Below are 57671 nucleotides of genomic sequence, written 5' to 3'. Positions count from 1 at the left end.
TGCCTGCCGGTTTATTTTCGACAATCGTGTTCATGCAGCCCGTTCTTCTCGGAATCGGAGCTTGGTTGTGGTTAAGTGAATCCATGAACGGTTTCAAAATAGTCGGCTTGATTCTAGGCTTTATAGGAGTCGCTGTTATCAGCATGAACGATGGCTCTGGAAATATCTCGACCGTTGGTGTTTTGCTTGGCTTAGCCAGCACGATCACTTGGACATTCGGCACAATTTATATGAAGAAAACATCTAATAAAGTCGATGCGATCTGGTTGACTACCCTTCAGATGATTTTTGGTGGAATTGTATTGTTGATAGCGGGTACTACCCTTGAAAACTGGACGGATATCGCTTGGAATCAGACGTTTATCTCGACGTTATCGGTTATTGCAATCTTCTGTACGGCCTTGACCTGGCTCGTCTTCTTTCTGCTTGTCAGATCGGGCGAAGCCGGCAAAATCGGGTCGTTTAATTTTCTGGTCCCGCTCATTGCGATCGTGATCAGCGTTCTCTTTTTGGGAGAAACGATTACTACCAAGATGGTAGTGGGACTTATTCTAATTATCATTGGTATTGCGCTTGTAAACCTCAAAATGAAATCACTGCAAAAGCGGGGCAATATGTTAAAGGGGGATATGTAGGCAAGGCAGGGGTAAAGCACCATCATTATTACTCATGATATGGATCAATTGGCTTAACCTAATGAAATAAAGTTTATTTGAATTATCAGGAAATGATACCCCATAATGAATTAACGGCAGTCGACCAAGAGATCGGCTGCCGTTGCTTCTTTAACTAGGGATAGAATAGAGTGGATCATAGGAAGCAGCTCGTGACAATAACATGGTAACTTATTGTAACTCAATATTAGTCCAACATAGCTGACACTATCCTTAGACACACAATATGGTCGAATTCGTTCGAAAACGGCCCCAGTTTCACGGATTGTCTTTGCTGCCATTACTTGCGATCAGATGTTCTGACCACCCGAGACCTCGATTCTCTGCCCGTTAACCCAGCGATTGTCGGAACCAAGTAAGCTGGCGACTGCGGGACCAATGTCCTCGGGTACCCCGACTCGACCAAGGGTAGTCATCGCGGCAAACGTTTCATTGTAAGCAGGTATGTCGCGTACAGAACCTCCTAGAAAATCGGTTTCGATTGCTCCAGGTGCAATGGTATTAGCGGTGATACCTCGGTGACCAAGTTCTTTGGCCAAATAGATGGTTAGAATCTCGACCGCCCCCTTTGCGGCAGAGTAGGCAGAGAATCCAGGAAAAGAAACGCGAGTAAGACCCGTTGAGAAGTTCACAATACGACCACCATCTGCAAGAAGCGGCAGAAGGGCCTGAGTCAAGAAAAACACACCCTTAACATGCACATTAAACAGGCCGTCGAACTGAGCTTCTGTAGTTTCGGTAAAGCCGGTCATTTCTCCGTAGCCGGCATTGTTCACCAGATGATCGAAAGTGGTGCTATTCCAGGTTGACTGCAGGGTCGAACGAACTGTCTCAACAAAGGCAGTAAAACTGGAAATGTTCCCCATATCAAGTTGTAGAGCGACTGCTTTACGCCCTAGGGCTTCAATTTCAGCAACGACAGACTTTGCTTCTTCTGCTTGGCTACGATAGGTCAGGATGACATCACCGCCATGACGTGCAATACTGATGGCAGTATTGCGACCAAGTCCGCGGCTGCCGCCAGTAACGATTGAGATATTTTTCATTGTAACTTCATCCTTTCAGAGCTCATTTCTAATAACATTGTTATCATAGATTATAAAGTTCACTTTAAGTCAAGACTTTTTCACTGAAAAAAAAGTGTATAATTGAACCGTGAAATCTTTGGTTTAATTATACCTTCCTCAAATTATATAACCTAAAATTTGGATGTATTAATTATTATTATCCATAAAATCAATTAAAGTTTACTTTAATAGGAGGCGATGAGTTTTATTTATGTTGACTATAAGGGAAGTTACTGAATTGACAGGAATAGCGGCGTCCACACTTCGATATTACGAAAAGGAGGGACTGCTTCCACATGTGAAGAGAAATGAAAATGGGAAGCGGTTATATGACGAAGATGATTTAAGCTGGATTCACTTCGTTACTGCGCTTAGAGCAACAGGAATGCCGATTGCTCAAATTCAGAAGTATGTAAACTTGTATAAAGAAGGGGATTCGACGATTTCGGAACGAAAAATGATGATGCTCCATCATAAAAAAGAAATTGAGAAAAGCATAAGGGAACTATATTTTAACTTGGATAAAATAAACTATAAGCTTGCTCTATATGATGTATTAGAATCTCAAATTGAACGAACTAACATCAAAATTTGATTATGCCCAAATACAAAGTCGCTAATTTAGCGACTTTGTATTTTTTTATAATTGTGATTTAATGAACTTCTCCATATGTCAATGGAACAATGAAAATGGTTGAAGACAGTCCTGTCGAGGGACAAGAACATGTTCCGATTGTCGATTAGAGATTGCTCTAGGCATATAAAAGAGATAAGACAACTATCATTTCAATAGTTGTCTTATTTCTTTCGTATTAATTTTCACCAAGAATTTTAGTTGGATCAAGCCCTGGAGGGAATATTTCTTCAAAATGGTCCTTTTTCTCATATACATTATACCAAGCATCCGCTATAACATCTGGGTCCCCTGCTGTTCCGGGTTGTATCATGGCTCCGATTGAAAGATGTCCGATAAACACACCTTTTTCTTTCAACTCATTGTGCAGGTTTGCGGCATAATTACGAATACCAGCCCCAACGATTCCGGCATTCCCGGCATAAGGTAAAGGGAACATAGTAGATACGTGTCGTACAGCAACACGACTTTGTACGCCTTTTGGCAGTCGCCCAAGTCCAGCGATTCGACATACTCAGGGTAACTTCCCACCAGTCCACCACTCTCGGGTTTCAAACCAACGTAGCTGAGGTCGCGGAGATTGTCTCCCGCTTCGAGAACAACGATGTAGCCGCTCATTCCTAGTCGAAAAAGCTAGAGTTGTATTCGGTCGGGCTGTGCACATTAGCAATCCATGAGAAACCGGGCATGCTGTTGGATGATAAAATGAAGATCTAGAGGAGGCTGCATATGGAACGTGTAATCCTAATGATGAATGTGCGAGAAAACCAGAGAGGAGAGTCAGTCTCATGGCAAAGATTATTTTTGCGTTGAACCAGTCTCTGGACGGGTTCGTCGACCATATGGCATTTCAGCCCGACCCTGTGCTATTCCGTCATTTCATCGAAGACGTGCGCGGTCTGACGGGTTGCCTGTACGGGCGCCGCATGTACGAGACCATGCGGTATTGGGACGGGGATGGAGACCATTTTGAATGGGATGCGCCGGAACGGGAATACGCAGCTGCGTGGCAAAGCAAACCGAAGTGGGTGGTGTCGAGGACGTTAAAGTCCGTCGGTCCGAACGCTTCTCTGATCGAGGGCGACCTCTCAGCGGCCATACGTGGGCTGAAGGCTCAGCATGAAGGGGAAATTGAAGTTGCCGGGCCAGAGTTGGCGCACAGTCTAACGGAGCTCGGTCTCGTTGATGAGTATCGACTCTATCTCCAACCAGTCGTGCTGGGTCACGGCAAGCCGTTCTTCGCCGGTCCGCGGCCGCCGCTGCGCCTCGTGGCAAGCGATCGAATTGGCGAGCAGGTGATCAGGTTGACCTACGTTCCAGCTTAGTTTTGCGGTTGACCCAGCGACCTAAAGAGGCGATAGTACAATAAAACAGCGGCGGTCTATGACTTAATTTTTCATTCCTGCCGCTGTTTGGGTTACTGTGTGTTAGTCTAGAACTTATTTTTCAAATGCTGACGACTTTCCAACTCTATAACGGCGTCAAATCAACAACCTCAGTCTAACACTTTATTATCTTCGAACAGAAAGATAGATTACATGTCCAACATATACCAATAGAAATCAGGAAACAGGTCATGGATGAATTAAAGACTTATGTTTTAAGAAAACGTATAGAAAATGGCTTGAATCATTATATGATAAAAAGAGAAGTCGCTCTTAAGTCTAAGGAAATCGATCCAGAGGGAAGGGGAATTCAATATATTGTCGGGGGACAAGAACATAGTCCCTTTGAAGGTCGCTATTAGCGGCTTTTTTTGTTTTATCGGTACAAATTCTTGTCCCGAGCCAAGGACAAGAACTTGAGCCGATTACCGATTCGAAGGACGGCAAACTTAAGCTGATCATCAGCGAAGGAATTTCGACCACGGCCCCATTATGCGGATCTGCAATACTCAGACCCCCGATAAATTCAGGCAGAACCGGATGACTATATGGCCAGTTAGTTTGCTGAGGCCCCGACACACCACTGTCGATGTCGTTAGGCCACAATGCTTCTTTATTTCAGAAAGTCGGTGATCTCATGCGTCTGTAACAATTCACGTTGTGAGAAAACGGGTCAAATACCCTTTCATTCTCTTAATGATCTTATCGTAACTCAATATGTGTCCGACGACATGAACATGATACACTTTGAAAGTCGCATAAATGCGTTTTTTTGTTTGAAGTAAATAATTTCTTGCGTAGCTCAATGTGGGCTGCGATATTCGGGTTGCTCTTTTTTCTACATTGCATTTTCATTTTGTCACATTTTCCGCCTCCTTCCTGTCTTGTTTAATGACAGCGCATGAAGGAGGTTTCTTCGAATGGTTGCAAAGTATGATGTGGCGATTGTTGGTGGAGGTATTGCCGGACTGACCGCAGCTCTTTATTTAGCAAAAGGAGGAAAACGCGTCGTCGTTTTGGAAAGTCAGAATCAGATGGGGGGAAGGGCGATCACAAACATGAAGGACGGAATACGCTTCAATTTGGGTTCGCATGCACTCTATGCCGGGGACGCGTTCGACATTTTTCGGGAATTGAACGTAAATCCGGATATTTTTCGGAAAGTCGACGAGTTCACCCCGTACGGCATCTGGAAAGAGCAGGTGCACCCATTTCCGGCTGCGATCCGTTCGCTGCTTAAGACTTCCTTGTTATCGTCGACTGACAAATACAGGTTCGGAGCCATCCTCTTGAAGATCCTCAAGCTTGACACGGCCACGATTCCACACATGAGTCTGCGAGACTGGATGGAGGAGCACGTGAGAAGCCCGATGGTACGTCATCTTCTGTACGTGCTGGCCCGAGGAGGAACATACGTGCAGGCTCCGGATTTACAAGTGGCAGGACCCTTGTTCAGGCAGATGCAGCGTTCCATCACGGGAGTGTATTATTTGAAGAAAGGATGGGGATCCCTGATCGAAGAGATGTGTTCGGAAGCACGTCGGCTCGGCGTGGAAGTCATTACAGGTAGGAAAGTCATTTCCGTTGAGCATGATGACGGACGGGTGCAGCGGGTTCGATGCGAGAATGGCGAAACGATTGAGGCTCCTTATGTGATCCTGACGACAGCGCCGAAGATATCAAGCCGGTTGGTTCCATCAGCCGAACTGACTTCCCTGCGGACGTGGGAGCAGCAGGCCATTCCGATTACGGCCGCTTGTTTGGATATCGGGCTCCGTCGACTTCCCACACCGCAGCATCAATTCGTCTACGGCATCGATCAACCGGTCCTTACGATCAACTCCTCCCGTATCAAAGGGCTAGAACTCTGTGAGAACGATGACGTTCAAGTGTATCAAATGATCAAGTTTCAAGTGCAGGGAAGCCATGCGCAAGAAGACCGCAGCCAACTTGAACAAGCCATGGATCTCGTTCATCCCGGTTGGAGACGGGAAGTGGTGGCGGAGCAGTATTTGCCCAAGATGACGGTCGTTCATGACTTTCCACATATGAAGCGGGTCGAGAATCCAGGTCCTGCCGTCCCTCAGATTAAGGGTTTATACGTGGCTGGAGATTGGGTGTCACACGGTGAATATTTGGCAGGCGGGGCGGCAGCAAGCGCCAAGCGAGCTTCACTTCATATTCTCGCGAACTAAACGGACGATATCGAGAAGGAGGTCTGTATGGACACGGAACAACTATATGAAACTTATCGGACATTATTGTTCTCCTTGGCATATCGAATGCTCGGAAGCGTCATGGATGCGGAAGACATCGTGCAGGATGCTTTCCTGGCGATGAACCAATTGCCTTCCGACGCAAATATCAGGAACCTAAAGGCATACTTGTGCAAAATCGTAACGAACCGTTGCCTGAACCTGTTACAATCGTCCGCGAAACAACGGGAAGTTTACGTGGGGACTTGGTTGCCAGAGCCGCTTGTGCATCTTGAAGACGCCAGCTTGGACCCTTCTGAAATTTATCAACAAAGGGAAACGATCTCAACGGCCTATTTAATGCTTTTGCAACAGCTAAGCGCGGTCGAGCGGGCCGTCTTTCTCCTGCGGGAAATATTTCAATACCCGTACGACGAGATTGCAGGCATGGTGGGGAAAAGCAGCTTCAATTGCAGGCAAATTTTCCATCGGGCCAAGAAAGGTATCCGCCATGAACCGCCGGACATAGCAAAGAGCACCGTTACGGAGACGCAAGTGCGGCAATTCATCCAAAGCGTGATCGCCGGGGATGCGAACCGCCTGTTGCAGTTGTTGTCTCCTGACGCCATCCATTATACAGATGGAGGTGGCAAGGTGCCGGCCGCGCGGCAGCCCGTCGTCAGAGCGGCGCAAGTCATTCCGTTTTATATGCAATGGATGGATTGGTTCAGGCGTCCTGACAGCCACTATTCCTATATCATCACTACGGTGAACGCAAGCCCGGGAATCATCATGATGATCGGCGGACGTATTGCTTACGTTTACTCGTTCGAGGCTTCGGACAGTAGGATTCATTCCATCTATGCAGTTGCAAATCCTGACAAACTTAAGTATCTGGAGGAGGTAGTAAGATGAGAATCATCGAATTGGAACTCAGAACTGCCCGGTTAGCTGAAATGAAAGTGTTCTACTCAGAAAGACTTGGATTTGCTCTAGCAGACATAACGGAACATTCTATCACGATCATTGTCGGGGGAACGCGATTGACTTTCGTTCACGAAGAGGAGGGAAGGATACTGCCGTCCTACCATTTGGCAATGAATATCCCTGAGAACCAAATTCGCGAAGCAAAAAGCTGGCTTCTGGACAAAGGATGTCAGGTGCTTTCCGCTGCGTCCATTCCTTACGCAGGAATCCAGGCAAACGAAGATATCGCTTATTTCGAAGGAACGGATGCGCATGCCTTCTATTTCGAAGATCCTTCGGGGAATCTGGTGGAGTTCATCGCTCGGCATCGAATGGACAATACCTCAACAGAGCCTTTTGATCATGAATCCATTCTGAATGTCAGCGAGATCGGCTTACCGCTTCACGGCAGCGTATCGGAAACAATCCAACGTCTAAACTCTCGGTTTGACGTCATGCGTTATATCGGGGACGGAAAGACGTTTCAGATGCTCGGTGACGAGTACGGAATGTTCATCCTGGGGGATATGGCCATCGGATGGTACCCTTCAATGAAGATTCCAGAAGTTCACCCGATTCGAATGACGATTCTCGATCCTAAAGAAGGGGAGTTTCAATTGGATCCGTACCCCTACACCATTCGTGCGGTTTCCGAAAGGCCAGTCTAAGGGAGGGATTAAACGATGAAAGTACAAAAAATGACCGCAACCCGCTCTTTGCTGTCGGCAGCGCTCAAAACGCGCGGCTAGGTTTAAGCATATTGAATGCGTAAAAGTAAATCTATGGTACTCTGAGATCTGAAGGATTAGTTTGCCACGAACGGGACCATTGTTGAGTAATCATTTGATATCAAAACTTTAGGAGGATGAAAAATGAAGATCAAACGAATTGTTGCAAATATTGAGACACAGGACATTTCCAAAGCTTCGTATTTTTACGGGGAAGTACTTGGACTTGATCAACTAATGGATATGGGATTTATTGCAACATACGGTTCGCATGAGAAAATGGGCACTCAAGTTAGTTTCCTATTAGAGGGTGGCTCTGGGACGCCTGTGCCTGATCTGTCAATTGAGGTTGATGATCTTGATGACGCGTTAACTCGTATAAAAGAAGCAGGAATTCCAATTGAGTATGGACCAACTGAGGAGCCATGGGGGGTTCGGCGTTTTTTTGTTAGGGACCCATTCGGGAAACTTATCAATATTCTTATCCATCTTTAAACATTAAATTTAGTATAATATATAGTTGCATTTGATAATCTTCTATAGATGAGTTCGAGTGGGTGACACATCGAATAAGAAAGCAATATAAATGTGTCGGAGGACAAAAACATTGTTCCATTGAAAGTTGTTATTTTCTTAGCGGTTCGTATTATCAGGTTAGCCAGAATCTTCTGGTTGGCCTTTTTTGTGTTCGTTTTACGATGGAGGAACCGTGAGAATGTGACGGCTTTAGGGGCAATGATCCCGTAAGAAAAACTGTTCTCTCACGATCACCAAAGAACCATATTTGAGCTGCTAGGTGCGGTAGACCCCGTATCACGAACGAAGCTATGGGTATGGAACCATCGTGGAAAAGGCCTAACAACGTCATTAACGGTGCTGAAGGAGCGGAACGATAAACTCGATTACTTTTTCCTCGCCATCCTCGATTAACAGGGTATGGCTCATAGCGTCTCACCGTCTTTCTCCACATTTTCTTTTCGTCCATGATTTCTGCTTCTAAAATATCTTTTTAAAAATTCACAGATACCGCAACTCATTGTCATAAGTTCACAATATTCGTCTAATATGATCTTTACATGAACGAGTCACATGTAGATCTATTGAGAATAAAAGGAGACATAGGGGAGACTTAGGAATGAAGAAGACAGGAATGCTGTTTCTCGCTTTTGTTGTTGGCATATTAGGAGGGTTTACCCTTTTTCAATTCATCGTGCGGATCGTGTTGCGGCAAATGGACGCGTTTCCGGTAACGCTCATCGGAGCTCTTTCTATGATATTGCCTTTAGCCGGGGGTTTAGGAGAAAAGATTATTACCGCAATGCCATTTGGGGATTATGCTCAGGATTGATTGCAATAGCAATTAAAATTGCACAAAATTTAATTTGATTTCAACAACGATGAGGAAAGCGAGTATAGAAAAATGAAAAAATACCTTCAACTGTTCATGCTGCTGCTCATTTTATCAGCATTTTCTTTAGTCGGATGTGAAGGGGATACGACCACTAACGTCGGTAAGCTCGAATTTAAGAATCCATTGCAAATTCCGCCAATACTTGAGCCAATCACAGATTCGGAGGGGAAGAAACACTTTGCCTTAACCATGCAGCCAGGATCAACCGAGTTTTTGGAAGGAAAGCAGACACCGACTTGGGGGATTAACGGATCTTATTTAGGGCCGACCCTCCGAGTTTCGCGCGGCGACCAAGTTTCTTTCGATGTGATCAATCAATTGAATGAAAGCTCAACCTTGCACTGGCATGGCATGCGATTACCCGCAGTAATGGACGGCGGGCCGCATCAGATGATCGAAGCAGGAGCAACCTGGAAACCTTTTTGGACAATTGAGCAGCCGGCCGCGACAACATGGTATCATCCCCACTTGCATGGGAAGACAGCGCAGCACGTTTATCGCGGTCTTGCAGGACTATTTATCGTGGAGGATGAAGAGTCTAAAAAGTTGCCTTCGGAATATGGAGTTAACGACATCCCGATTATTATCCAGGATAAATTATTTAAGGGCGACGGGTCTTTTAACGAGAATATGAGTATGACTCCGTTTGGATTGTTGGGCAATCAAATCTTGGTAAATGGGACACTCGATCCTTACCTGGAGATCACTGCAAGTCAGGTTCGTTTTAGATTACTGAATGGTTCGAATGCGAGAGCTTATAATATCGGCTTTTCAGATAATCGTTCATTTTATCTGGTCGGCAATGATGCGGGACTTTTACCCGAACCAGTTTTATTAGATCGTTTGTTGCTAAGTCCAGGTGAACGTATAGAGATCGTGGTGGAGTTTGAAGCTGGCGAAGAAACGATCTTGCACAGCTTTGCAGGCAAAGACGGAATTGAAAATGGGGAGTTTGATATCGTAAAGATTATCGCTGATACAAGTTTATCGGCTTCGTCGCAACTCCCGGATCAACTTACCGCTGAGCCGCTCATCGATGTGCCCGGAAATGTAAAGGTACGTAAATTCGAACTCACAACGAAATCTGCAATTAATGGCAAGGAAATGGATATGAATCGTATTGATGAGGTTGTTCCGGCTGGGGCACGTGAAATATGGGAGATCACGAATAAGGGTTGGGATCATAACTTCCATATTCATGATGCAGCATTCACCGTAATGGACAAGAATGGAGAAGTGCCGCCATTATATGAGCGTGGTAGAAAAGATACGGTCTTTATTCCGAATGGCACTACAGTCAGACTGGCCGTCGACTTTGGAAGCTATCCTGATCCCGATACGCCGTACATGTATCACTGTCACTTATTGTATCATGAGGATAGCGGTATGATGGGGCAGTTTGTCATTGTCGAACCAGGCACCGAATCCCAAGTATCGAAAGAGTTAAGCAAGAGAGGTCATGACCATTAATATAAGAAACGGTGGCAAGCCATTGTAAAAGGAGTGCTCCATAGGAAGAAACGGAGTTAACCGAAAATTTATATATATGTTCTTGTCGGTTCTTCTTATGTCTAATGACACAAAGGTGTCTACATTTCTTAAAGTTAAAAAAGCCTGACTTATCAGGCTTTTTTGCTGCTATAGATGAGAGAGATAAAAGCCTTACCTGAGCCAAGAAGAGGATTCCGCAATATCAGAGGTTGTGCTGAATCGAGCATGCTTGAATATAAATAGGCGCATTCCCGTTATTTAGGTACTCGTCCATTTTTTGCGATATTGATGCGGCGTGATTCCCATATGCGTTTTAAACCATTTGCAAAAATAAGAGCTATTTGTTAATCCAATCTCCTCCGCAATAAGCGAGATCGGTTTTTTGGTAGTCGCAAGGAGCTGTATGGATTGATGAATCCTTCGGGCTGCTATGTATTCCGTGATGCTGATCCCTGTCGCTTCTTTAAAGAGATGTGACAAATGGTAGGGAGATAGATGCAGCGACTTCGCCATATCGTCCAATCGGAAAGGAATCGTATAATTCGTTTCAATCCAGGTTAAGATGTGCTCCACCCGATGATTTTTACGGGTTTGGTAAGTTGAACTCCGTTCTTTCCGCTTATCCCAGATTGGTTTCAAGGAGCGAAAAAGTGCGACAAGAAACAGCGAAATTTCTTCATATTTTTCCGTGTCGGACAGCGTCGGGAATCGATCGTTCATGCTCTTGTATGCACCGTCTAGGTAAGGGTCGTCGACCTCATATAAACAAGGGAAAGGAAGATTGCCTAGATAAATATAATTGTAAAATTCATGGAGAGCGGGCCACTGTTTAAAATAAGCATCAAACACGGTCGGTTCAAAAATCGCAATCGAACGTTCGAAGCATTGATGATCGTCGTATTCAAGCTTTAGGTGGTGGAGTTGACAGGGCTGAAATATACAAAGCATGCCTGGCTTAATCTCATAGCTATGGTTGTTAACGATCATGGTTCCCCTTCCTTGATGAATGTACAACACTTCAAGGCCAAGATGGGAATGGAAAGTCTCTTTATGCTCGTAATTTTCGCTTTTACGTCTATAGGCAAAGTACAAGGGAGAGATACTGTAGTTGCTTGCAACCAATGACAACTTGTTTGCCTCCTTCTTCCTCGTCTTCGTACATGCTTTGAATATACCATACAATCCGCAATCTAGCGTTATTTTTCCCCCATAGCCAAACACATTTACAAGGCTGCACCGGATATAATTTTTATATAAAAAATAAAGTTGGGAGGCAAAAATAACGTATGTTAAAGGTTGCGATTATAGGTACGGGTGCAATTTCGCCCAGTCATATCGAAGCCTATCTGCAGTTTAAGGACCGCTGTAAAATTGTTGCCTTATGCGATCTTTACCCAGAGAAGGCTGAAGTGAGGCGGGAGCAGTACGGACTGGAAGCTAAAATCGTACATGATTATAAGGAACTTCTTCAAGACGGAATTGATCTCGTGTCCATTTGTATGCCTCCGTACGTTCATGCGCAGGTTGCGGTCGATTTCCTGAACGCAGGAAGCCATGTCATTGTAGAGAAACCTATGGCAGCGTCGCTTAAGGAATGTGATGACATGATCAAAGCGGCACGGAATAACGGCAAGGTGTTGTCCGTGATCGCCCAGAATCGATTCAGAAATCCGATTATGAAGCTTAAACAAGTGCTGGATAGCGGTCTGGCCGGCAAGATTCTACATACCCAAGTGGATTCTTTCTGGTGGCGGGGCCATTGTTATTACGACTTATGGTGGCGCGGCACTTGGGAGAAAGAGGGGGGAGGCCCCACTCTGAATCATGCCGTACATCATATCGACGGATTGCTGTGGATGCTAGGTCGTCCTAGCCACGTACAAGCTTACATGGCTAACGTTGCGCATGACAATGCGGAGGTTGAGGATTTATCCATCGCGATGATGAAATATCCGAACGGAGCTTTGGGACAACTTACCAGCTCGGTCGTCCACCACGGAGAAGAGCAGCAATACGTCTTCCAAGGACAGTTTGCACGGATTTCCGCCCCATGGCGGGTAACGGCTTCCACTTCCTTGCCGAACGGATTCCCTGAACGCGATTTGGAACTGGAAGAAAAAATTCAGAAATACTATGACGAATTGCCGGATTTGCCGTACGAAGGCCATGCCGGTCAGATCGACAATGTGCTGAGCGCGATCGAGAAGGGAACGCCGGTGCTCATCGACTGAGAAAACGGCCGCAGCACATTGGAGTTGATCATGAGCATCTACAAATCCGCAAGCATGGGAGAGAACGTACAACTTCCGCTACGAAAGGATGATCCCTTCTATACACAAGAAGGTGCCCAACAAAATATTCCTTATTTTTATCAAAAGGGCAAGAGCGTTGAGAATTTTGAGGATGGGAAGATCACGACAGGAAGCAATTATGGCGAAAAACAATGATGATGGTGGAGGCTTATCATTGTGCAGAAAAGCGACGGAATGAACTACGCCCCGAAGGGGAAGCCCAGTCCGGTGGTGAAGCCGGGCGAATGTATCATCGCCGCTGTTGCGCTCGACCACGGACATATTTACGGTATGGTGAACGGGCTGATCGAAGCGGGAGCAACGTTAAAGTGGGTATATGACCGCGACCCCGCCAAAGCTGAGGCATTCGCGCGGACCTCTCCTCAAGTTAAAATCGCTTCATCGGAAGACGAGATATTTTCCGATCCGGACGTTCTCCTGGTTGCAGGCGCGGCAGTTACATCGGAACGCTGCGCGCTCGGTCTTAGGGTCATGGACGCAGGTAAGGATTACTTTACGGATAAAGCGCCGTTTACGACGCTTACGCAACTGGAATCGGCCAGAGCAAAAGTTCGTGAAACCGGAAGAAAGTATATGGTGTACTACAGCGAAAGGCTGCATGTGGAATCGGCGGTTTATGCCGGACAGCTTACCCAGCAAGGCGCGATTGGCCGAGTAGTCCAAGTGACAGGGTTCGGTCCGCATCGCCTGAATGCACCTTCCCGGCCGGAATGGTTCTTTCAAAGGGAACGCTACGGAGGGATCCTTTGCGATATCGGCAGTCACCAAGTTGAACAATTTCTCTTTTACGCCGGCTGCGAGAAGGCGGAGGTGCTCCACAGCAAAGTCGGTAATTACCATAGTCCTGAATACCCGGAGCTTGAGGATTTCGGCGACGCTACGCTGTTAGGGGATAACGGAGCCACGCATTATTTCCGAGTTGACTGGCTCACACCGGACGGGTTAGGTACTTGGGGGGACGGTCGTACGCTCATTTTGGGTACGGAAGGATACATCGAGCTAAGAAAGTATATCGATATCGCCCGCGACCGTGCCAGCGATCATGTTTATCTGGTCAACAAAGAAGGAGAGTATCATTTTCAAGTGTCCGGTAAGGTTGGATATCCCTTCTTCGGCGAACTGATTCTCGACTGCTTGAATCGAACCGAGAAAGCCATGACCCAAGCGCATGCTTTTATGGCGGCAGAACTGTGTCTGAAAGCGCAGCAGAAAGCTATGCGGATAACGTAGTGAATTCAAGAATTATAGAATAGATGATTTTCTGTGAGACTTCACGGGGTTCACTAAGATATCATCAAAAGCACGGTCTAGGCAGAGAGAGCCTAGACCTCTTTTTAATGCTTCTCCTGAGTACGCCGCCAACATCGGTTCGACTAGTCAGACAGGACGAACAGCAATCGCGTTTGCAGCTTTAAATGGCCGCTCAACCACAATCCATCCTGCGAACGAAACAGCGACTGCCATGGACGAGAAAAAAATTCCTAGACTGTCGCTGTTTCATTGAACTAATGTTACCGGTTAGTTAAGCGACAGGTTTTCCTGCACGCTGAACTTGATGTTAGCTGCCTGACACTGCGCGAATATTCATAAACTTCCGGTTGTGATTGCGCCTGCACGCTCGTAATTCACGACAATAACGCCATTCGGGGCGACTTTGCTTTCCGTCACCTTAAATGCTGCCGGGGTAGCGCCATCAGCAAACAACCGCTTTCCACTGCCCAACGTTATAGGATATATCATCAGCCAGAACACATCCACCAAATCATGCTTGATAAGCGTCTGGATGAGATCACCGCTTCCCCAAACGTGCAAATCTGGTCCTTGCTGTTGCTTGATTTGAGTGATTTTTCCCGCAATATCTCCACTTAAACACGGACGGCTGCCATACGCCAGATGTCATGGTGTTCGAGACGACGTACTTGGTTGCCTTGTTGGCCATCGGCCATACGTCCGCATGTTGCGGCCAATACGGTGCCCAAATTTCATAGGTTTTGCGCCCTAACAACAGATCGAACGGCATGTTCATCTGCCTTCTCAGTAGCGTTCCAACAATCTCGTTAGAATATGGCGCTGACCACCCGCCATATGCGAAACCGCCGCTGATATCTTCGTCTCGCTCGCCTGGGGCTTGTATGACACCATCAAGGGAGACATGTTCAAGCACAATAATTTTTCTCATAATTGAGTTCCTCCTACATCTGGATTACTGACTATTCTAGCGTTTTTTTTATTTTATCGGTACAAGTTCTTGTCCCGAGTCAAGGCCAAGAACATAGTCCGTTTACCGATTAGATGAATATCTAAGTATTTTTAAAATTGTCTTAAATGGAAACCTTATTTTAGATTGTGTTAATCTGTCTAATAGAGAACACCGTGTAGAGAGAGGGATGTTAATTGAAAAGAAGCGTGTTATATATTGAAGATAATGAAAAAATAGGCAGCTGGGTCAAAGAAGAGCTGGAACAGCGAGGGTTTTCGGTTCAATGGCTGCTTTCTGGGGAAGGTGCCGAACAAGAAGTAAGCCCGCATGAAGTAGTTATTTTGGATATCATGTTACCCGGGTTAGACGGATTTACTGTGGGAAAACGATTAAAGAAGGCAGCCCCTGCTGTTCCTATTTTGCTGTTATCTGCTCGAACATCGATCGATGACAAGGTAGATGGATTGCAATTTGCCGATGACTATTTAACGAAACCATTCCATACGGATGAATTAGTTGCAAGAATAGAAGTATTAATCCGTCGAAGTGGTGGAACGCATTCCGAACGCATTTCATTAGGGGATCATATTGAAGTAGATCCTGAAGTTCAAATGGTATATGACAAACGCACAGGAGAAGAAATTATATTAACAGGGAGGCAGCATCAAATATTAATGTACTTCTTACGCCACCCTAATCAAGTTTTGCCCAAAGAACAAATCTATGAAGCGATTTGGCAGGAAGCTTATATTACTGGTGATAAAACCATAATGGTACATATCCATCGATTGCGTCAAAAGCTGGAACGTGATCCCGATTCCCCGGAGATTATTGAAACGTTGAAGGGAATAGGCTATCGGGTGAAACTATGAAACAGAATAGATCCTTATTTCGTCGTTTTCTAAAAGTACATTTTCTATTTATCTTTTTACCTCCCATTGTGCTTATTTTCTTCAGTGCGTTTTTTGGGGTTTCTGACATTAATCAAAAAGAAATGAATACGTTAGATCAATTCTACATTACCGTGTCACTATTTGGTTTTATTATGGTCGCATTTGTTGTAATATCTTGGCAGTTCTTCTTGAAACTTCGCAATCGTCTCACCCGCTTACAGAAATACATGTCATTTTCAGTTGAAAATAACTCATTTCCCAAACCCGTATCAGTTCAAAGTGATCGTATGGATGAAATAGACCAGCTAGGAGCTTCTTTTAATTGGATGATTCAACAGCTTGAAGACAGTCGCAAGCGAGAATATGAAGAGGAATTGCTACGACATCGGCTCATTGCGAATTTATCACACGACTTACGAACGCCACTTACCATTTTGAGAGGTCATGTCACCAGATTAAATAAAGAATCCATGAGCATAGATGGACAAAACTCGTTAACAGAGATCAACCATACGATTACAAGAGTTGGAGATCTTATGAATGATTTACTTTCCTATACACTGCTTACTTCAGGGAAACATCCTTTTGGGCCTGTTTCAACAGATATTGTGCGTTTAGTAAGAGCATCTGTTGCTGCGTGGTATCCCGTTTTTGAAGAAAAAGAAATCCAGCTGGATGTTAATCTACCGGCAGAGGAGACCTTTTATTGGGAAGCAGATCCTACATGGATGGCACGGGTTCTGGACAATTTATTTCAGAATATTCTTCGCCATGCAGCGGAGGGGAAATATGCCAACATTGTGGTTGATGTAGAACAAGAACAGATCATTGTTGCGGACAGAGGTCCAGGTATGGATAACTCTTCCTATGAGCTTGGGGCGGGGATTGGTTTATCGATATGTAATTTTATGTTGAACAAAATGAAGCTGATGGCTGACATTACATCCAATGAAAATGGCACAAGAGTAACTATTGGTAGAGCTTAACTTAAAGTTAATCCAGAATTAAACAGGCTGATAAACGTGATGTAACTTTGCTTCTTTATAATGGGAACCATAACAGAAAGGGAGTGTTATGGTTGATTGAAATTAATAACTTAGTCAAACATCGCGGAAATCAAGAAATCTTATCAGGTATCAGCTTTAAAGCTAGGCCAGGTAGAGTAACTGGTTTTTTAGGTCCAAATGGGGCAGGTAAAAGTTCTACACTTCGCATATTGCTTGGATTAGATCGTGCCACCTCAGGAAGTGCACTAATTAATGGCAAGCCATTCGCAAAATTATATAATCCTGCAGTAATAATAGGTGCAACATTGGATGGATCTGGAGCTCATCGTAGGCGAACAGGGCGGGCACATTTACGATGGATTGCTCGTGCCGCAGGATTGTCTCACTCACGTGTCGAGGAAGTTCTGAACATGGTAGGTCTTACTAAAGCAGCTGACAAAAGAGTCGGGAATTATTCTCTTGGTATGGGGAGAAGACTCGGAATGGCAGCTGCGCTACTGGGTGATCCCAAAATATTGGTTTTAGATGAACCCGTGAACGGGCTTGACCCGGAAGGAATTCGCTTTATTCGGACATTTTTACGTGAACGTGCTGAGTCCGGAAACACGGTGTTACTATCCAGCCATCTAATAGGAGAGCTTGCAGAGACTGTTGATGATGTGGTGATTATTAAGCATGGGAAAATCGTTGCAGATGGCACATTGGAGGAAGTAATGGGTAACCATTCCTCGCTGGAGGAAGCCTTTTTTGCCCTGACATCTGACAAAGCAGGTGTCGTTGTATGAGAGCATTCAACGCAGAACTATCTAAATTGTTCTCCCTGCCCGGCATATGGCTTGCCTTTCTTATTGGAGCATTTGCCCCAGCGTTCATATCTGCCTTGGACAGTATAGCACAAAAAGAGGAGATTATAGCTGGGGTTAGCGCACGACTATTGGAAGTTGGCTATATTGGACTAGCTCTTGGTGTGCAAGGTGTCATTATTCTAGGTGTGCTTGCTGTCAGCAGTGAGTTTTTGACAGAGAGTAGTGAATCTGGCGGAGGTCAACAGATTACAACAAGTTTAACTGTTGTTTCATCAAGGCTTTATTTTTTGCTGGCAAAAGCAGGCGCTGTGACAGTAATCAGCATACTGTTTTGTGTTGTGGCTATAATGACAACTTTGACAGCTACGCATCTGGTTCTTGGTGAATATACCCCTGCATTTGAATGGTCTAAACTGATCGGTGCAGTTTGTTACTGGACATTCACTGCTCTTTTGGCATTTGGGATTACTGTTCTAACTAAGAATGGCACGATTCCGCTTACTGTGCTCATCATAAATACATCCGTAGTATCATTCAGTTTCCTGCTTTCTAAGGTTACAAAGTTGGCGTTATACTTACCAGATAGGGTTGGCCTTGAAATGTTTATGTTTCTGAGCGACAGATTTCTCTCCCCGTTTACAGGCGGCTTAGTCATGTTTGCCTGGGTAGTCGTTCTTTTCATTGTTGCAGCTATTGTATTCCATAGGAGGGACGTTAACTCATGAGTGTCCTTTCCAGAAGAAACAGAACACAGATCCTTCGTGCTGAACTAGATAAATTAGTTACATTACCATTGACATGGCTCACTCTTATGGGTGCATTCATTCTTAATTTACTTTTAGCCGCAGCTTTTACTTCGGTTGGACTACAAGGTGCAGCAGGGACGCAAAGTATACTGAATATAGGGCTTGCTACTATGGGATATCTTCAAGCAGGGTTCATTATTCTTGGAATCCAAGCTGCTTGTTCGGAGTATACCGATGGACAGATTCGAACTACATTAATTACGATACCTTGGCGTGGGCTTCAACTATCCACGAAGTACTTGGCATTGGCAATCATAACCATTCCTGCGGCTTTTATTATTACTGCATCAGGTGTACTTTATACTTTTATTAGGATGAGAGACACAGCAGTAGGGTTTGAAATAGGCATCATGATCGAAGCACTGGCAGGTGCAACAGGCTATCTAACCTTAACCACACTTCTCAGTGCAGCTATGGGAGCTTTATTAAGACGCACCACACCTGCTTTAGTGGTACTGCTTGGTTATTATTTCGTTATCAGTCCATTGACGAGAGATTTCCTGCCTAGGTTTAAAAATTATTTTCCGGATACGGCAGGGTATTATATGTATATGATGCCTTCTCCTGATGAAATAAACGCCCTTACACCAATGCAAGGGACAGGTATTTCAATATTATGGACAATAATCTTTATTACAATAGCTATTGTATTTTACCGTAGGCGAGATGCTTAAGTTAAAGTTTCATCAATTCAAAAATATAACGGTAGTGATTTTTGATTATCGATTAGATGAATATCTAAGTATCCCAATGCTACTTGGAGGAGGTTTAAGTTCAATCTCGGTGAACCGTATCACAAATTGAGGCAATACTTCTGAAGAAAATTTGCAGGCCTGTATTTACAGAATGCGGACGCTTAAAAATAGGTTAGGTCAGTCTTTATGGAGTATATGGTGTAAACAAGCTTATGCCGCTTTTTTATTGTTATACAACATATGGATTTGGTTTGAATGACAGATTCATTCTTTAAACTTTTGTCTTGTTTTCTCCGTTATATGGGGTTGCTTCTTCATGTTTCCCTCCTGCTAGCGAATAAGAATATCATCCGACAAATCATAAAAAACTGAAGTAGATAAGGATTTAATCAATCTAATTACGCATAACTAACTGGTTGAGGGACAAGAACATGGTCCCATAATAAGTCGCTATATTAGCGGCTTTTTTTTGTATTCAACGAAAACTAAAAAAATTCTGCAAAAACCGTATTGACATTATTGAACTACAGTTGTAGTATTAATTTGCAACTACAACTGTAGTTTGCAAAAATAAAAATTAAATTATAGGAGAGGAGCATTACCAAATGAAAGCAGCAACGAAAGTAGCAATCGCGACACTAAGCAGCATTTTATTAATGGGTTCTTCCGTAAGCCTCGTGGCGAAGGCGCAATCCTACGAGAAATCCCAAGAAGCCGCTGTTAAAAAAACAGCCGAAGCAGCCAAGCCTATATCTGCTGAGGAAAAAAAGTTTATCGAACAAGAGATCCAGAGAGTGAAGAAGTTGACCCAAGAGTCGGGTGATATGTATGTCCTGTATCATAAGTACCCAAAATTAAATAGCGGATTTGATATTAGCTATTGGGGAGGGGTACATGAATTCGCTACATACGAGGACTACTTGAAAAAAGCTTCAACCCTGAAGGGGTCCATTCTGCAGGAGCCTGCCAACCTGCCAAAGGGATATAAGTTTATATCAGCGGTCATTGAAGGTCCGATCGAAGGAAAGTTCGTTGATGAAGTAAGGACCGAAGGTAAGAAGAGCGGAAAGCCCATCTATGTGAAAAAGATCGATTGGAAAGAGGCGGCAACCATCCGTATTAAATATGCGAGCGGAAAAGACACGCTGGGCTTTTCCAAGTATACGGTAGATTCGAAGGGAAGCAAGAAAAAAGGTTTCTTTGACGATAAGCTGCCGAAGCATGTCTTTCCAAAATACGTTTTTTGGAATGATGGCGGCAAATTCGAATACAGCATTTCAACCTCCTCTTTGGATATGTCCAGGAAACAGAAGATCGAAGTGCTAAAAGCAGCCGTGAAAAAATAACATTTTGCGCCAGCTATATTTTTTCTCGGACAGGCGCTCCAAAATACGATGACATGTGTTCTTTTGCAGATCATCATGCCGGACAGGCGGGGCGAATCATTTTTTCGTGTAACAAAAACGAGAAATTACGGTCTGCCAAACAAGTTGACATTACTAAACTACAAATGTAGGATGTGTATTATTACTACATATGTAGTCTGAGTAAATTGACTTTGGAGGTTTCATTCATGAATCAAATACCACCGATTACGGATGCAGAACTGGAAATTATGCGCGTATTGTGGACAAATCCGGACTGCCCTTCCAGCGAGGTCGTAAAACAAATGACGGATCGAATGGGGTGGAGCCCCAATACGACCCGGACGCTCCTAAGTCGTCTGGTGCAGAAGGAAGCAGCGGGTGCGAAATTGGAAAAGGGTTCAAAGCGCACCCAACTATTTTATCCGATCATCAGCGAGCAGGAGTATCTGCAGTTCGAAACCAAATCTTTCATGAAAAAGCTTTATGGGGGAGCTTTAAAGCCGATGCTGGCTAACTTTCTGCAGGATAAAAAACTGAATGCGCAAGAAATCGAGGATCTAAAGGCTTTGTTCGACGATAACCGCAGCGACGGGGAAACAGAAAAGAGAGAGCCCTGATGAGTTTTACATTGTATGAAAATTTATTATCTATTTTCGGCTGGTTAATTCGCGGATCGTTCATGGCCTCCATCCTGATCGTACTTGTCCTGATCCTGCAATTTCTATTAAGAAACAAGATTGAGGCCAGATGGAAATATTGGCTATGGCTTCCTGTGGCCATACGCTTGCTGCTCCCTTGGGCTCCGGAATCCTCGCTTAGCCTATACAATGTTTTGTCTTTGGAGGCCATAGCACCCGGTATTCATCAACAAACTCAAGTTTCATCGGGTGGGAAAGAAGCGGGGAGAATAAGCGAGGCGACGGTTCATGTGGAGCGCTCTACAAACCCGGAAGCAAGCGGGACCTCGGAAGTACCTGCTCCATCCCTTGAATCGGGACTCGTGCAGGAGAGAGGCTTTTGGTGGAAGGGGTTCAACCAAATAGGCTTCAACAATACGCTGATTGCGGTTTGGCTTGCGGGGGTGCTGCTTCTTGCCGCGAAAACGGTATACGACCAGCTTCGATTGAAACAAGCCCTGCGCACGGGCCGAAAGATAGATACGCCTTTTCTATCGGCAGTGTTTCACGAGACGAAACAGCAATTAGGCGTGAAGCAAAAAGTGCAATTTCTGTCCAGCGAGCGAATTCCTGGACCTGCCGTGGTCGGTTTTAGCAAGCCGGCGATCGTCATTTCGCCCAGTCTGCTCATCACGCTGAAAAAAGATCAACTTCAATATATTCTGGCGCATGAGTTCGCACATATTCAGCGACGGGACATCGCCGTGAACTGGTTGATGCATATCATCCTGATCATCCATTGGTTTAATCCGTTATTATGGCTAGCCGTACGTAAAGCAAGACAGGATCAGGAGATGGCCTGCGATGCATGCGCCTTGAATCGGATGAGCCCACAGCAAAACAATGCATACGGACAAACGATCATCCATGTGTTGGAGCATTTTTCAGGAAACCAACGCCAGCCGGGGCTTGCCGGCCTGTCTGCCACACATAAACAAATGAAAAGGAGACTTACGATGATTAAACATTTTCACAAAAAATCATACCGCCTGTCCATTCTGGGGATGGGGATGATTCTAGCGCTTGGCAGCGTGACATTGGTTAATGCCAAGGAAAGCGATGCGGGGAGCGTAACACCAAAGGCTTCCGTACAATCGGAACAGGATCTAAAAGCTGCTGGGAATAATGATCAGGATATTATCTACCCCGAGGGGGATGTAGACCGTGAGTTCAACAAGAAAGAGCTGGAAAAGGCCCGAAAAAAAGCAGAAGCAGCAGCCAAGGCTCTGACTCCAGAGGAAAAGAAGTATATCGAAGATGAGACCAATAGAGTGAAGAAGCTAAGTAAAGAGACCGGTGATATGTACGTTCTGTATCATAAATATAAGGATCTTAACAGCGGTCTCGATCTAAGTTATTGGGGAGCGGTAGAAAAATTCTCTGCTTACGAGGACTATTTGAAAAGAGCTTCCACTCTGGAGGGTTCCATTCTGAAGCAGCCCGCCAACCTGCCGGAAGGATATAAGTTTGCCAAAGCGAGAATTGAAGGTCCAACCGAAGGAAAGTTCCTTGATGAAGTAAGGGCCGAAGGCAAGAAGAGCGGAAAACCCATCTACGCGAAAAAGATAGATTGGAAAGAGGCGGCAACCATCCGACTTGAATATACGAACGGCAAAGATACGCTGGCCATTTCTAAATATATGTTAGACGCAGAAGGAAGCAAGAAAAAAGGTTTCTTTGAGGATGACTTACCGGCACATATCTATCCAAAATACGTTTTTTGGCATGAAGGCGGCTTCGAATACAGCATTTCAACCACATGGGATATGTCGAAGGAACAGAAGGTCGACATTCTGAAAGAAGCGGTGCAGAAATAATATTTTGAGCAAGCTTTGGTCTTGCGCGGGTAAGCCCATGCAGTCCTGGAAATAGGATTGCATGGGTTGTTTTATTGATCATGATTTCTTGTAAATTGACACAAAAGCCCCCTTGTAATTAACGGTAGGGTGTTTCACACTTTTTAGAAGGCTTTTTACATATCGAGCTTCCTGTCGGAGGACAAAAACATAGTCTCATTGCAAGTCGCTATTAAAGCGGCTTTTTTGTTTTATCGGTACAAGTTCTTGTCCCGAGCCAAGGACAAGAACTTGTACCGATTGCCGTAAATGTTTATTAAGCTAACGGGCAGGAATGTTGGGAAATGGAAACGAATACATAATCTAGCTTCCCAAAATAGGTTGATTAACGTGATTTCAACATTCGAGTAATGAAAGCATCATAAAACTAAAAGGGGTAAATTTTAATATGAAGGATTTACATAATTTTGTATCAGATTACACGAAAGATAAGAAACATTTACATCTTGCTATCGGGATTATTAGGGAGGGAGATATTGAATACTTTTCGTTTTGTAATAGTAAAAAGAAAAGTATGGTCCCTCCTGAGAATATGTTGTTTGAAATCGGATCCATAACCAAAGTTTTTACATCAATACTTTTATTAGAAATGGAACAGGAAAAACTGCTTTCCTCGGATGACATGGTTGGTAAGTTTGTGCAGAACGCTGAAAACGATTATTTGAATAAAATTACCTTGAAAAGCCTTGCTACTCATACCTCTGGATTACCTATATTGGCAACCAACCACATTTTGGCTAAAAAAAGATCGAATCCTTATTCAATGTATACCGAGGAAGATTTGACTGCTTTTTTAGCTAATGCTGACTACACGGATAGCATTGGTTCGTTTGGATATTCCAATATCGGTGTGGCCTTACTGGGAAACATTCTATGTAAGGTGTCAGGAAGCAAGTATGATGAACTGTTAAAAAAATATATAACCTGTCCATTAAAGATGAATGAGACAGCCGTTATGCTTGATTCAGAACAGAATGGCAGGTTTTTGAATGGACATGCTTCAACTGGGAAAAGAGTCCCTCACTGGGATCTCGGTATACATGAAGGTGCTGGTGGTATTAAGTCCTCTGTTAGTGATTTGAGTTTATTTGTCCAAGCCAATCTAAATGATGATAATCCGATAGCCTCTACACTACAAAAAAGTCATCTCCCGATATGGACCGGAAATTCAAACCGTTATTTTGGCTGGGGTGAGGATAAACTTCTAGATAAAGATATCCTCTGGCATAACGGGGGTTCAGCTGGTTTTAATAGTTATCTAGCTTTCAACAAGGAACTCCGTGTAGGAATTGTGTTGCTATCAAACTATTCTTTTTTCTCCAATGTTCTTATGGATTATTATTTTGCTCAAATAATAAAATGGATTACTAAAAAAGAGCCTTCTCAAGGAACGATGATAGACTCTACAGGTAAAAAAATATTTGAAGCAATCATACATAGAGAAAAGTCATTAAAGTAACGGGAGACGATAGTTGAATAAAGCCAAGAAGGCAGCCGGTCAGATTGATCAGCTGCCTTCCTTAAATTAATGGGCAGGATAGCGTGGTGCAATGGTTCATTTGTTTAGATAATGTGAAAAGTCAAGAATGGTTTACAAGGTGGAACAGATATGGATGTCGAATCCAGATGCGCAGGCGGTTGAACTGCTGAAGTAGCTAGCGTACAACCACAAAATATACGGACAGGCAGTCTGAAGGCTGAAACGGGCCCAAAGGCTGCCTTTTTGCTCCCTACAGAAAAGCCCGATCGCTGGGATTGAAATGCGCCATTAAAATTTGTATGTTGGATTCATACCATTTTTTAAGCAAAAGGAGCCATGGCCGGTGAGATTGGCAGAGGATTATCTTAGGCTGCGAAGCGCTTATTCCGACGAAAAAGAAGGGGAGCCGTTCCGGGTGACGATCGACGGGCTGGCCGAGGCCCTGTACTGCACGCCCCGTAACGCCAGGCTGATCCTGCGCAAAATGACGGACGCCGGCCTGGTCCGGTATGCGGCCGGGCAGGGCAGGAGCCATCGGTCGGAGCTGACGTTTCTGGCGGACAAGCGGGAGTTCGTGATTCTGGAAGCACAGCATTACGTGAGGCAAGGGGACTTGCAAGGCGCGCTGCTCTGGGTAAAGGAGCAGGCGGGCGAACCCGAAGTGAAGCAGCGGTTCATGGACTGGCTGACCGGGTATTTCGGATACCGCATGGAAACGATTGGGGAGGGCCGTATTGTGGAGACGCTTCGCCTGCCGATATACCGGCCGATCGTGACGCTGGACCCGGCGGACGCGATGTATGCTTTCGACACCCATATGATCCGCCAGATCCATGCGACCCTGGTCGAGCTGGATAGGGCGACCGGCAAGGTTATTCCGGGCGTCGCACTTCATTGGGAGCCCAGTACGGATGCCTGCCGTTGGACATTCCATTTGCGGAAAGGCGTGACGTTTCACGACGGCACGGAGCTTACGGCCGATGACGTCAAATACAGCCTGTTCCGCGTTCAGCAGGAATCCAAAAATCATTCCTGGCTGTGCAGGGACATCGTTGAGATCTACGCTGAATCCCGCTATATAGTCCGCATGGAGCTGCGTCAGCCCAACGTTCTGTTCGCGGTATTTATGTCTCACACGGGGGCAGCGGTCCTTTCCCGCAACACTGGCGAGTCCGGGACCGGAAGTGTTCCCGGCAGCCTGCCCGTCGGGGCCGGGCCTTACCGGATCGCTAAGTTTACGCCGGGGATGTGCGTTCTCGAGGTATTCCCAAATTATTATGCGGCCCGGGGCCAGATCGATCGTATCGAAGTGATGATCATCCCGGACACCGGTGGAGAATGGACGGTAGAGACCAATCCGGGGGTACTGGTCGTCGAGACGGGAGAAGCCCGCCGTCAGGAGCTGAAGACATGGCGGCGCAGCCGTCTCGTCACCGGATGCAGCATGCTGACCATAAACCTCGCAAAGCCGGGAATCCTGCAAACTGGTTCCTTCCGCAGAGTACTTGGACTTGCGGTTGACCGGAGCCGCATGGTTCGGGAGCTGGGGTACCCGTACTCCTTTCCATGCCCCGGTTTTCACCTTGAGCCGAAGCCGGCTTCCGCTGATCCAATGTATGATCTGGAAGAGGCAACCAGGGAATTGAAACGATCCGGATACAGTGGAGAGGGGCTGAAGCTGTACGCTTACCGGCGTCATGAGCAAGCGGCTTACTGGCTTCAGCAGCAATATGGTCAGGCCGGGGTCCGGCTGGACGTGCATATTGTACCCTGGGAGGACATGATGAAGGAAGAGCGGATCCGGGAGGCGGACCTGATCCTGTTTGAGGCGTTGCTGAGCGAGGGGCTGCTTCGGCAGATCGAATATTTGCTGTCCCGGTACAGCTTCATTCGCAGCATGCTGGATCCCGAATTGCAGGCGGAGGTAGATGGGCTTGTGGGGCAGCTGCTTCAGAAGGCGGAACCGGAAGCCCGGGACGAGGCGTTTCAGCGATTGGAGACCTGGCTGATGGAACGCGGCACGGCCGTCTATTTGACCTACAATGAAGCCCGGGTGCTGTTCCATCCGGCGCAGCAGGGTGTAAGGCTGAATGCTGCCGGTTGGGTAGATTTTAAGGACATCTGGTTTAAAGGAGAAGGGTAATGGCGGGAGAGCTATAACGGATACGGTACGGGAAAACATGACATGTGACGAAAGGGGAAATGTTTCCCGGAAAGATTACCTTTTTCTTAAACCTGTGCGGAAGTACAATGATCACAGCAGATGAGATGAAAATTTACCAACGAAGCGAAGGTGAACGGTATGGAAATTATGTTGGATGATTTAAGAGGGCCGGAAATTGCCGCGTTGATCCGCGAGCATCTTCAAGGCATGGCGGAGGAGTCGCCGCCGGAGAGCGTGCACGCCCTTGATCTGGACGGGCTCCGCCGGCCGGACGTGACGTTCTGGAGCGCGTGGGAGCAGGGAGAACTGCTTGGCTGCGGGGCACTCAAGGAGCTCGATCCTGGCCACGGCGAGATCAAATCGATGCGGACCGCATCCGCCCACCTACGTAAAGGCGTGGCCCGATCCATCTTGGCCCATATGATTGAGGAGGCCCGGCAGCGGGGATACCGGCGGCTGAGCCTGGAGACAGGATCGATGGCGTCGTTCGAGCCGGCCAGACGGCTGTACGCGGCCTTCGGGTTTGAGGAGTGTGGGCCATTTGCGGACTATACGCTCGATCCTTACAGTACCTTTATGACCCGAGAGCTGTAACCTAAACTTGCGGAGCTTGATGTAAAAAAAGGACATGCTTCCTGCCACCAACTCACGTCGGAGGACAGAAACATTGTCCCATTGAAAGTCGCTATTTTAGCGTTTTTATTTTATCGGTACAAGTTCTTGTCCCGAGTCAAGGACAAGAACTTGTACCGATTGCCGTAAAGGACAAGAACATGAGCCGATTCCCGATTAGATAAGTATCTAACTATGTTTCCATGCAATTTCATTAAGCTAACGGGCAGGATTGCTCAATACAATCATAGAATACCTAATATCGGATTTGATGTTGAGAGGGCAGCGCTATTATCCAGGCGATGATTTATTATCCATGTACGATTCCCGGTTGATGGCGCTACATGTATATGATAATAACTGAAGTTATGCCCAACACAGGTGACACTTTGGTACGATTATGGGTCTACAACCGTGAAAAAAACTGCGAAAGTTTAGCGGATTTTGTGCAAAGATGAATTAAATCAACTTATACATAGCAACCGCACCTCTAAATCGATAGACTCTAGTTGAGGTTGTAGTGATGAAGGACGGCCGTCTCATACGAAGGGGTGTAACAAATGAACGAAATCATAAAGAAGAAGCTGCTGGACAAAAATGAACTACTGATCAACATGGTGATCGAACGCGCAAGAAGAGATTTTCTAGACGATATCGCAATTATTGGGCTTACTGGTTCGTTTAGCACCGGGGACTTTCACGAGAAGAGCGATCTTGATTTAATTATCATAAATAATACAGAAAGGGGATGGGGAATATCCGATTGCTTCATCTTGGATGACGTTGGCTATGACATCTATTGCACACCATGGGATACAAGAATACACGCACAATCCATCTTAGAGAGTCCCAACGTATCGAGCCTAACCGAGCTCAAAATTCTCTATTATGCAAAGCCTGAGGATTTGGAGAAATTGAACGACTTTAGGCAAAAAGCTCTTGATGCGCTTGCGGAGCCGATAGGAGAAGCGTGTCTTAACCGAGCAAAAAAATGGATCGATCTGGCTAAGCAAGCATACAGCGATACGATGCTGGGTGATAATATTGGTTCAGTGAGACATGCATCTGCCGGCGTTCTGTACAATCTGGTCAATGCCTTGGTCAGCATGAATAACACGTGCATCAAACGAGGAATCAAGCGATATTTAGAAGAAATACGCTCGTATCGCTATGTTCCAGATGATCTCGAATACTTATACATGTCAGTCATCGAAGCTCATACCATTGAAGATATCCGAATGGCTTCTTTTAATATGTTGAACAGCGTTACGAGGTTACATAGCAAGATGTGTGATAACTTCATTGCTAAACCCGCTCCGACATTTGATAATCTGAGGGGAACTTACGAAGAATTGTGGTGCAACTACCGCAATAAAATCTTGAACAGTGTTAAAACGAACGATGCCTCCTATGCCTTTCTTTCGGCCTTTGGAGCACAAGGATATCTTGATGAAATGGCTGCGGAGAAAGGAACCAAGAAATTTGATCTCATGCAGTACTTTGATGCAAGTGATTTACCAGTAATGAAAGAGAAGTTCCTTGAAATGATGGATGAATATGTAGACGAATATGGTAAGGTCGGCAGAGAAGTCGAACGTTTTACAACCTTCGAGCAATTATATGCCCATTATATCAATCATTGATCTTATATCCCAGTTCGTAATAAGTCCGCGGAAACGTGACGGTTGACAAATATATCCAATAAAATGGGATTTTTGAAGGGCCGTGTAGAATTAGTTTCTATACGGTCTAATACGAGTTTTATTAGAAATCAACCAGCCGGACAATATATGTCCAATGACACAAAAGTGACCACATTGTTGGAATTTGACACAAATAAGACTACATTATAGATAAGACGTTATACCGAGGGGGAAATGTGATTAAAGTTGATTTAAAAATTCTAGTTTTGATTATTGGTATATTCTTAATTTCATCATACTTAATTGGATGTACAATGAATAAGGAATCAAGTGGGGAAACAAAGATTTTCGAAATTGCCAATACAGAAGAGGTTTTTGGTAAAAAGGATGAAGAAATGGTGACTGTTAGAAAGCACTATATGATTCTAAATCCACCGAAGGATTTAATACAATTGAAAGAATTAGTTGAAAAATACAGTAAGGATCATCCAGTTGAAGGCGAAATTAAAATAATAGAAGGAAAAAACCGGATTTTTTATATGTACTTCTATAGGGAAAGCAAGGATTTTCCAAGAGACTGGCAGCCCGATGAAAGCTACATGAATACAGATCGGATAGAACATCATAAGCATGATCTGATTACATCAATAATTTGGTCAGATGTAGACTCACAAAAAGAATACTATAGTTATGACAAAAGTAAGGAAGGGAAGGTAATTAAGAGAATGCATTTTATTGAGGATCAGCTTGTTGAGTGATACACTATCCATCCACTAAAATATAAAACAGATATGCAGCAGGTTACATTTTATACCGTGATGGCCGGTTGATATATTAAATGTGTCTTTATTTATCCTTGTAGATGTTACATATTCTCAGCTCCTTGCGTTTAGCGATCATATAGAATTAATGTAACATGGCTGAACGGAGACGACAGAGAAACTTATTTGTCAAAGGACAAGAACATAGTTCCATAGAAAGTCGCTAATTTAGCGGCTTTTTTGTTTTATCGGTACAAGTTCTTGTCCCGAGTCAAGGACAAGAACATGAGCCGATTACCGATTAGATAAATATCTAACTATGTTTCCATGTAATTTCATTAAGCTAACGGGCAGTTTATCGTGAAAGGATCTCGATATGGATTTTGATAACATCAGATTCTAATTATGGAGATTTGGAAGAGGAAGATGGAATTCATAATAAAGAATGCATGTAAGAAGAAGGAACAAGGAGTTGCGAGTTAGGTCTTACTATATAATCATAGTTCGGTATTACTACTTTCTGTCTGTCCCATTGGACCTAGATCTGTTATTATAAAACAAATAACGGAAAAGGCGAGGACATCAGCATGGCTAAAAAATTGAATATCTTTTTATCTTTTCTAATATCTATTATCATCGCGTTCAGCTGCGGTGTGTATTTCTCGGAAGACTTGGGTTATAGTCGGAGTGAACCAACTATAGTTAAAGCTGAGCAAACAGTGGATACCGAAAACGAACCTTCCAACGGAGATGGCGAAAAAGGCGCAACGATTTCCACGGCTCAGAATCAAGGAGGTAACGAAACGGCCAACGACGAACCCGAAGCTACCCGAGTGACTGCGGAGAATCGTTTCAGCGACCCAAGAGAGTTCAGATACAGTGTCAATTCAGCGAACGGTATCACGCTGACGTGGCTCGTCGATAATTTGACCGGCAAAACGATCAACTACTATACCGTGAAGGTCAGCACATTTAATCCCGTAGGAGACCCTTCGTATGATGAACACTCCGGAAAGAACTCATTCAATCTTCAATATGTCGGTCCGGTCATACCGGGGTTAGAACTCGGTGTGTTTGAGCTCTTCACGTATCAAGGTGCTTTGGATTCAATACGTATCGACGAAGTTGAACTGGAATACGCGGATGGCACCAAAGAAACCGTCGTCTACAATCGCACGACTAAGGACGATAGCGGGCTCAATACTAGATAGGAAAGTTTATTGCCACTTGCATAGTATTCATGTAAGAGGAAAGAACATACATATCCATTTAAGTCCGCGTTTTACGCGGATTTTTTATGGTTTGAATTTTGTTATTTTCTCGTAATTTAGATTGAAATATCTTCGAGTGTATATTAGGATATTGAATGTTCATGGTGAACAAACTATATTTTTATCGATGTCAGATAAGGTACTAGATCCGATTTCAGTCGTTCAACTAACGGGAAACGTTAGTTATTAATAAAGATAGGGAGGCAGCCGGTAAAATTATCGGCTGCTTTTTCGTTAAGACAACGGGCAGATTAGCGTAACTTGGATCAACATAAAACCAAAAGTTGGACGCAAACTCCGTGTGGCAGTGTTCAAGTTGACTTGGAGGAATTAGGGGTAGGTTGCCTCTGCCGATTCATCCCTAATTTGAATTTTTGCCGAGTGGATCTATGTACTGCTTCCCATCCTCCGAAACACATATACGGGGATCAAGGAAGTGGCCCTGTCCTCTTAGAGGCAGCTCGTGCGATGGGGATGGATCAACGGAAAGCCTTCGGAAAGTAGAACTTCCGCTAGCAATGCCGGTTTTTATGGTGGGAATTCGGACGGCAACCGTTCTGATCATCGGAACTGCAACCATAGTGGCTTATATTGTGGCCTTGGTAGTATCATCCTCTTGGAAATCGACCAAATCGACCAGAATGATAACGGATTAATCGTGCTTGGAGGTAGCCACTTTTGTGTCAATTATGTTTCATGATTTGTCAATAGACAATATATGTCGGTGTCGAGGGACAAGAACATGAGCCGATTGCCGATTAGATAAGAAAGTTTATTAAGCTAACGGGCAGATTACGTCAACAAATCTGATTGTAGAGGTGTCCCATATATTGTAAGATTGCGTAGAAGGCTAAGCTTATTGGGGAGCTGTGTAAAATGAAAAAATTGATTTCGCAAGCTTACACATTACTTAATGAACATGGGTTCGATTGGTCAATTTGTGGTGGTGCTGCTATTGATTTATATCTTGGCAGACAGACCAGAATTCATAAAGACTTAGATATTGCTGTGTTCTGGGAAGATAGAAATTTGATCATTGATTTGATGTTAAGTTCGGGATGGAGGGTGCTTCAGGCTTGTGGTGGTGGAGTAGTCCATGAACTGAATAAGAAACAAGATGAGAAGTTTGAAAAGAGGAATCTATTTTGTTTCACTGTCAATGAGCACCGAGTTAAACTTGAAGCGATTGGACAAGACAAATATCGGTTTGGACTAGAGAAGGTTGAACAACAATACTTTACGTATGTAGAGTTTCTCTTCAATGAGCGTAATGATGGAAATTTTTTCTTGCTAGGAGAAACTAAAATAAAACGCGAACTAAAAAAATCCATTTTATCATCATCCGATGGAGTTCCATATCTAGCTCCTGAAATAGTCCTTTTTTATAAATCAAGTTATTTAGATGGCAGCGATGCTGACTACCATAATCAAGACTTCGATTCAGCCTTAACATGTTTTAGTTTGGAGCAAAAACAATGGTTAAGATGGGCTATTGAGACGGAGTATCCTCAAGGTCACGTCTGGTTAGAAAGGTTAAACTAACCAGAAACTATAGCTTAATGAACACCGCTGCAGCCGCGTTTCGGCGAAGTCTATCATTTCTCCGTGGCCGGCATTGTTCACCAGATGATTGAAAGTGGGACTATCCCAAGTAGATTGCAAGGTCGAACAGACTGTCTTAGCAAAGGCCGCAAAGCTGGCGATGTTTCCAACATCGAGTTGTAGAGCGACTGCTAGAGTCTAGCTGTATATGTTCGGATGATAAATTTCAATTTTGAACGGATGCGCCCCTTTTACACTCAGGCGCATCCTTGGTCATGCTACACTGATTTTGTCAATTATTATATTGAATTGTTGAGTGTATTTTCTAGTAAATCATCGTTGCTCCCTGTTTTGCAACCATTTAACCGTCCCAATGAAGCCTGCCAGTCCTATTAAAAATACCAGAAAATAACTGGTATTTGCCAAGGGAAATGATGCGATGCCGTTTTCCTGCAAATGCAAAGCAGGTACAGACCAGGGCAGATACGTGCCAATGGCAGTAGGCCCAAATACCAATGCCAGCATCAAAGTTGTAAAAGCAAAGCCGATCGGCACCAGATAACCGCGCGATATACAGGCCAATAGGGCAAGAGGGGCACTTAATAAAAGGTGGAGAGCACCAATGATAAGTATTAGGAACAAATAATGTTGTACAATCGCGAACGAAAAGCCAGGAAGGCCAATAGCAAAACCAAGTACTAAGGCATAAGCAAAGCTGATCAACATCACTACAAAACACCAAAATATAATTGCGACATATTTGGCAATCGCTATTTTACCGCGCGATATAGGCAAACCGAGCAAATCCTTAAGCGTCCGATCAGAATACTCACGGCCAAATGTCCAGCTTGTCACCAATCCAAACCCCAGCAGCCCAAACACGGATGCATACAAAAACGCAGTCCGTTCAAAAAAAGAAGGCCAATCGGGCTGTCCCAAGAACAACGTGATGACAAACAATATAAACAGAAGCGTGCCCCATAAAACAAAGGATCGACGCAATTTGTAAATTTCAACGCTACAGGCTGTCAACAATGGTCTCATTTTCGTTTTCCCTCCTGGGCTCCGATTACTTTGAGAAAATAATGTTCCAAATTCTCTTCTTCAATGTTAAGCATGGTGAGCGGCACTTCGTGATGAGCAAGCAATCTCGCAATATGTTCGGGATGCTTCACGGCATGATCATCCGGTAGTGCAAGGCAGTTATCCGGAATCGAATGTACCGCATACCCGGAGTCTGAAAGAATAGCTTGAGCCTTCCGAGCATCCTTCGTACCGATCATCAACTGCTTTCGGCGGATGGTTTCAAAGTCTTTTGTTGTCAGTTCTTCAAGCAATACGCCTTTGTGAATAATGCCGATTCGAGAAGCCATTTTGGACATTTCCTCAAGGATATGGCTCGATATAAACACGGTAACCCCTTGTTGAGAAGCTAGAGCTTTCAGCATCTCCCTTATCTCGACAATTCCGGCAGGATCAAGCGCATTGGTTGGCTCATCAAGAATCAGAACGTCCGGCTTATGAATTAACGCTTTGGCCAATCCAAGTTTCTGCGCGTTACCAAGTGACAAATCTCTTGCCTTACTATCCGCATATTGGGTCAAATTCAATTGCTCCATAATTTCGTCAACTGCCCTCGGAACCGGTAATCCTCGCAACCTGGCCATCAAACTCAAGTTTTCCCTAACCGTAAAGTTAGGGTAGGCATAAGGAACTTCCACCATATAACCTACTCGTCTCGACAAATCTGGATTCCCATTCGCCCAGCGCTGACCAAACAAATACACTTCTCCGGAAGAAGGCTTACTCATTCCGAGAAGAGCTCGAATGGTTGTCGTTTTCCCTGCGCCATTCAACCCCAGGAATCCATAGATTTCTCCTTTTTTAACGGAAATCGAAACGCGATCCACAATGACTTTATTCCCGTATTGCTTTGTCAGGTTAATGGTTCGAATAATCTCTTCCATAGAAACAGTCCTTTCCGTATCATCAATTTAAACTCAGTTCATTAATAGTGCCGGCAGTCACCTGAGATGTTCTAAAAGATCGCCGCAGGCTTATCCAAATCAGTTTTCGCGATAAATGAAATTCAAGTAATTCAAAATCGATGTGGTATCATCAAAGGAGGTACGCAGTGCGATGTAACCATCGGGACGAATCAATACGAGTTCTTCACTTGCTACATCATAAATTCTATAGGCATTCCCTGCTGTGTCTATTATGCCTTCCGCCCCCTCCACGTTCGATGGCAGGATATAATGCACATGGAGTTCGTCGTTGGTGAAGTTCTTCAGAGAAGGATCGATGCAGTTTGCAAAAGCCAAAAGCGTCCAGTGCGGACCGCGCAATAGGTCAAAGACACTTCCTGCAAACCTGGTACCTTGCAGGCCCGTAGCATTAGGAGCACGATCTCCAGGAAATGAACGGTTAGCATTTGTTCGAGCAGACGGACGGGTAAGCGAACTTAACCGATAGGAAATGAGAAGCCCACTCGTCAGATCGTCGGATATGGTGCTCAAGGATTGGGACAATGTTCCACCTTCAGTCGCCGTTCCTACAACCTTTCCCATCTTTTTCGTGCTGTCCTCGAGCACGGCTTGAGCCACAGGGCGGCGCTCCTCATCGTACGTGTCGAGCAAGGCGATGTCCGCTCCGCGTATGACGGCCGCCAGCTTCCAGCCGAGGTTGTAGGCGTCCTGTATCCCCGTATTCATGCCTTGACCGCCAGCTGGCGAATGAACATGAGCAGCATCGCCGGCAAGAAAAACCCGTCTGTTGCGGTAACATTCAACCATACGGACGTTGACCCGGTAGATGGACAGCCAGGAAGCATCCGTGAGCCGAACACGTCCGGCCCCGGCGCGACGGTCAAACATGGCTTGATACGCCTCTAGCGACGGCTGCTCTGGTTCTTCGATGTCTGCCGGAATTGTAGCCTGCAGTTGCCAAATATCGGATTTCGGCAGCGGTGTCACCCCGACCATCCCCTCCGAAGATGTCCAGATATGGATATGGTCACGATCCAACCCTTCCAATCGTACATCGCCAAGATACCATCGCTCATCATCGTGTGTTTCTCCAACCAGCGGCAACTGAATAAACTTGCGGATATTGCTTTTGCCCCCGTCAGCGCCGACGACATAACGAGCGCGAATTTGCTCTTCTCCTTGCGGTGTATTCACGGTTACCGTCACACCATCCAAATTCTGTTCAAGCCCTACAGCTTCCACGCCCAACTCGACTTGACCGCCAAGCGCCGCATAGCGGTCGCGCAATGCTTTTTCCACATCATACTGAGCAATCCAGACCGGATCACGATAGGGTGTCTCCAGTTCGATGCTGGCTGCAACGGTAATAGCCGGCTTGTCCACACTCCTGCCATCTGCGTTATAATAACGTACAGGCAAATCCACGACCCCTGTGTCCATAATGTAACGAACGGCCCCCAAATCATCGGCGACCTCAAGCGAGCGGGGCTGGATTGCTTTGGCGCGAGACGCTACGTTATATAAGGCACTTCGTTCAATAATACGATGGTCGACGTCTCGACGGGCAAGGTCGCAGGCAAGTGTAAGCCCTGTTGGTCCGGCCCCGACAATGAGAACATCTACAAAAGACTGCACGGTTTTCATGGATAAAATCCTCCTTGATCATTGATTTTGATATGTTGCATTAAATACACTACACCGTGCAGTGTAATTTGTAAAGTGGAACTCATTTTTGATAGTATACCTGTAGGGGGGAAACGTAAGCATGGATAATACGGAAAACAAAAAAATCCGCAAAGGCTCTTCAGACAAACGAGCTAAAATTATTGCAGCGGCACGAGATCTGTTTCTTTCAGATGGGTTTGATCGCTCCAGCGTCGATGCGGTCGCAGCTAGAGCGGGGGTTTCCAAAAGGACCGTTTATGATTATTATGGCGACAAACAGAACTTGCTGCTTGCTGTTGTGGAAGAAACCAGTCAGGCGGTTCTGGACATGATCAAGCAAGGGATATCAGACTACCTGTGGGAATTCGAGGATCTGGAGCAGGCGCTCATCTTATTCTGCGAACAATTCGTAGCTTCTGCGAACGGTTCGTCCGATTACAGCGCTCTGATCCGTCTGGTTACAATGGAAGCCGCCAACCTGCCAGCCTCGTTTTTAGAAAAGCTGGATAACGCAACGGAAGAGGGGATTATCAGGAGGTTTACCGAGTTTGGACAAAACGGACTGCTCGATGTGCCAGATCCTGTAATGGCTACAAAGCACTTCGCTGCCTTAACGTTTTTATTGGTATTTGATCAACCGATAAAAGCAGGGGATCTGGAGAAGGAACAAACCAAACGTATCATCACTGAAGGCGTACGCGTCTTTCTTTGCGCTTATGGAAAACGCACCGTTCAAAACGAAAATCAACCATCATACTGATTGCGATTTTGCTTAACGATAAAAGACTAGTGGGGCCACCAATTTAACGTAAATATACGCTAAGGTTGTGTAGGCACTTCAAAACTGATTTCCAAGTAAATGACCGTTAATGTTCAGAAAATGTTGGCAGATGCAATATAAAAACAGAGCGAAGTCCCATTGGGAGGGATCGCTCTGTTTTTTATACCCGATAGCATGGGGTGATACAGATCTCGCCTGTCGCCGGCGTGTCTGCTGTGGCCCCTGCAGCTGTAATTTGTATGGAGTTAAAGGTCAATTTGTCAGCTTTCTCAAAATGCTTGCAGATAGCCGCCCCACCAAAATGCAGATAAACCCTTACGAAAAAAGGTTTTTTTATTTTTGTTTCTCTCTGTACGTTTCGGTTTTTGCGTTCGTAACATTTTTGGCTTGTGTCCTCACTTCTTGAAAAATTGATTTTTTAGTCGTGGCCACACATTGGGTTACACTAAGATATTTTTTGGCGGCGTTGCGACTTTTTCGGAAGCGAGCATGCTCCGTTCAGACCATTATGTTTCCTTAAAGCAAAGCAACCGCCCTATCCTCTGTCGAAGGCAGGGCGGTTCAATTTGTTCTGCTCCGAATACTCCGCGTAAAAGGCGGTCAGAAGCTTGAAGGCGAATTATTGAATCGTCGTTGACGATTCAGAACTGGAATCGAACAAGCTGCTCGAATGCGTTTCTTTATGCGTCTTAAACCCGAATTATATAAAGGAATATTTCAAACTGACGGAACCTATAGAAGGATTCGATATTCCATAACATGAAGAAAAGCCACTTCTATCTAACGAGACTCGAATAGTACTGTGTCCGAGTTTAGTGGAAAGCGCCTTGATAGTGGCACCAGCTATGATCGAAATGCTGGCATGCTTAGCCTTGATTCACCGTAGAAGGCCAAATGTCCACATTTGTATATGGAATGTAAACACGTGTATATGCAATGTAAACACATGTATATGCAAAGTAAACACATGTATATCGATGCTTCATTGCCCTCTACTTATAATGAAGTTGCCGCAGCAAATAGCATGGATGGTCATGCGGGTTGCTTGTGGTAAATCTGTGCAAATTACAACGGGAGGGATATTCGTGGGTTTACGGCAGAGGGTTATTTTTTTAGTCATATTTGTTACCGCTTTCATAATGGTGACCACCCCTTCGGAGAGGTCCAATGCCGCAACAGGGAATATGGCTCTAGGGAAGGCGGCTTATTCGTCGTCGAACGAAGTGGATTTTTTCGGACCTGAAAAAGCGGTCGATGGGGGCACCGAAAATGCAAGCCGCTGGTCTTCCGAAAGAACGGACGATCAGTGGTTTTACGTTGATCTGGGCGAGGCTGTAGAAATCGGAAGAGTCATCATCAACTGGCAGACTCCGGCGGAGCAATATCAAATTCAAGTATCCGACGATGCGGTTTCCTGGCGGAACGTATTCGCGGACAACCGCGTGCTCGTCGCGTCCGGGCCGGGTGAAGATACGATCGATTTCGAGCCGACAGTGGCGCAATACGTCAAGTTTCAAGGGGAGACGCGACGTCCTATTGAAGGCGTTTATTACGGATACTCCTTCTGGGAATTCGAGGTATACAAAGGCAGACCGCAACTGCAGCCAATCATGGACGCGGTGAAAAACAGCATCGTCGTCTCCGAAGGGGATACCCTGCTGAATCTGCCCGCTGTACCGGAAGGTTATACGCTGACGCTGGTGAACACGGACAGCTTGCCGGTGATCGACGTGCAGGGCAATATTCATGCGCCGCTTGTCGATACTCAGGTTCAGCTGCTGCTGCAAATCCAGAGCGACAGTGATCCGACATATCTCTTAACGGATAATGCGCTAGTCATTGTACCCGGTCTCTATGAGCAGACGAGCGAGCGGAACCCGGAGCCGCGCGTCATTCCTTCTTTGCGCGAGTGGCTGGGCGCGACCGGCGAATTCCGCTTGTCGGAGAAATCCAAAATCGTCATTCGCGCAGATGATGAAGCGGCTCTGCGGGGGACGGTTGACATTTTGCAGCAGGACTTATTGGATTTAACGAAGTTGTCACTGACAGTTGAGGTTGGTTCTCCTCAAGAGGGAGATATCTATTTGATGCTGGATGCCGCGCAAGCGGGATTGGGGAGAGAGGGATATGAGCTGAATATCAGCGAGTATGCTTCTGTTGCTGCGTCCGAGCAGACGGGAGTCATGTTCGGCACGAGAACGATCTTACAGCTTCTCGGCCACGCTGCCGATCATAAGGCGATGCCTAAGGGGCAATCGCGCGATTATCCGAAATACCCAGATCGGGGCTTTATGCTCGATGTGGGCCGCAAGTTTTATACGATCGAGTTTTTGCAGGACTATGTCAAGCTGATGTCCTACTATAAGATGAACCGGTTCCAGATTCACCTGAACGATGATGTCGGCGATGTCGGTTACTTCCGTCTGGAGAGCGAGAAATTTCCGGGAGTGACGAGCAAGGACGGCTACTATACAAAACAGCAATTCAGAGACCTGCAGCTGCTTGGGATGGAATACGGCGTAAACGTCGTGCCGGAAATTGATACGCCAGGCCACTCCGGCGCGTTCATCGCCTACGATTCTCAATTGGGCAGCAACAATCAGCTGGATATCAATCGTCCAGAGACGCTCGACTTCATTAAAGCACTCTTTGACGAGTATCTCGACGGCAGCAATCCGACCTTCGTCGGCCCGGATGTGCACGTCGGCACGGATGAATATTTCGGCGACGACAAGGAGGCGTTCCGCAGGTACGTGGATATGCTCCTTAACCACATTAACGGCAAAGGCAAACGCGCCCGTCTATGGGGCAGTCTGTCCGCATACGACGGCACGACGCCGATCAGCAACAATGCGACGATGGACATCTGGTATGAGCCGTACGGAAGCGCTCAGCAGGCCGTGGAGCTCGGCTACGATATTATCAATACCAATACGAATTTGCTCTACATCGTACCGCAGCTGTACCGCAGCTATTTGAATTACGATTTTATTTACAACGAGTGGGAGCCTAACGATTGGCTGGAAACGAAGCTTCCTTATGCGCATCCGCAGGTCAAAGGCGGCATGTTCGCGCTCTGGAACGATGTGTCCGTAGAGAAAGGCGTATCCATGGCGGACTCGCATCAGCGGATCTTGCCTTCCATGCAAGTGCTGGCGGAAAAGCTGTGGAGAGGCAACCGCATCAATCGGAACTTCGCAAGCTTCCAGGCGGATGCCGCAAGGTACGTGGACCCGCCGGGTGTTCATCAGTCCCACCAGCTTCAAATCGACAATGAGCGGCATCTCGTGCTGGATTATACCTTCGACGAAGGCTTCGCGGACCGTTCGGGGAACGGCTTTGACGGCAACGCGGTGAATGCAGGCACAGAGAAGGGAATCTTCGGTCAAGCCGTGAAGCTAAACGGCGGGGCCAGCTACGTGGAAACGCCGCTTCGCACGCTTGGTTTCGGCTGGACGATGTCCATGTGGATCAAACCGGACGCTGACAACCCGCAAGGAGCTGTGCTGCTGGAATCTCCGGACGGACAGCTGAAATACAACATTGGGGGCAGCGGCAAAATCGCCATCACAAAAGAAAATTACGTCAGCGAATTCAATTATAAGCTGCCGACCGATCGCTGGACCCATGTCATGATGATCGGCGACGACACGGGGACCTCCATCTTCATTAACGGCAGTGAATATACGGCTACTCTCAAAGACGGCTCCAAGCTGGAAACATTCGTTCTGCCGGTAGCCAAAATCGGCAGCGAAACGAATGCTTTTAAAGGCTTGATTGACGAACTCATCGTAAGGAACACCTACTTGGACCTGCATGGAAATCTGGCTTTGCATAAGCAAGCTGAATCCTCGCAGCCGGAATCCTCGTCCTACACGGCGGATAAAGCGGTGGACGGCAGAGGGGATACCAGATGGTCCAGCGAATGGGTGGACGATACCTGGTTCATGGTGGATCTAGGTGAAGTGAAGAACATTGATGCTGTATCTATTCTGTGGCAAACGGCTTATGGTTCGAAATACCGCATTCTCGTGTCCGAGGACAAGGAGAACTGGACGAACGTTGTGAAAGACAGCAACGGGGAGATTAACGGAAAGCCGGGACGAGTCGTGACTACCTTCCAGAGCACGCCAGCCAGATACGTGAAGTTCGAAGGCGTGTCCAGAGCTACTATGTTCGGCTATTCCTTTGAGGAATTTGAAGTGTACGGCGAGGAATATAAACTCGGCAATCTACGGCCGATTATCGACCTGTTGACGGCTATCGAGGCCGACAAGCTTGTGGAGGACAATTACTCACCTGAGGGCTGGGCACAGCTTCAGCAAGCGATTGGGCAAGCGACTGCGGCTATTCAAACCGCCCAGCTGTCCCGTCCTGAGGCCGAACAGGCGTATGCAGCGCTGAGCGTTGCGCGTGATCGTCTAACGATCGAAGACGTAATGGGTCTGATCGAGCTTAATGTAAACGGAAGTATCGCATCCAACCTTTACCTCCCGCAGAAAGGGCAGTTCGGTACGCGCATCGTCTGGAGCAGCTCAAAGCCCGACTACCTGAATGCGAATGGACAGTTGTTGAAACGTCCGTCAAGCGGGTCAGGCGACATGGAGGTCGTGCTGACCGCGACGATCAGCAAGGGAGCTGCATCCGCGGAGAAAACGTTCAAGATCAAAATCAAAGCGCTGCCTGGCTCCGGCGGCGGAGGATGGGTTCCGACTCCAGTAACTCCTGGTCCGGAAGGAGGCCAAAACGGCGGTTCGAATCCGGGAGGTGAAGATCCGGGCAATGGCAGCGAGAACGGCAGCGGCAATGAGAACGGCAGCGGCAACGGCGGGGAGTCCGGCGGCTCGACAACGGTTCGGCTGAACGATATTGCGAGCCATTGGGCAGAAGCGTCCATCAAACGGGCGGTTGAGCTTGGATTCGTAGCGGGCTACACCGACAAGACGTTCAAGCCGAATAAGACGGTCACAAGAGACGAATTCGTCGTCATGCTGATCAAAGCGTTGAAGCTGCAAGGTGCGAACAGTTCGCTGGACTTCGCGGACGCAGGCTCGATTCAAACCTGGGCGAAGCCTTATATTGCGCAAGCCTTGGAATCCGGACTGATCAGCGGCTATGCGGATGGGACATTCCGACCGAAGGTTTCGATTAGTCGGGCAGAACTGGCAGCAATGATTGTTCGCGGCTTGGGTCTGAAGACTGCAAAAGGGCATGAGCTCTCTTACGCGGACGCGGATCAAATCCCGGCTTGGGCGAAGCCGTACGTGGCAGCAGCCCAGGAGGCGGGAGTGATGAACGGTCGCGGGGACAACCGGTTCGCGCCGGCCGCCTCGGCGACGAGAGCTGAAGCAGTGACCGTTATTCTGAATATGCTTGATGCGCTTGCGGAGTTGAAGGAACAGGAGCAGAACTAATTATGCATAGAAAGAGAGCGTGAGATTAGGTGAAAACTAGACGAAGTTTGACTGCTTTGCTGCTTGTCCCGGTCATGCTGTTATCGTTAATATCGTCTGTGAATGCGGAGGAGGCGGGCAGAGAAAGCGCCGGCTTTTATAATCTGGCTCAAGGGAAAACGTACACATGGTCGGAACAGCCGGAGGGCGCTTTCCCGGATGACGGGACGAAGCTGACGGACGGAAATGCCGCCGACCCCTCGCGTGACAGCGGCAACTGGGTGGGCCACCTGAGCAAGAAATCCCGTTCGGTTGTGTTTGATCTAGGCGAGCAAAAGACGGTTCAGGAGGTGAGCGCGCGTTTCCTGCACGATTGGCCGAACAACGAAACGCTTGTGCCGCTCACCGTTTCGTTCTACGCGTCGGACGATGGGGTGAGCTGGGGCGTATTATCTCATAATGCAACTCAGTTGTTATGGGGCGACCAGACCAACATCGAGACATTTGCATGGGACGGCAGCCCTGAAACTGGAGCTGTCAAGCGTGGCGATTATACCGAAGGACTCGTATACGCTCGGTATGTGAAAGTCGTGTTCTCCATGCATCCGAGGGCATGGAGCATGATTGACGAGGTGACGATTACCGGAGCGGATGGCTTGATCGCCGGAGCGCAGCCGGTACAGCCTGAGCCATACGCCCTCCTGCAGCCTGGAGATGCTACTGGTGGAATTCAAAACCTGGGCTTGCTGTATAACGGACACTACGCGGACGGCACAGGAAATTGGACGAAGGAACGGGCTATCCCTAATATCAGTTATGTGAACGAGCAGGGAGAGCCTGTCGATTGGCTGTTCGACGGCGTGCTGTATCTGGGCTTGACATCGGATAACGGCAGAGGCTTCGGAGCGACAGAAGCGGCCGGCAAAGCCAGAAAACAGGAATGGGAATGGTATTTGGATAAAACGTTTAACGCTGGCGGCGATATGAGCGCGTTGAACGAGGCGACGGTCGAGGCAGGCGTGGAGCTTGGCGAGCCCGACCATAAGACGAAGGTTGTTCTGATGATTCCAGAACCGGGCGAGTATCAGTCCGACTTCGGCAGCATTGACGGCGAGGATCTGAACTTCGATGTAGGTGCGGTCGGCGATGCCGCATCGCTGGATAACAGGGCCAAAGCGATTCAGTGGTGGGTCGATGGAGTGCAAGCCAGATGGACGGCTGGGGGCTACTCGAACCTGGAGCTCGTCGGCATGTATTGGCTGGAGGAACAAATCAGCACGCATGCAACCGAGCCGGAGATGGTCAAGAGAGCGAGCGACATCGTTCATAACGCAGGCCTGAAGCTGTTCTGGATTCCTCATTTTATGGCCTATAAGGCATTCATGTGGAAGGATGTCGGCATTGATGCCGTATCTCTGCAGCCGAACTATTTCTTCGAGAAACTGGACCCTTCGCGTCTGGAGGATACAGCGGATATGGCGAAGCGGTACGGCATGTCGCTGGAGCTGGAATTCGACGACCGGATGATCAACGACGCCGTCTTCCGCGAGCGGTTCATCGAGTACTTGAACAGCGGCGTGGATACCGGTCTGATGCAGCATGGATATAAAGCTTACTATCAAGGCAACAACGCTGTATACAACGCGGCGAAAAGCACAGACCCTGCTACCCGCGTGCTTTACGATTGGCTATACCAATTCTCTAAAGGCACTTATCAGAAGCAAGACGCTGCCCCGCCCGATGTTGTAGCGCTCATGAACGGGCAGCCGATCTCGGAGCATACGATCGTGCCTGATACGACACAGGCCGCCTTCACCTGGACCATTCCGGGAGATGACGGGAGCGGGATTGTTAAAGTTACGGCCAAGTATGACGGCAAGCCTTATACGGAAGGAACTGTTGTAGATCTGACGGGTAAGCCGGGTAAGCATGTGCTGGAGCTGACCGTGGCGGCTGCCAAATCCAAGTCGGTTAAATTCGTAATAGAAGCTCGTTTGGGCGCTGAAGGCCTATTGGCTCTTGTTGATAAGTACGCGGACAACAAGCAGCTTAGCAATGCCGATTCGGTACGCGCTATGCGCAACGCCTTGATCATGATGGAGCGCACGCAAGAGAGCGACCCTGAGCAAGCCAGGGACTATTTGCTGGCATTCAATGCGAAGCTGGAAGGAGCTAAAAGCCTTGAGTTTGTAACGGAAGGCGCTTATACGGCGCTGAAGGAAGGTGTGTATTACGAGGCTGGCAGCATCGCACAAGATAAAGAAGCAGAGGCATCCTCGACGGAGGCCGCAGGTCTGGAGCCTGCGAAGGCGCTCGACGGCGCACCGGCCACGCGTTGGGCGAGCGAAGTGCGCGATACGGCTTGGTTCCAGGTTGATCTGGACAGCCAGCAAACCTTCGATACGATCCGAATCGATTGGGAATATGCGCGTGCGGACCAATACCGTCTGAGCGTCTCGGATGATAAGCAGACGTGGGAGCCCTTGAAAGTCGGCAACAATGGCGTGGTTAAAGCTGCCGACGGCAAGAACACCCTGGTATTCCCGGCAACGACGGCAAGATACATCAAGTTTGAGGGATTGAATCGGGCAACGTTTTACGGTTATTCCTTCTATGAATTCGGCGTGTACGATCTTGCCCCGCAGCAAGAGCTAAAGATGTTGGACGGCATACAAGCCGCTGTGGACACTTCCACGAAGAAAGTCACGATTGACGGTCTGGTCATGAACGGCAAGAAAGAACATTTGTATGTGAAAGTGCTTGACCCGAAAGGCAACATTCAATATACCGGTCAGACGGGCACTGAGGATGACGGAAGCTTCCGCATCACCTTTACGTTGACCGGAGAAGAGCAAGGACGGTATACGGTCGAGCTGGAAACAGATGACATGACGACTCCCGAGCTGGTAACCTTCGAATACCGTAAGCTGCCTACGACTGGTGGAGGCAATGGAAGCGGCGGTGGAGGCAACGGTGGTGGCAGCGGTGGAGGCGGTCAGGCGCAAGATCCGTATACGTTGCAGGCGGACGGTTCAGTCAAAGCCGTGCTTGTCCCGACGATGAACGGTCAGCAGGCTGCCGCTGCGGTCGGGGTGTCGGATCTAAATGCCGCCATTCAGAGGGCAGTGGCCGACAGCAAAGGTAATAAACATGTTCATGTTGAATTGAAGTCATCGAACGCGGCTGGGAGCTATGCTTTGGAGCTTCCGGCGGCTAATCTGACGAACCAGTCTAATCTGATTTTGCATATCTCCACGCCGTACGCTCAGCTTGTTTTGACTGGTGACATGCTGGCAGGAGTCAAGAAGAATGCTGGAAAGCTGCTCGTAATCGTAAGCGATGATGCGGGCGAGTATCGCAGTAACGAAGCGGCCGGGCGGATCGGCAACAGGCCAATCGTGGAAGTTGCATTGCAACTGGACGGTGAAGCTCTGTCTTGGAAAAATGCGAAGGCACCGATTTCGATTGCCATTCCGTATTCGCTTCAAGCGGGAGAGCAAGCTGTTGATTTGCAAGCTTTCGAGCTGATGGGCGACAGCGCGGCGGCAATGAATGACGCGTCTTATGACAAAGACAAGGATATGCTGCGATTCTCCATCGACCATGTCGGCGTCTATGCTATCGGCGGCAAGAATCCGGCTGCGTTTACCGACCTTGGCAAGCATGAATGGGCGCGCGAGGCGATCGAGAAGCTGGCCGAAAGAGGCATCGTCAAAGGCACCTCGATCGAAAAGGGCACTTTCAGCCCCGCAAATCAGGTAACGCGAGCTGATTTTATCTTGATGCTGGTGAACATGCTTGACCTGCGTGCCGAAATCGCCTCGACGTTCGCCGATGTGAAGCCGAATGATTATTACCACGATGCGGTGTCCATCGCCAAGCAATTGGGAATCGCTTCAGGAGTGAACGAAGTTAACTTCGCTCCTCGTGATTCAATTAGCCGCCAGGATGCTATGGTTATGCTGACCCGAGCGTTGCAAACGACGGGGGCCATAAAGCCGTCCGCATCAGGTTCAACGCTTGAGGGATTCCGTGATGCGAGCCAGATTGCGCCATATGCTGCGGACAGCGTGGCAATGATGTTCGAGTATGGTCTGGTTACGGGCTTTAACGGCTATATGAAGCCGAAGAGTACAACCAGCAGGGCTGAAGCGGCGACGTTCTTGTATCGCGTTCTTCAATTAATCGAGGGGCAGCAGCAGTAGTAGACGCGGAACAATTGATCTAAGCACATTCCGATTAGCGCGGCCACGCGCCCGGGGTGTGCTTTTTCGACGATACAGAATAAAACTCCGTAAATGGACGGATGAACCGGTAAGCACAATTGTCCGTATCAGGATGAACAAAGCAAGGAAGCAATCCAATCTATGTTTTCATTTACACCTCAGAAAATTGCAATGTTAGTCATGAGCAAACCAGATGATGAGAATAAACAACTCCAAAAATCGGTTGATCTATATGTTAAAAAATTGAATTTTCAAAACCCGTTGATGATCAATTCCAACGGGTTTTTATTTTTAATAAACGATAATGGAAGAAATCTAAGGGGGAAAAGGGCAGTTACGGCAAAGGGTACAAGTTCTTGTGTCCTCCGACACTTGAAAAGCTACTTGTAGGAGAGAATGCCAGGCTGGCCATAATCATGTCTAATGACACAAAAGTGACCACATTGTTGGTATTTGACACAAATAAGACCACATTATAGGTGATATATTCAAAAGCGCATGCTTATTGAATCCTGGCCTGTTATGTACGTCATTCTGGAAACTCAACTCATCAAACATCATTTCTAGGTTGTGCTTTTGACGACCTTTAGGGTGTCGGGAGTAAAAAACATTGCCCCATTGAAATCGCTCATTATTAAGGGGATCTCAAGAGTGCTTCTTCATTTTTAAAGGATAGCTGAATATTGTTGCCAACTCAAAAACACCTCCAAGGTTGTCTCCATATCTTAAGACATGGCTGCATTCTCTTGAAGGTGTTTTAACAATTCCTTTTGACATAGATTATGTTTAATTTGTTGGTATTACTTCACCACCATTACTGGACACTGGGCTCTCTTGACTACTTTATGGCTGACACTTCCTAAAACAAATTCTTGAAATGAATTAAGGCCACGACTTCCTATAATGATCAGATCAACATTTTTCTTTTTCGAGTAATCAACAATGGTGGGACCAGGGTCTCCAATAACTATTGTGATTTGATGATTCACTTTTTTGTTTCCTAGTTCCTCTGTAACCGGTAATAATTTCTGCTTTCGTTTGAACTCAATTTCTTCGTGGTTTTGTTAATGAAGTACCTCTTCTTTTATTTTAGTTGGATCTACAGCGAAGAAAACTTCTACTGTTGCACCTTCAATAAGAGATGCGATTCTAGCAGCTTCAGTTGCAGCCCGAACAGAGTTTTTAGAACCGTCTGCAGCAAGTACAATATGTTGATACATAGATATCACTCCTGTTCTAATGTGATTTTAATTGCGCGTTAGAATCATGATACACAGCTAATCTATTTACAATTTTTTCACTTGATGCATTGAGTCCTCTAACGATGACATGGTTATGATTGGCACGGTATTTAATCACAACTTTATCTACGGCACCGACTCCTGAGTCATCCCAAATGTGTGCATTCGAAAAGTCTAGAACGATGTCTTTGTCTTTCACATTATAATCAAATGCGTTGACGAATCCTTCAACAGATGCAAAAAAGAGTTGGCCTGAGATCTTAAAAGTTGTTTTATGCCCCTTGTTATCGCTCGTAACACTTACTTTTGATATTTTAGAGGCGAAGAATATGGCACTCAGGATGATTCCCAAGAGAACCCCAATTGCAAGGTTATCGGTAACAACGACAACAATGACCGTAGCCAGCATGACAAAAGCATCACTTTTAGGGGCTTTTCTTAAATAGGTGAATGATGACCAATCAAAGGTTCCAATGGATACCATGATCATAATCCCAGCCAATACAGGCATTGGAATTTGTACCACAACTCCACCTAGAACAATAATCAGAAACATCAGAAACACACCAGCTACAAATGTCGACAATCTAGTACGTCCGCCCGATTTCACATTGATGACTGACTGTCCGATCATCGCGCAACCAGCCATTCCACCGAAGAAACCGGTAATGATGTTTGCAATGCCTTGTCCACGAGCTTCCTTATTTTTATTACTGTCTGTTTCGGTCATATCATCTACAATCGAAGAGGTTAGAAGAGATTCAACCAAACCCACAACGGCTAGGGAAATCGAGTAAGGGAAGATGATTTGTAACGTTTCAAGATTAAATGGAATGTTAGGGATTAGAAAAGAGGGTAAGGATTGATTGATGACTCCCAATTCACCGACAGTTCCCAAATCTAGATTGCCCCATATAGCTGTGGCAGTGAGCACAACAATAGCGATAAGAGGTGCTGGAATTGCTTTGAAGAAACGGGGTAATACATATACAATAATGAGAGTAACGGCAACGAAAATATAGGTTAGCGTTGAAATCCCTGCAAAATGCGGTACCTGAGCCATGAATATCAGAATAGCAAGAGCATTAACAAAGCCAATCATGACAGCTCTCGGTATGAATTTCATGAGTTTACCGATTTTGAATATTCCAAACAGCAATTGAATTATACCAGTGAGCACAGTTGCAGCCAATAAATACTGCACGCCATGTTCTTTTACTAGCGGAACCATAAGTAAGGCCATGGCTCCGGTAGCAGCGGAAATCATCCCTGGCCGACCACCTATAAAGGATATAATTACAGCAATACAAAACGAAGCATATAGTCCTACCATTGGATCAACACCAGCAATAATTGAAAATGCAATCGCTTCTGGAATAAGAGCCAAAGCAACCACGATACCAGCTAAGATGTCGCTTCTGGGGTTAGAAAACCATTCTTGTTTAATCCGTTCAATCACTTGTACTTCCACTCCTTATAATTTGCTATGACTTTTGCTTTTTAAAGTCATGACCGCTTCAAGTACATTGATATTATCACGGATCGTTCCGAAATGGAACCTTTTTGGTCCTTTGTTTGTGTTATAATTTTATAAAGTCATACGTGATTAGGAGTTTTAATATGATATTTGGTTACATGAGACCCTCCCAGGATGATCCACATTGTCAAAATCAACTTGAAATTTTAAAAAGAAAGTCCTGCGATCACTTATTTAAAGAAGAGCACTCATCCGCAAAAAAGAGAATTCAATTAGAATCGATGTTGGATAGGCTTATGCCTGGAGATACAATCGTTGTAACCAGACTATTTTCGCTTGCTGACTCGACGAGGCATCTTAGTGAATTACTGGATCAATTTCAAAATCGACAGGTCCATTTGTATTCATTGAATGAAAATTTAAACACCCGAGAAGATTCTGGCCGTTTATTCCATAAACATGTGGAAACTATCCTGGAATTTCAAGGGGATATAATTAGTGAAAGCACCAAAAAAGGGTTAGATGAGGCTAAGGAAAAAGGTACGAAGTTAGGACGTCCTCGTAAGCTTGATGAGAACGTGATGAAGGCGATCCAAATGTATGAAAGCAATAAATATACGCTTGCGCAAATACGTGAAGAAACCGGGATTAGTAAAACAACCTTGTATCGATACCTCGAAAATTAATTGTAACAACAGGGACTGTTTAATTACCTGGGGGTAGGTGTATTAGGTGGGGCATGTGAGACGAGGTTGGGTTTGAAAGTAAAATGAACACGAACTGAACGTAAGTTGACTTTGCTTTCCCGTTTAACCTTAGTACTTTTGGTGATTTGGATTCATCTTTGGAACGGCGACTCATTATTCCTGAGACAAAAAGGAGAGTCACTCGTAACTTTCTTATGGAAAGCATGTGTCAGAGAATCTGTACAAATGTCGCAAATGTGATGGTGATGTTAAGTAAGATCGGCTCAATGCGGAATATATGAGACCTGTGTTGGAGAAATAGCATCCTTTGGGGTGCTTTTTCTTTTACTCCCAGAAGACAAAATGTAAGTTGGTTTAAGGCGTGTTTCATTGTTTGTCATAGACAAACTACCATCTCCTGTAAAATTTGACTGTACAAAGGAGAAGAAAGCAGTCCAGTTCCCAAGCTAAAGTCTTTACGAGAACAAAATATCCGTACGTAATTATGTAATAGGCGATACAATAGGACATTAATAAGAAAATGGCACCCAAAGGGTGCCGCTTGAGCGTGTTATGGTTTTAATAACTGTTATATTTTATATGGGGGGATTATGTCTTTCACACCGTCGAAGACGCTGAGTTTAAGGCTCAATTACTCAATACCGCCAGATCAAGCTGGCGTACGCGTTCTGGATCGGAGATCAGGTCGACCTCGGCAATCTTCCCGTGACTCATTGTAAATTTGAGTACATAGAGCAATCTTCCTTGAGGGGCCGCAATGATTCCTACGGTTCCATTTACCAAGGCTAGTTGGGCTGCTTTCTGTGCACGTCCCGATACTTGTTTTGCTAAAGCGATCGCTCCTCGCGTTACTCTTGAAGATTCAGTTGGACGATCGTCTCGAAGTATAACGTCCGGATCAAGCACAGCTATTAGCGTATCGAAATCGCCTGCATGCGCTGCAGCAAGAAAAGCTTGAACAACTTTGCGTTGATGAGCAATGTCGACTTCCGATGCTTTCACCCCTCGAACCCGGTGACGTGCCCTGCTCGCAAGCTGCCTTGTCGCGGCTTCCGATTTTCCTACAATAGGAGCAATTTCATTAAAAGGCATGGCGAAAACATCGTGCAGCACGAACGTAATGCGTTCCGCAGGTTTCAAATTATTGAGCACGACTAATAGTGCAATACCGATAGAATCAGCTAATATGGCCTCTTGTTCAGGGTCGATTATATTTTCTTGGCTGTTGAAAGAATCGGGCAAATGAGCTTCGATCGATTCTTCGCGCCTTGATTTACGCAATCGTAACATATCGAGACATACACGCGAAACAACGGTGGTCAACCATCCCCCCAAGTTCTCAATGCCTTTTGCATCCACACGACTAAGACGCAACCAAGACTCCTGTACCGCGTCTTCCGCCTCGCTTAATGATCCAAGCATTCGATAAGCAACAACCTGAAGGTTCTTCCGATGCGTTTCGAATGTATTTGCCAACCAATCCTGTTCGCTCATCCTTCAAACTCCCTCGTACAAAAATAATAAACCACTATAAGTACTGACGAATGTAAGCTGAACAATGTGACAAGACGTCGCATTCAACTGATTTTTACATTTCTCATGAAATAATGTCACACATCCCAAGGTCTGATCCGTCAACATATTGGAGAGCCAAAACCGGTTCTAATCTTAATTAAAGGAGTTTTTCATTTGAAATCAAGAATAGATAGTCCTGCTACGATCGTACCCGATGCGACTCAAGCCTTACAAGCCCTTGGCAAAGCCCTATTTGTATCCGCAGAGCAAACAGGTATTCCCAAGCGCACGCTTTTTCTCGCATATCTTCGAGCAAGCCAAATTAATGGGGATAGTGTATGCGTCGACCTTCATTCGCGTAATGCATTGGCGACAGGTGAATCTGCAGAGCGACTTTTGGCCGTGTCGGCATGGCGTGAGACGCAATACTTCAATGACTCCGAGCGTTCTACACTTGCGCTCAGTGAAGCGGTTACCCGACTCAATGACCGAGTGGACCCAGTGCCGGATGAGATCTTTAACGAGGCAGCCCGACACTTCGATGTCCAGGCATTGGCCACGCTGATCGCCGGGATCTCTACGGCCAATCTCTGGAATAGACTAAACGTCTCTACAAGGCAGATCGTAACAGTTTCCGAGAGCAAATAATGAGGAGGGTATTGCCATCATGGCAACAGTTCTGTATATTACGGCAAATCCACACGATCATGAAAAATCATACAGCATGTTAGTAGGTAATGAATTTGTACAGGCTTACCGATCTGCCAATTTGAATGATGAGGTAATTCATCTTGATCTATATAAAATGGATATACCACAACTGGATACTGATGTTTTTAACGGATGGGACAAACTGAAGGCGGGCACTACATTTGAAAAATTGACCGAAGCAGAGAAAACGAAGCTGAGCCGAATCAATGAATTGGTTGATCAATTTGTTGCTGCAGATAAATATATATTTGTTACTCCAGTTTGGAATTATTCGTATCCACCCGTTATGAAGTCATACATTGATTCCATTTGTATAGCAGGCAAGACTTTCAAATATTTACCGGATATCGGCAGGATCGGCTTGTTGAGTGATAAAAAAGCCGTCCATATCCAAGCTAGCGGTAGCTTCTTGTCACCAGGCTCAGATGATGCAGACCTAGAAATGGGTCATCGCCACCTGAAAGTCATTATGGATTTCGTTGGGATTCCTAGCTTTGAGGGGATTTTTGTTGAGGGAATGGCTGCAAAAATCGATCAGGAACCTGAGATCAAAGTAAAGGCGATACAACAAGCGTGCGAAATCGCCTTAAAATTCTAAGTTTGCCTTTAATTATCTCATAAAGCAGACAGCAGGAATGATACATTCTCATCGATAGACAGTATATCTTACCTTTGAGGAAATCGAACTCTTATCCACAAGAAGAGTTCATACTAAAGGAACGAGTTACGACAAATAATACACGGATAGATCAAAGGGGTATTTTACCTTCCGAAAAACACGACATTCGTGAGTATAAAGAGTGGCAACCCATGGTCAATTTGGCTCCTACGGAATACAAAAAGGGAGGCAGCGCGCCTATGGTTACCGGACAGGAACAGCTTCAGCAGGTTGTTCAGGCACTGAAAGAATGGATGAAATCAGTACAAAAATAAAAAAAGGACCGTAAGTGTTCATCTTCCATCGATGAATGCTTTCGGTCCTTTTATATTTATCCTGTACCTTTATGCCCTGGCAGCATCCGCCAATCACCGGCCCCCTTGGTCCCAGCAATACTGTTCCTAACCAGGAACCGATAAAACCCGCAATAATGTTCCCAAGTACACCGCTCGGTTACGTCCCGCTCCAACAAGTTGCCGCTTAACCAGTCAATAAGTCCACCAACAATGAGTACCCAGAGCAGATCCATGGATTGTCAGTGGAATATACCTCATCTTCCAGTTGGTAGAGGAATCTAAAGTGTCTGTGCTAAGATGAGGGTAAATGATGATTCAAGCTGGTGAACAAGGCTAGAAGGGGTGCACATTGAAGAAAATACTTGTCATTGACGATGAAGCCGCAATCAGGGATTTAATTGAGCTCGTACTGAGAAGAGAAAACTACGTCGTTCAAACGGCTGAAAACGGAAAAATAGCCCTGCAGCTGCTGGATGCTTTTGGGCCGGACCTGGTGGTGCTTGACTTGATGCTGCCTGACTGCTCCGGATATGACCTGTGCAAGGAAATCACCGGGAAACGTGCCGTTCCTGTGATCATGCTCTCTGCCAAAAATGAGGTAATCGACAAGGTGTTGGGACTAGAGCTAGGGGCGGAAGATTACATGACCAAACCCTTTGACAATCGTGAATTGCTCGCTCGGATCAAGGTGATTCTGAGAAGAAACGAGAGCAAGGAGGAATCAATTGAAGGAACAGAAGTGAAATCTACACGCATCATTCATGAAGAGCTGACATTTGATCTGGAAAGCCGAAGGGTGCTGAAAAACGGTGTACCCGTGTCTTTAACGGCCAAAGAGTTTAAGATTCTGGAAACGTTACTCAAAAGGCCAGACAAAATCTTTACACGGGATGAGCTGCTGCAGATCGGATGGGGATATGACTTTATGGGAGACAGTCGCAGTGTGGATATGACCATCATGCGATTACGGAAGAAGCTGGAGGATAACGCGGACGAACCGAAGTATGTCAGGACGATCTATGGATTTGGCTATCAACTTGGAGGTGACGAGGCCTGAAATACGCAACCCGGTTACTGCTGAATTATTTATTTTTCTCCGTGCTGTCCTTTGGTATCATCATTATTGCGGTGAATAAAGCCATCGATTACTACAGCTTCATTACCATTGAAAAACAGATGATGGAGAAGGCGGATCTGTCCGAGTTGTCCTTCCGTGAGGTGTTGGCACAGCATAGATCATCGACAGGAGAACCGCAGACAGAAGAAATCGTCAGACTTGCTCTGGAGAAGCTGAAAGCTTCAGGCAAGGAAGTACGTATCTATGATAGCTCCAAGCAGTTGCTGGGCTTGGCTGTGGATGGCATCATCATTAATGATGGCAAACCTCTTATTTTTGAAAAGAATATTGAGAAAGCTCTGAGCGGCAGTTATGCCTACACCGTAACGGAAGATCATCTGCTTTATTTTTCTACCCCCATTCAGGATCAATACTACCAAAACGCTTATGTGTATGAGTTCGTAGAGGACATTTCCTACTTCTATGCGATTATGGATCAAATCCGTTATATCCTGTTTGCGGGTGCAGGCGGATTTATTGTACTGATTACGTTATCCAGTCTGTGGATTGCCCGCAACACAACCAAGCCGATTAAGCTGTTGCTTGGCGCTGCGCAAAGTTTCTCTAGACAGGAGTTTCGGAGAGTTCATCTAAACCGGAAGGATGAGCTGGGCATGCTGGCAGATGGGCTGGATTCCATGGGGCGGCAGCTTCATGATTATATTCAGTATCAGAAACAATTTGTCTCCAACGTATCTCACGAGTTAAAAACACCCTTGGCAGCCATTCGTGGTTTCTCTCAATACTTGGTTGAAGGGGAGAACGAGAACAAGGAGCTGCAAAAAATTTATGCTCATCTGCTGCAGGAATCGGATCGGCTGACGCGCTTGATTAATGAACTGTTGTTGCTATCCCGATTCGACAAAGCTGGTTCTAACGAACTGGAATCCAAGAAGACGGAAATGAACGAACTGATTCAGCAAGTCGCAACGAGTATGGGTGCCAAGGCCAAAGATAAAGGAATCGAGATTCTGTTCAGGGAGGCGGAAGCGGAGGATAAGCTTCTGACGAGAGTCCACTCCAACGTGAATCCAATGCTAATGTCCCATGCAATCGCCAACCTTGTGGACAATGCCATCAAATATTCAGGCAGTCCATCGCTAATCGAATTGAAGCTTACACATACGCCAAGCGAGGTCGTTATACGGATACGTGATCAAGGTATCGGTATCGCGGGCGATGAGCTGGAGAGAGTGCAGGAACGCTTTTACCGGGCGAAAAATGCAAGCACGGCGAACGGTTCAGGTCTTGGGCTTTCTATTTGTAAAGAGATTGTAGAGCGGTTTAATGGATATATCGACATGGAAAGTCAAATCGGGGAAGGAACGACCGTTACGATTGTGTTACCCCGTGCGTAAACACGCGCGTAAATAGTTAACGTTACAAGATTGATACAATTCTGTTATGAGACTAACAAATGCTTTTTTTATAATCACTTCATAAGAAGAAACCACACATTTATGGAGGGATCATGATGAAATTGATAAACAAAGCTACAGCTGCTATCCTGCTGAGTATTTTTCTAACGATGGCACTGACGGGCTGTCAGTCCAATGGTGCCAAGTCGCCAGAAGCGGCACAGAACTCGTCTGAAAAAAATACGCCCGACGAACAGGCCAAAGGCGAAGGAGCATCCAATTCTACTGCGCCTGCTTCAGAAAATTCGGAAGGACAAAGTGCTGAAGCTATTAAGGAAGGTTCGATCGAGAAGGAAGGCAATGTGGTGCTGAAGGAGCTTGCTTTTGTCTATAATGAGCACACCATTGCGATTTCGGATACAGCGAATGAAGATCAGATGGAACAGATGCTGGGCAAACCGGATAACCTGAAATCTCATACGTACCGTGCCGGCGATGGAACAAACATGGATACGTTAATCGGTTTTACAGAAAAGGTGTATACGTATCCTGGTCTGGAGATTAAAACAATCAGTATACCGGAGGGGAAACAAGACTCCATCTTTCATATCGAAATTACAGATCCTAAGTACGCGACAGTGCGAAACATTAAAGCAGGAGATAGCCTGGATACACTCAAAAACGCCTACCCTGAAGGGAAACTGCTTGGTGATGGAGCCCCTAATGAGGAGGATGACTTCCGTTACGAGCCATCCAATTATGTGGATGTGATGTCGTTTCATATCAAGGATGCCAAGGTGGAGAGCATTCAGATCTACAGCCTTCTGGACTAATATTTAATGATCTTGGAGATAAAAGAAGGGGCCTTTTAGTCGCTAATTTAGCTTCTTTTTTATTTAATCGGCACAAGTTCTTGTCCCGAGTCAAGGACAAGAACTTGTACCGATTGCCGTAAAGGACGAGAACTTGTTCCTTAATGAATCTTTGGAGGTTCAGACTTCATCGTATCGTTAAGGTGGGTCACAAAAACACCTTCGTTCGGGCCAGGGTTATTTCGAAACATTTTCGATTCTTCGACCAGAACTTCGTCTGTATCCGTACCAAGTACTTTTATCGTCGCATCAATGAATGACGAAAGTGGCATCGCACGCGGTTCATCGTTGTTGCTCTGAACCCACGGTGGCACAACTTCTATCACTTTTACCGAAGTGTCTTTGAGCATGTATCTTTGGGACAGCGTATAGTTATGAAGCGCTGCCTTTGTTGCGGAATATATAGCAGTTGTGGCTAACGGTACAAAACCAAGGATCGAAGTCGTGTTAATGACAATAGCTTCTTTTTTGGACTTCAAATGGTCGATTAATACAGAAGTTAACCGAATCGGACCTAACAAGTTTGTGGCGACTGTCGAAATCAAAACATCCTCATCGATCAAGCCCGCCGCGTCATCGGGCTGTATGATGCCGGCGTTGTTAATCAAGACATTCAAATCCGGGAATTCTTCGATTAGCTGCTTGGCAACCACCTCTATGCTGGCAGGATCTTGTACATTCAATTCCACTGCGGACATACCGGGATTCGCTTGGATTGTCTCATCCAATCGCTCTTTACGTCGACCAGAGATAATAACTTTGTTTCCAAGATGGTGGAGAGCTTCTGCTAACGCACGTCCAATTCCCGAGCCGCCGCCTGTAATAAAAATCGTGTTTCCTGTAAGTTTCATGTTGTAAACCTCCTCTTGAATTGATCACATGTTGATCTATCAACATGAGTTTTATATAGTGAAAGTATCAGAGCGATAAATGGGGTTCAATGGTTAAAACAAGCTCAGTTGTTGATTTTTCAACACAGGACTTCAAAGTGACCATTTTTGGGATGGGATAAAGGGGAGATGG

The 57671-nt window shown here is 45.9% G+C and carries 46 protein-coding genes and 5 pseudogenes (1 of these 51 running past the window's edge); 38 read left to right on the top strand and 13 right to left on the bottom strand.

All coding sequences use genetic code 11. The annotated features are described in order from the left end of the window. Window positions 1-635, top strand: a pseudogene (locus OHJ21_RS08090) (DMT family transporter) (it extends 272 nt beyond the left edge of the window). Between the two features lie 329 nt (window positions 636-964). Here OHJ21_RS08090 and OHJ21_RS08085 read toward each other — a convergent pair. Further along, complete coding sequence (locus tag OHJ21_RS08085; protein ID WP_486019761.1) at window positions 965-1720, bottom strand: SDR family NAD(P)-dependent oxidoreductase; 756 nt, start codon at window positions 1718-1720, stop codon at window positions 965-967. A gap of 232 nt (window positions 1721-1952) precedes the next feature. On the opposite strand from OHJ21_RS08085, the gene OHJ21_RS08080 reads away from it, so the two are divergent. Then, complete coding sequence (locus tag OHJ21_RS08080) at window positions 1953-2336, top strand: MerR family transcriptional regulator (protein WP_326113669.1); 384 nt, start codon at window positions 1953-1955, stop codon at window positions 2334-2336. 217 nt (window positions 2337-2553) lie between these two features. Here OHJ21_RS08080 and OHJ21_RS08075 read toward each other — a convergent pair whose 3' ends face one another. Continuing rightward, the gene (locus tag OHJ21_RS08075; RefSeq protein ID WP_486019760.1) at window positions 2554-2814 is read right to left on the bottom strand and encodes a dehydrogenase; all 261 of its coding nucleotides are present in this window, start codon (window positions 2812-2814) and stop codon (window positions 2554-2556) included. Between the two features lie 349 nt (window positions 2815-3163). Between OHJ21_RS08075 and OHJ21_RS08070 the strand changes: the two genes are divergently transcribed. From OHJ21_RS08070 to OHJ21_RS08035, 8 genes are all read left to right on the top strand, one after another. Beyond that, the gene (locus OHJ21_RS08070; protein ID WP_486019759.1) at window positions 3164-3700 is read left to right on the top strand and encodes a dihydrofolate reductase family protein; all 537 of its coding nucleotides are present in this window, start codon (window positions 3164-3166) and stop codon (window positions 3698-3700) included. Between the two features lie 251 nt (window positions 3701-3951). Continuing rightward, window positions 3952-4122 carry a hypothetical protein gene (locus OHJ21_RS08065; RefSeq protein WP_486019758.1) on the top strand — a complete coding sequence of 57 codons (171 nt, stop codon included), beginning with the start codon at window positions 3952-3954 and terminating at the stop codon, window positions 4120-4122. Window positions 4123-4680: 558 nt separating this feature from the next. After that, window positions 4681-5955, top strand: coding sequence for a phytoene desaturase family protein (locus OHJ21_RS08060; RefSeq protein WP_486019756.1), 1275 nt, complete (start codon window positions 4681-4683; stop codon window positions 5953-5955). Window positions 5956-5982: 27 nt separating this feature from the next. Next, the gene (locus OHJ21_RS08055) at window positions 5983-6870 is read left to right on the top strand and encodes an RNA polymerase sigma-70 factor (protein WP_486019754.1); all 888 of its coding nucleotides are present in this window, start codon (window positions 5983-5985) and stop codon (window positions 6868-6870) included. Further along, the gene (locus OHJ21_RS08050) at window positions 6867-7589 is read left to right on the top strand and encodes a VOC family protein (protein WP_486019753.1); all 723 of its coding nucleotides are present in this window, start codon (window positions 6867-6869) and stop codon (window positions 7587-7589) included. Before OHJ21_RS08055 ends, OHJ21_RS08050 begins: the two co-directional genes overlap by 4 nt. 204 nt (window positions 7590-7793) lie before the next feature. Further along, window positions 7794-8144, top strand: coding sequence for a VOC family protein (locus tag OHJ21_RS08045; protein WP_127596539.1), 351 nt, complete (start codon window positions 7794-7796; stop codon window positions 8142-8144). 640 nt (window positions 8145-8784) lie between these two features. Beyond that, a complete protein-coding gene (locus tag OHJ21_RS08040; protein WP_486019752.1) occupies window positions 8785-8997 on the top strand; it encodes a hypothetical protein in 213 nt (70 codons plus the stop codon). Between the two features lie 72 nt (window positions 8998-9069). After that, window positions 9070-10530, top strand: a complete 1461-nt coding sequence (locus OHJ21_RS08035; protein WP_486019751.1) for a multicopper oxidase family protein — start codon at window positions 9070-9072, stop codon at window positions 10528-10530. A gap of 279 nt (window positions 10531-10809) precedes the next feature. On the opposite strand, the gene OHJ21_RS08030 is transcribed toward OHJ21_RS08035, so the two are convergent. Next, the gene (locus tag OHJ21_RS08030) at window positions 10810-11679 is read right to left on the bottom strand and encodes an AraC family transcriptional regulator (protein WP_100537179.1); all 870 of its coding nucleotides are present in this window, start codon (window positions 11677-11679) and stop codon (window positions 10810-10812) included. Window positions 11680-11837: 158 nt separating this feature from the next. Between OHJ21_RS08030 and OHJ21_RS08025 the strand changes: the two are divergent. Both OHJ21_RS08025 and OHJ21_RS08020 read left to right on the top strand, forming a co-directional pair. Beyond that, window positions 11838-12998: pseudogene (locus OHJ21_RS08025) on the top strand (Gfo/Idh/MocA family protein). Window positions 12999-13019: 21 nt separating this feature from the next. Next, entirely contained in the window at window positions 13020-14093 is a 1074-nt protein-coding gene (locus OHJ21_RS08020; RefSeq protein WP_486019750.1) for a Gfo/Idh/MocA family protein, read from the top strand. 354 nt (window positions 14094-14447) lie between these two features. On the opposite strand, the gene OHJ21_RS08015 is transcribed toward OHJ21_RS08020, so the two are convergent. Together OHJ21_RS08015 and OHJ21_RS08010 are read right to left on the bottom strand one after the other, a co-directional pair. Then, window positions 14448-14675 (bottom strand): dihydrofolate reductase family protein, encoded by a 228-nt coding sequence (locus OHJ21_RS08015; protein WP_486019749.1) that lies wholly within the window; start codon window positions 14673-14675, stop codon window positions 14448-14450. After that, complete coding sequence (locus OHJ21_RS08010; RefSeq protein ID WP_486019748.1) at window positions 14653-15042, bottom strand: dihydrofolate reductase family protein; 390 nt, start codon at window positions 15040-15042, stop codon at window positions 14653-14655. Before OHJ21_RS08010 ends, OHJ21_RS08015 begins: the two co-directional genes overlap by 23 nt. Before the next feature lie 215 nt (window positions 15043-15257). On the opposite strand from OHJ21_RS08010, the gene OHJ21_RS08005 reads away from it, so the two are divergent. The 16 genes and pseudogenes from OHJ21_RS08005 (at window position 15258) to OHJ21_RS07930 (ending at window position 32643) form a co-directional block, all read left to right on the top strand. Beyond that, window positions 15258-15935: a response regulator transcription factor gene (locus tag OHJ21_RS08005; protein WP_100537175.1), complete on the top strand. Its 678-nt coding sequence runs from the start codon at window positions 15258-15260 to the stop codon at window positions 15933-15935. After that, a complete protein-coding gene (locus tag OHJ21_RS08000) occupies window positions 15932-16942 on the top strand; it encodes a HAMP domain-containing sensor histidine kinase (protein ID WP_486019747.1) in 1011 nt (336 codons plus the stop codon). The genes OHJ21_RS08005 and OHJ21_RS08000 overlap by 4 nt, the downstream gene beginning before the upstream one ends. Window positions 16943-17034: 92 nt before the next feature. Further along, window positions 17035-17748, top strand: a complete 714-nt coding sequence (locus OHJ21_RS07995) for an ABC transporter ATP-binding protein (RefSeq protein ID WP_486019746.1) — start codon at window positions 17035-17037, stop codon at window positions 17746-17748. Next, window positions 17745-18494 (top strand): ABC transporter permease, encoded by a 750-nt coding sequence (locus OHJ21_RS07990; protein WP_486019745.1) that lies wholly within the window; start codon window positions 17745-17747, stop codon window positions 18492-18494. The genes OHJ21_RS07995 and OHJ21_RS07990 overlap by 4 nt, the downstream gene beginning before the upstream one ends. Next, window positions 18491-19249 carry an ABC transporter permease gene (locus tag OHJ21_RS07985; RefSeq protein ID WP_486019744.1) on the top strand — a complete coding sequence of 253 codons (759 nt, stop codon included), beginning with the start codon at window positions 18491-18493 and terminating at the stop codon, window positions 19247-19249. Before OHJ21_RS07990 ends, OHJ21_RS07985 begins: the two co-directional genes overlap by 4 nt. A 626-nt stretch (window positions 19250-19875) precedes the next feature. After that, window positions 19876-20616 carry a hypothetical protein gene (locus tag OHJ21_RS07980; protein ID WP_486019743.1) on the top strand — a complete coding sequence of 247 codons (741 nt, stop codon included), beginning with the start codon at window positions 19876-19878 and terminating at the stop codon, window positions 20614-20616. A gap of 227 nt (window positions 20617-20843) precedes the next feature. Continuing rightward, a complete protein-coding gene (locus OHJ21_RS07975; protein ID WP_100537169.1) occupies window positions 20844-21254 on the top strand; it encodes a BlaI/MecI/CopY family transcriptional regulator in 411 nt (136 codons plus the stop codon). Beyond that, window positions 21254-23131, top strand: coding sequence for a M56 family metallopeptidase (locus tag OHJ21_RS07970; RefSeq protein WP_486019741.1), 1878 nt, complete (start codon window positions 21254-21256; stop codon window positions 23129-23131). Before OHJ21_RS07975 ends, OHJ21_RS07970 begins: the two co-directional genes overlap by 1 nt. 427 nt (window positions 23132-23558) lie before the next feature. Further along, complete coding sequence (locus tag OHJ21_RS07965) at window positions 23559-24629, top strand: serine hydrolase domain-containing protein (protein WP_486019740.1); 1071 nt, start codon at window positions 23559-23561, stop codon at window positions 24627-24629. A 364-nt stretch (window positions 24630-24993) separates the two neighbouring features. Next, window positions 24994-26793, top strand: coding sequence for an ABC transporter substrate-binding protein (locus tag OHJ21_RS07960; protein WP_486019739.1), 1800 nt, complete (start codon window positions 24994-24996; stop codon window positions 26791-26793). 159 nt (window positions 26794-26952) lie between these two features. Next, window positions 26953-27408, top strand: coding sequence for a GNAT family N-acetyltransferase (locus OHJ21_RS07955; protein ID WP_486019738.1), 456 nt, complete (start codon window positions 26953-26955; stop codon window positions 27406-27408). 578 nt (window positions 27409-27986) lie between these two features. Then, the gene (locus OHJ21_RS07950) at window positions 27987-29069 is read left to right on the top strand and encodes a nucleotidyltransferase domain-containing protein (protein WP_486019737.1); all 1083 of its coding nucleotides are present in this window, start codon (window positions 27987-27989) and stop codon (window positions 29067-29069) included. Window positions 29070-29305: 236 nt separating this feature from the next. Further along, complete coding sequence (locus OHJ21_RS07945; protein ID WP_100537163.1) at window positions 29306-29827, top strand: hypothetical protein; 522 nt, start codon at window positions 29306-29308, stop codon at window positions 29825-29827. Window positions 29828-30549: 722 nt separating this feature from the next. Then, complete coding sequence (locus OHJ21_RS07940) at window positions 30550-31041, top strand: hypothetical protein (protein WP_243390687.1); 492 nt, start codon at window positions 30550-30552, stop codon at window positions 31039-31041. A 445-nt stretch (window positions 31042-31486) separates the two neighbouring features. Further along, window positions 31487-31768: pseudogene (locus OHJ21_RS07935) on the top strand (ABC transporter permease); the annotation flags it as partial. Between the two features lie 209 nt (window positions 31769-31977). Continuing rightward, a complete protein-coding gene (locus OHJ21_RS07930) occupies window positions 31978-32643 on the top strand; it encodes a nucleotidyltransferase domain-containing protein (RefSeq protein ID WP_326113686.1) in 666 nt (221 codons plus the stop codon). A 333-nt stretch (window positions 32644-32976) separates the two neighbouring features. On the opposite strand, the gene OHJ21_RS07925 is transcribed toward OHJ21_RS07930, so the two are convergent. The 3 genes from OHJ21_RS07925 to OHJ21_RS07915 all read right to left on the bottom strand — a co-directional run bounded on the left by OHJ21_RS07925 (window position 32977) and on the right by OHJ21_RS07915 (window position 36275). After that, a complete protein-coding gene (locus tag OHJ21_RS07925) occupies window positions 32977-33687 on the bottom strand; it encodes an ABC transporter permease (RefSeq protein WP_486019736.1) in 711 nt (236 codons plus the stop codon). Next, window positions 33684-34610, bottom strand: coding sequence for an ABC transporter ATP-binding protein (locus tag OHJ21_RS07920; RefSeq protein ID WP_165789639.1), 927 nt, complete (start codon window positions 34608-34610; stop codon window positions 33684-33686). The genes OHJ21_RS07925 and OHJ21_RS07920 overlap by 4 nt, the downstream gene beginning before the upstream one ends. A 99-nt stretch (window positions 34611-34709) precedes the next feature. Next, window positions 34710-36275 carry an FAD-dependent monooxygenase gene (locus tag OHJ21_RS07915; RefSeq protein ID WP_394055879.1) on the bottom strand — a complete coding sequence of 522 codons (1566 nt, stop codon included), beginning with the start codon at window positions 36273-36275 and terminating at the stop codon, window positions 34710-34712. 121 nt (window positions 36276-36396) lie between these two features. Here OHJ21_RS07915 and OHJ21_RS07910 point away from each other — a divergent pair, with 121 nt between their 5' ends. From OHJ21_RS07910 to OHJ21_RS07900, 3 genes are all read left to right on the top strand, one after another. Next, a complete protein-coding gene (locus tag OHJ21_RS07910) occupies window positions 36397-37056 on the top strand; it encodes a TetR/AcrR family transcriptional regulator (protein ID WP_326113689.1) in 660 nt (219 codons plus the stop codon). Window positions 37057-38261: 1205 nt separating this feature from the next. Next, complete coding sequence (locus OHJ21_RS07905) at window positions 38262-42491, top strand: S-layer homology domain-containing protein (protein WP_486019735.1); 4230 nt, start codon at window positions 38262-38264, stop codon at window positions 42489-42491. Between the two features lie 29 nt (window positions 42492-42520). Continuing rightward, the gene (locus OHJ21_RS07900; RefSeq protein ID WP_486019734.1) at window positions 42521-46675 is read left to right on the top strand and encodes a DUF4855 domain-containing protein; all 4155 of its coding nucleotides are present in this window, start codon (window positions 42521-42523) and stop codon (window positions 46673-46675) included. Window positions 46676-47496: 821 nt separating this feature from the next. Here OHJ21_RS07900 and OHJ21_RS07895 read toward each other — a convergent pair. Together OHJ21_RS07895 and OHJ21_RS07890 are read right to left on the bottom strand one after the other, a co-directional pair. Further along, window positions 47497-47916 (bottom strand): annotated as a pseudogene (locus OHJ21_RS07895) (universal stress protein). Between the two features lie 16 nt (window positions 47917-47932). Next, window positions 47933-49396 (bottom strand): SulP family inorganic anion transporter, encoded by a 1464-nt coding sequence (locus OHJ21_RS07890; protein ID WP_486019733.1) that lies wholly within the window; start codon window positions 49394-49396, stop codon window positions 47933-47935. Between the two features lie 161 nt (window positions 49397-49557). Here OHJ21_RS07890 and OHJ21_RS07885 point away from each other — a divergent pair, with 161 nt between their 5' ends. Beyond that, on the top strand, window positions 49558-50100 hold the full coding sequence (locus OHJ21_RS07885) for a recombinase family protein (RefSeq protein WP_100537152.1): 543 nt from the start codon (window positions 49558-49560) through the stop codon (window positions 50098-50100). A 648-nt stretch (window positions 50101-50748) separates the two neighbouring features. Here OHJ21_RS07885 and OHJ21_RS07880 read toward each other — a convergent pair. Further along, window positions 50749-51615 carry a sigma-70 family RNA polymerase sigma factor gene (locus OHJ21_RS07880; protein WP_326113694.1) on the bottom strand — a complete coding sequence of 289 codons (867 nt, stop codon included), beginning with the start codon at window positions 51613-51615 and terminating at the stop codon, window positions 50749-50751. A gap of 195 nt (window positions 51616-51810) precedes the next feature. Here OHJ21_RS07880 and OHJ21_RS07875 point away from each other — a divergent pair, with 195 nt between their 5' ends. The 3 genes from OHJ21_RS07875 (at window position 51811) to OHJ21_RS07865 (ending at window position 53280) form a co-directional block, all read left to right on the top strand. Next, the gene (locus OHJ21_RS07875) at window positions 51811-52284 is read left to right on the top strand and encodes a carboxymuconolactone decarboxylase family protein (RefSeq protein WP_486019732.1); all 474 of its coding nucleotides are present in this window, start codon (window positions 51811-51813) and stop codon (window positions 52282-52284) included. A 19-nt stretch (window positions 52285-52303) separates the two neighbouring features. After that, a complete protein-coding gene (locus OHJ21_RS07870; protein ID WP_100537149.1) occupies window positions 52304-52945 on the top strand; it encodes an NAD(P)H-dependent oxidoreductase in 642 nt (213 codons plus the stop codon). Between the two features lie 212 nt (window positions 52946-53157). Continuing rightward, window positions 53158-53280 (top strand): hypothetical protein, encoded by a 123-nt coding sequence (locus OHJ21_RS07865; protein WP_394057481.1) that lies wholly within the window; start codon window positions 53158-53160, stop codon window positions 53278-53280. Between the two features lie 85 nt (window positions 53281-53365). Here OHJ21_RS07865 and OHJ21_RS07860 read toward each other — a convergent pair. Further along, window positions 53366-53528 (bottom strand): annotated as a pseudogene (locus OHJ21_RS07860) (GlsB/YeaQ/YmgE family stress response membrane protein); the annotation flags it as partial. 122 nt (window positions 53529-53650) lie between these two features. Between OHJ21_RS07860 and OHJ21_RS07855 the strand changes: the two are divergent. From OHJ21_RS07855 to OHJ21_RS07845, 3 genes are all read left to right on the top strand, one after another. Beyond that, on the top strand, window positions 53651-54358 hold the full coding sequence (locus tag OHJ21_RS07855; RefSeq protein ID WP_100537148.1) for a response regulator transcription factor: 708 nt from the start codon (window positions 53651-53653) through the stop codon (window positions 54356-54358). 41 nt (window positions 54359-54399) lie between these two features. Beyond that, window positions 54400-55776 carry a sensor histidine kinase gene (locus OHJ21_RS07850; RefSeq protein WP_486019731.1) on the top strand — a complete coding sequence of 459 codons (1377 nt, stop codon included), beginning with the start codon at window positions 54400-54402 and terminating at the stop codon, window positions 55774-55776. Between the two features lie 116 nt (window positions 55777-55892). Then, a complete protein-coding gene (locus OHJ21_RS07845) occupies window positions 55893-56609 on the top strand; it encodes a hypothetical protein (protein ID WP_394055893.1) in 717 nt (238 codons plus the stop codon). A gap of 140 nt (window positions 56610-56749) precedes the next feature. On the opposite strand, the gene OHJ21_RS07840 is transcribed toward OHJ21_RS07845, so the two are convergent. Next, on the bottom strand, window positions 56750-57499 hold the full coding sequence (locus OHJ21_RS07840) for an SDR family oxidoreductase (protein WP_486019730.1): 750 nt from the start codon (window positions 57497-57499) through the stop codon (window positions 56750-56752). Window positions 57500-57671: the final 172 nt, after the last annotated feature.

Source organism: Virgibacillus sp. LDC1, from assembly GCF_025792345.1.
Lineage (GTDB): Bacteria > Bacillota > Bacilli > Paenibacillales > Paenibacillaceae > Paenibacillus_AQ > Paenibacillus_AQ lautus.
Note: the sequence above shows the minus strand (reverse complement) of the source record. Positions and strands in the feature narration are given on the sequence as shown.

Excerpts from the sequence above, each read along its gene's own strand:
- OHJ21_RS08085 (WP_486019761.1), bottom strand. The coding sequence starts at position 1,720 with ATGAAAAATATCTCAATCGTTACTGGCGGCAGCCGCGGACTTGGTCGC.
- OHJ21_RS08080 (WP_326113669.1), top strand. The coding sequence starts at position 1,953 with ATGTTGACTATAAGGGAAGTTACTGAATTGACAGGAATAGCGGCGTCC.
- OHJ21_RS08075 (WP_486019760.1), bottom strand. The coding sequence starts at position 2,814 with ATGTTCCCTTTACCTTATGCCGGGAATGCCGGAATCGTTGGGGCTGGT.
- OHJ21_RS08070 (WP_486019759.1), top strand. The coding sequence starts at position 3,164 with ATGGCAAAGATTATTTTTGCGTTGAACCAGTCTCTGGACGGGTTCGTC.
- OHJ21_RS08065 (WP_486019758.1), top strand. The coding sequence starts at position 3,952 with ATGGATGAATTAAAGACTTATGTTTTAAGAAAACGTATAGAAAATGGC.
- OHJ21_RS08060 (WP_486019756.1), top strand. The coding sequence starts at position 4,681 with ATGGTTGCAAAGTATGATGTGGCGATTGTTGGTGGAGGTATTGCCGGA.
- OHJ21_RS08055 (WP_486019754.1), top strand. The coding sequence starts at position 5,983 with ATGGACACGGAACAACTATATGAAACTTATCGGACATTATTGTTCTCC.
- OHJ21_RS08050 (WP_486019753.1), top strand. The coding sequence starts at position 6,867 with ATGAGAATCATCGAATTGGAACTCAGAACTGCCCGGTTAGCTGAAATG.
- OHJ21_RS08045 (WP_127596539.1), top strand. The coding sequence starts at position 7,794 with ATGAAGATCAAACGAATTGTTGCAAATATTGAGACACAGGACATTTCC.
- OHJ21_RS08040 (WP_486019752.1), top strand. The coding sequence starts at position 8,785 with ATGAAGAAGACAGGAATGCTGTTTCTCGCTTTTGTTGTTGGCATATTA.
- OHJ21_RS08035 (WP_486019751.1), top strand. The coding sequence starts at position 9,070 with ATGAAAAAATACCTTCAACTGTTCATGCTGCTGCTCATTTTATCAGCA.
- OHJ21_RS08010 (WP_486019748.1), bottom strand. The coding sequence starts at position 15,042 with ATGAGAAAAATTATTGTGCTTGAACATGTCTCCCTTGATGGTGTCATA.
- OHJ21_RS08000 (WP_486019747.1), top strand. The coding sequence starts at position 15,932 with ATGAAACAGAATAGATCCTTATTTCGTCGTTTTCTAAAAGTACATTTT.
- OHJ21_RS07990 (WP_486019745.1), top strand. The coding sequence starts at position 17,745 with ATGAGAGCATTCAACGCAGAACTATCTAAATTGTTCTCCCTGCCCGGC.
- OHJ21_RS07985 (WP_486019744.1), top strand. The coding sequence starts at position 18,491 with ATGAGTGTCCTTTCCAGAAGAAACAGAACACAGATCCTTCGTGCTGAA.
- OHJ21_RS07980 (WP_486019743.1), top strand. The coding sequence starts at position 19,876 with ATGAAAGCAGCAACGAAAGTAGCAATCGCGACACTAAGCAGCATTTTA.
- OHJ21_RS07975 (WP_100537169.1), top strand. The coding sequence starts at position 20,844 with ATGAATCAAATACCACCGATTACGGATGCAGAACTGGAAATTATGCGC.
- OHJ21_RS07970 (WP_486019741.1), top strand. The coding sequence starts at position 21,254 with ATGAGTTTTACATTGTATGAAAATTTATTATCTATTTTCGGCTGGTTA.
- OHJ21_RS07965 (WP_486019740.1), top strand. The coding sequence starts at position 23,559 with ATGAAGGATTTACATAATTTTGTATCAGATTACACGAAAGATAAGAAA.
- OHJ21_RS07955 (WP_486019738.1), top strand. The coding sequence starts at position 26,953 with ATGGAAATTATGTTGGATGATTTAAGAGGGCCGGAAATTGCCGCGTTG.
- OHJ21_RS07950 (WP_486019737.1), top strand. The coding sequence starts at position 27,987 with ATGAACGAAATCATAAAGAAGAAGCTGCTGGACAAAAATGAACTACTG.
- OHJ21_RS07930 (WP_326113686.1), top strand. The coding sequence starts at position 31,978 with ATGAAAAAATTGATTTCGCAAGCTTACACATTACTTAATGAACATGGG.
- OHJ21_RS07925 (WP_486019736.1), bottom strand. The coding sequence starts at position 33,687 with ATGAGACCATTGTTGACAGCCTGTAGCGTTGAAATTTACAAATTGCGT.
- OHJ21_RS07920 (WP_165789639.1), bottom strand. The coding sequence starts at position 34,610 with ATGGAAGAGATTATTCGAACCATTAACCTGACAAAGCAATACGGGAAT.
- OHJ21_RS07915 (WP_394055879.1), bottom strand. The coding sequence starts at position 36,275 with ATGAAAACCGTGCAGTCTTTTGTAGATGTTCTCATTGTCGGGGCCGGA.
- OHJ21_RS07910 (WP_326113689.1), top strand. The coding sequence starts at position 36,397 with ATGGATAATACGGAAAACAAAAAAATCCGCAAAGGCTCTTCAGACAAA.
- OHJ21_RS07905 (WP_486019735.1), top strand. The coding sequence starts at position 38,262 with ATGGCTCTAGGGAAGGCGGCTTATTCGTCGTCGAACGAAGTGGATTTT.
- OHJ21_RS07885 (WP_100537152.1), top strand. The coding sequence starts at position 49,558 with ATGATATTTGGTTACATGAGACCCTCCCAGGATGATCCACATTGTCAA.
- OHJ21_RS07880 (WP_326113694.1), bottom strand. The coding sequence starts at position 51,615 with ATGAGCGAACAGGATTGGTTGGCAAATACATTCGAAACGCATCGGAAG.
- OHJ21_RS07870 (WP_100537149.1), top strand. The coding sequence starts at position 52,304 with ATGGCAACAGTTCTGTATATTACGGCAAATCCACACGATCATGAAAAA.
- OHJ21_RS07865 (WP_394057481.1), top strand. The coding sequence starts at position 53,158 with ATGGTCAATTTGGCTCCTACGGAATACAAAAAGGGAGGCAGCGCGCCT.
- OHJ21_RS07845 (WP_394055893.1), top strand. The coding sequence starts at position 55,893 with ATGAAATTGATAAACAAAGCTACAGCTGCTATCCTGCTGAGTATTTTT.
- OHJ21_RS07840 (WP_486019730.1), bottom strand. The coding sequence starts at position 57,499 with ATGAAACTTACAGGAAACACGATTTTTATTACAGGCGGCGGCTCGGGA.